The sequence below is a fragment of the Sphaerisporangium sp. NPDC005289 genome (genome assembly GCF_040607455.1).
GTDB classification, from domain to species: domain Bacteria; phylum Actinomycetota; class Actinomycetes; order Streptosporangiales; family Streptosporangiaceae; genus Sphaerisporangium; species Sphaerisporangium rhizosphaerae.
Genome location: NZ_JBEXGS010000033.1, coordinates 1 through 56,060, shown reverse-complemented (window position 1 = coordinate 56,060; position 56,060 = coordinate 1). Strand labels below are relative to the sequence as shown.

Here is a 56,060-nt window from a genome sequence, read left to right as displayed (position 1 = left end):
GACGACCCGTCGAACCCGTTCGCCCACGCCTCCGGCATCTCCCTCTTCGAGCGTCCGCGACGTGCGCCGCCCCGGAGTGATCCGGCCGGCGAGGGGTGGCGAACACGTCCCGGATCACCTCGGCGCGGATCGCCGTGGCATGTCTCGCTCGCATTCCGGCCTCACTCCTACGGAGACCACTTCTGGTTGGCGGCGCCCGTGCAGTCCCAGATCTGCAGGGGCGTGCCGTCGGCCGAGCTCGGGCCGGTGGCGTCCAGGCACTTGCCGAGCACCCGCAGTGTGCCGTCGGAGGCCGCCGTCCACTGCTGGGCGCCGGTGCCGTTGCAGTCGTAGAGCTGGACCCTGGTGCCGTTGGCGCTGCTCGCCCCGGCCACGTCCAGGCACTTGCCCAGCGCCTGCAGGCTGCCTTCGACGCCGGTGGCCCACCGCTGGGCGGCGCTGCCGTTGCAGGTGTACAGCTGCACCTGCGTGCCGTTGGCGCCGGAGGCCCCGGCGACATCGACGCATTTGCCGCCGTAGCCGGAGATGGGCCGGCCGCCGGCGAAGGCGGTGCCCGGCCAGGTGAAGGTGGCCGAGGTGCGGGTGGGCAGGGTGTAGGTGAACGACTGCCCGGCCCAGGTGACCTTCACCGACTGGGCGCTGCCGGTGGTGTTGTAGGCGATCAGCGCCTTGGAGCCGTCGGGGTTGCGCCAGGCGACGTTCTTCACCGCCGAGCCGGCCGTCGAGGCGATGCGGTAGGCGCCGGGCCTGACGAACTTGGTGAGGTGGCCCATGGTGTAGTACTCGATGGTGTAGTCGACCTGGCCGTGACGCGCGTCGCCGTTGTGCACGGTGACCAGCCCGGTGCAGACGTCGCAGCCGCCGTTGTGCGGGTTGTGGGCCTGGTCCATGGCCAGCCCCCACTTGATCCAGCTGCGGTCCCAGTTGCGGGTGTAGTCGATCAGGTTGTTCATGTCCTCGCGGTGCTGGTCGCCGATCCAGGTGCCGCCCGAGTGCTCGGTCATGTACGCGTTGACGTTCGGGTACTGGTCGTGCACCGTGCTCTGCGTGCCGACGTCCCCGCCGTAGCCGTGCCAGGCGATGCCGCCGAACAGCGGGTCTTCGCGGATCGCGGTGTCGGCGAGCAGGGGAGCGCCCCAGGTGTTCCAGCCGTCCCAGTTCCAGTCGTGCACGAGGGTCTTGGTGGTGATCCCCGCGGTCCGGAAGGCCGGCCACAGTGCGCTCTTGATGAAGTACTGCAGCCCGGAGGCGTTCCAGTTCATCGAGGGGTATCCGGCGCAGCAGGTGGGCTCGTTCTGCGGCGTGACGTAGTCGATGCGCACGCCTTGGGCCTGGTATGCCGAGATGTACCGGGCGAAGTACTCGCCGTACATGCCGTAGTACTGCGCCTCCAGCCAGCCCTGGCTCCAGGCGTCGTTGTCCTTCATCCAGGCGGGCGCGCTCCACGGCGAGGCCATGACCTTCAGTGCGGGGTTGAGCGCCTTGGCCTGCTTGGTCAGCGGCACGATGTCGGTCAGGTCGTGGGCGATGGAGAAGCCCGACAGGTCGCAGCAGGTGTCGTCGTAGGAGTAGCTGGAGCGGGCGAGGTCGGAGGAGCCCATCGGGTTGCGCAGGAAGCCCAGGCCGATGCCCTGGACGGGGTCGAACAGCCTGCGCATCACCGTGTCGCGGGCGCCGGCGCTGAGCACGCCGCTGCTGTTCAGCAGCCAGGCGGCCGAGTCGGTGACCGAGGCGCCGCCGCCTTCGAACTGCTGGTAGGTGGTGTTCTCGTCGACGGTGATGGTCTGGGCGGCGCCGGGGCTGGTGGCCGTGAAGGCGATGGGCGCCTGCTGTTGCAGGCCGCGGGTCACCGTGCGGCCGGCGGCGTCGGAGGTGGTGGTGAGCCAGACGTTGACGGTCTCACCGGCGGCCTGGGCGGGGGTGGCGCCGGCGACGTTGAGCGCGGTGCCGGCCAACAGGAGTACGGCGGGCAGCGCGAGACGAGCTCTGCGGAATGGAGGCAGGGGCATGGGCCGGTCTCTCTCGACGGGGGAGCGAGGGGGGTTTCGCCCGTACGGCCCTGCCCGGCGGCGCACGGCGTGGTGTGCCAGTGGTAACACGGGGCTCAGGGGGAACGCAACGCGTGCGGGCCTTGACATCCGCCCTCACCGTCACCGTCCTGGGCCTTTACTCTTAAGAAAGTTTCTTTTATGTTTGCCGCACCCCCAGCGAAGGAGTCCGGCATGCGAAGAACGATCTTGGTGGTGGTCACGGCGTTGATGACGGCCGGGATCACGGTGTTCGCCGCCTCGCCCGCCCTGGCCCACGGGTACGTGAACTCGCCGCCGAGCCGGCAGGCCATGTGCGCCCAGGGGCGAGTCACCGGCTGCGGCGACATCATCTACGAGCCGCAGAGCGTCGAAGGCCCGAAGGGGCAGCGCAACTGTCACGGCGGGGTCGCGCGCTTCGCCCAGCTCAGCGACGACGGCAAGTCGTGGCCGGCGACCTCCGTCGGCTCCACGGTCACCTTCAACTGGGTGCTCACCGCCCGCCACGCCACCAGCACCTGGGAGTACTACATCGGCAACACCCGGGTGGCGGTGTTCGACGACGGGGGCCGGCAGCCGGGGGCGACCGTCTCGCACACCGTGAGCCTGTCCGGCTTCAGCGGCAGGCAGAAGGTCCTGGCCATCTGGAACATCGCCGACACGGTGAACGCGTTCTACTCCTGCGTCGACCTGCAGATCGGCGGCGGCGGCAACCCGCAGCCGACCCCGACCCCGACGCCCACGCCGACCCGCACGCCGACGCCCACTCCCACCCCGACTCCGACGACTCCCGCGCCGGGCGGCACGTGGGCGGCCGGCACCGCGTACGCGGTGGGCGCCCAGGTGACCTACGACGGCCTGCGGTATCGCTGCCTCCAGGCGCACACGGCACTGGTGGGCTGGGAGCCGCCGAAGGTCCCGGCCCTGTGGCAGAGGGTCTGACCCCACCTCCACCTGACCCCTTGCGGGCGTCGCGTCCGATGGCGGGCGCGGCGCCCGCAGGCGTGCGCCCGGGGGGCACCGCCGGGTGGGGCGGCGCCGGGCACATCGGCGTCGGGCGGCGTGCGCGCGCCGGAGTGCCAGGCCCGGCCGAGGGCCGCCTGCGAGCACGCCTCGGAGATCAGGGCCCTGCCGGTTCACTACTCTGTGGTACGTTGTAGTGGTACTTGGTAGTACCGAGTACTGGATACCGAAGAGGACTCACGGTGGACGACCTGACGGAGATGCTGAAGGGCACGCTCGAGGGCTGCGTGCTCGAGATCATCGACAGCGAGGAGACCTACGGGTACGCCATCACGCGCCGGCTGAACGAACTCGGCTTCGCCGACGTCATCGAGGGGACCGTCTACACCATCCTGTTGCGCCTGGAGAAGAACGGGCTCGTCGAGGTGGCGAAACGACCGTCCGAGCTGGGGCCGCCGCGCAAGTTCTTCGCACTCAACGACGCGGGGCGCGCGGAGCTCGCGACCTTCTGGGCGAAGTGGGAGTACATCACATCGCGGATCGACAAGCTCAGAGAGGGCGGGAGATGAACCTCTGGGAGACCATGACGGGCAGCGATCTGACCAGGGAATGGAATGCCTTCGAAGTCCGGGCCGAGGCGTTGCCGGCCGACCACCGGGCGGCGTGGGAACAGATCAAGTGCCATCTATTCCCCTATGGGGACTTCACCGGCCGAAACCTGATGCCGATTCTCGACGGTGCTCTGGGGCTGCTCGAAGAGACGGCGGCCGATGGGCAGAGCATCCACGAGGTGCTGGGTGAGGACATCAAGGGCTTCTGCGCGGCCCTGGCGGGCGGGCAGGGGGCTCGGAGCTATCGCGACCGGTGGCGCGAGCGGTTGAACAGGAAGATCGCCAGGAAACTGGGCCGGCTGGGAGGCTGACGTGGGCATCCACGACATCATCGAGGGCAAGAGGCAATGGCGGGCGCACATGGCCCGGGTCAAAGCGCTCCCGCCCGACTATCGGATCGTCTACAAGGAGATCCAGAGGTACCTGTTCAAGGTCGGAGCGTTGGACCTGACCGACGGATCCCTGTTCTCCGGCATCCTCGACTTCTTCCAGGAGGGCGTCGCGGCCGGCAGGGGAGTCCTGGAGCTCATCGGCGACGATGTCGCCGCCTTCTGCGACGAGCTGATCAAGGACTCGCGCACCTACGCGGACATCCATCAGGAGCCCACCGGCGGGCAACCCGGCACGGCAGGGAAGTGACATCCGCCGGCCGGGGTGCTGATGGAGTTCTCCGATCGGTGGCCGGACCATCGGCCCCCGTGCCGTTCTCAGAACTGGGCCGCGACTCCCGGCAGCGCTTTGATCTACAATGTAAAGGCGCTGGATATGTACAACCATCCATGAACTCCCCAGATAAACCAACCCGCAACGACGAACCGACCCTTGCGACTCCTGGGCGCCGACGCATTCGTGCGACAGGTGGGTCCCGTCGGCGTGTTGTTCAGAGGAAATCACCTGGGCCTGCGGGCTGGGCCTGCGGGAACGATCAATATTCGTGACCTGCGGGGAGGGGGCGGCCGTCGCGGTGTTCACGGTGATCACGGTGATCAATAGTGTTGCCAGGCCGTTGTGATGTTGTGGTGAGTGTGCGCGCCCTATTGGGGTAGCGATGGGCTCATGGCCGATACTTGTAGCTCCGGACGTGTGGTCGCGGGACGTTACCGGCTCCTGGAACCCCTTGGGCAGGGTGGCATGGGAGTCGTGTGGCGCGCCGTGGACGAGCTGCTGCTCCGCGAGGTGGCGGTCAAAGAGCTGCTCGGCTCGGCGGAGCTGACCCAGCCGGAGCGGGAGATCTTCACGACGCGGACCTTCCGCGAGGCGCGGGCGGCCGGGCGGCTGAGCCATCCGGGCGTCGCGGCCGTCTATGACGTCTTCGAGGACGACGGCCATCCGTGGATCGTGATGCAGCTGGTGCCCTCGCGGACGCTCGGGGCGATCGTCCGTGAGGACGGCGCGCTGCCGCCGCGGCGGGTCGCCGAGATCGGCCTGCAGGTGCTGGCGGCGCTGACGGCCGCGCACAAGGCGGGGGTGCTGCATCGGGACGTCAAGCCGGACAACGTGCTGGTGACGGCGGACGGCAACGCGGTGCTGACCGACTTCGGCATCGCGACGCTGGAGGAGGACTCGCCGGTGACCAGGACCGGGACGCTGGTGGGGACGCCGGCGTTCATCGCCCCGGAGCGCGCGCTCGGGGGGCGGGCCGAGCGGGCGTCGGACCTGTGGTCGCTCGGTGTGACGTTGTACTTCGCGGTCGAGGGCAGGTCGCCGTTCCAGCGGGGGCACATGCTGGCGACGCTGGCCGCGGTGCTGTACCAGGAGGCGGCGCCGTTCCAGAGCGCGGGGGCGCTGGCTCCGGTGATCGAGGGGCTGCTGGTGAAGGACCCGGCGGTCCGGATGCGGGCGCCTGAGGTGGCCCGCCTGCTGGGCGAGGTCGCGTCCGGTCGTGCGACCGAGCCGGTGGGGGTGCCGACCGCCGTGTCGGCCCCGATGCCGATCCCGGAGGCGGGCGCGGGTCCGGTGCGGGGCTCGACGTCGGGGACGGGTGTGGTGTCCGGTCCTGGGGGTCTGCCGCGGCCCATGGCGATGGCCGGCCGGGCCTTGTCGCCGGAGGCGGTCTCCCTGCCGGCGCCGCGCCGCCTGTTCGCCGCGGCGGGTGCCACGCTGTTGCTGGGCGGGCTGGTCGTCGGAGGGCTGGCCTATCTGCGTCCTGCGGTCGATCAGGGGATGGCGGCGGCGCCGGAGGCGGTGCGGGTGACGGTGGCGCCGTCCCGGCCTGTCGCGGAGGAGCGTGGCACCGGCGGCGAGCGGGTTGCGGATCGGACGGGGGAGGGTGCCGGTCGTGCGCCGGGGGGTCGTGGGAGTGCGGGCTCGCGGGGCGGGGCGGCGCGCCCGGAGGCGGTGTCCCTCTTGGGCGGGGGACGGCCGGAGGGGGTGCGGTCGGTGAAGAAGGCGCCGGGAGGTCCGTCCGGCGCCGGGCGGACGAAGAAGCACGGTGAGGCGAAGGGGCCTGGTGGGGGGAAAGGGCCCGCTAAGGAGAAGGGGTCCGGGAAGGAGAAGGGGTCCGGTAAGGGGAAGGGTGAGGGGGGAAAGGGCGGCGGCGCGAAAGGCAAGGGCTCCGCGCGCAAGCCCGATAGGCCTGGTATTCCGGGTATTTCCGCCATTTCTGGCAAACCGGCCAAGGCTGGAGAGAAGGCCAGAGGCGGGGCAAAAGGGAAGTTCCACTAGCGCCTGAACGTGCGCCCCGGCGGTTCGACCGCCCTTTTCCCGTTGAAGGTCGATCGAGCATCTGGCGCTTCGATCGTGTTGGCCGTACGTTGCAATTCCGGGTCAGGCCGACGATTGGAGCGACGGGATGGCTCTTGGTGAGTCCGGTGCGAGTGCGCGGCGTTCCGGTGGGGCGGTTCGGCCGGAGCTGGTGGCGTTCGGAGTGGTCGGGCCGCCGCTGTTCGTGGCGGTGTGGCTGCTGGAGGGGTCGGTGCTCCGCCCTGAGGGGTACAGCGCGCTGCGGCATCCGGTGAGTTCGCTGGCCATCGGCGAACTGGGGTGGATCCAGGTGGCGGACTTCCTGATGGTGGGTCTGTCGTTGCTGGTGTTCGCGTTCGCCCTGCGGCCGGCGATGCGGCTCTACGGGGGCGGCCTATGGGTGCCGTTGCTGGTCGCGCTGGCCGGATTGGGTCTGGTGGGTTCGGCGCTGTTCACCACCGATCCGTGGAGTGGATATCCGCCGGGGACGCCCGCGGTGCCGCAGGGCGCGGCGGCGACGATCCACGGGACGTTGCACGGTGTGTTCGGGACTCCGGTGTTCCTGGGGTTGCCGGTGGCGGCTCTGGTGGCCTGTTACCGGTTCGCCAAATCGGGGCATCGGTGGTTCGCCGTCTACAGCGCCGCGTCGGCGGTGGTGTTCCTGGTGGGGTTCGTGCTGGCGTCCAAGGCGTTCGCGCAGGATCCCGGGCTGGTGGCGGTGGGCGGGCTCTTGCAGCGCCTGACGCTGGTGGTCGGGATGGCGTGGTTGACCGCGCTGGCGGTACGGGTGCTGCGTGATTCGCGGGGTGGCGAGGTGCGTGACCCGGACGGCGGGGCGGTGCGGGCCGCCGGGTGAGGCCGTGGTGCGGCGACGGGGCGCCGCGTGATCCCAGGGGTGCCGCGCGGTGCGGGGCCCCTGGGTAGGGGGGTACGGCGCGGTCCGAGTGCCGGGGTGGTCTCCGGGGTGGCGCGGCCGGGGCGGTGGTGCGGGTTGGCGTCCGGGGCGGTGGTGCGGCGGTCTTGGGCCCAGGGCGCTTGAAGGGTGGGGCAGGTGGGGCTGTCAAGTTGGGGGCTTTGCACTTTTGACGGCGGTCTGGTGTTGATGAGGGATTCTCGACCATTCCGGGGCGTTGGCGGGTCGGCGACGTTACCGGCCGGTTGACCTGGGACGGGTAGCGTTCGTACCTACATCCCGAATCGGATGAAAGGGCACAGATGGCCGCACAATTCGAGGTGTCCATCGCCTACCGGCCACCCGTCGTCCTCCTGGTGCTGGCGGGGGAACTCGACCTGGCCACGGCGGACATCCTGGTCGCGAGCGCCAAGGATCTGATCGGCCGCGGACACGCGCACCTGGCGCTGGACGTCACTGACCTGCGCTTTTGTGACTCGACCGGACTGGAGGCCATGATCGCGGCGAGTGAGCGGACGGCGGGCGCCGGTGGTTCGCTGCGACTGGTGGGCGTCCGGGGCATCCTGCAACGCGTCCTGGAGGTCACCCGGCTGGAGCATCCCTTCCGGCCCGACCTTGACGGCCGCCCGGGGGACTGGTCGGCGACCGCGCCGTCTCCGGTTCCGTCCGCGCGCCCTGTGACGCCGCCGCGCGTGTACGCCAGGGCGCTGGTCGGTCGCGCCCGTGAGACGACTCCGCGGGCCCCCTCGGCGGTGTGAGCCCCGGCCGCCGCGCCGTGCCCTCCGGCCGGACGATCCGGAGCGTCCATGATCAGCGCGGGCCGGTCGTGCCCGCCGGATCTCTTTCCGGGGTTTCGGGCGCGAGCCTGTCGAGGTACCCGAATGGCACTGGGCCGGCTGCTATATCCGCTCGTCGTCGATGTGGCCGGCGCCGGGGTGGGGGTGTCGTCGGGGCGGAATGCCGCCGCATTCGGGGCGGTGCTCGAAGTGCCACCACTCGTTGTCGTAGATGCGGTACAGATCGTAGCGGGCGCCGTGCCGCTCCAGCCAGCGCGCGCCTTCGTGGGGGCGCACGTCCAGCGCGATGCCTTTGACGTGGGGTGATTGCGCCGGTGGGAGCACGAGTGTTCGCGGCGAGGGGTGGGAGCCGCAGCGGCGCACCTGTTCGTCGAACATCCGTTGCTGGACGAGGGGGTCGCGGTATCCGGAGGTGAGGCCGATGATCTGGCCGTGACGCCAGAGCGCCTCGGTGCGCGCCGCGGTGAACGCGGCCATGGCGCCGTCGGTGAGGCCGGTGAGATCCTCGGCGGGGAACCGCATGCTCAACGCCCAGCGGCAGGCCAGTTCGCGGGCGCGGCCGGGCCGGCGGGCGAACGCCGCGGGTAGCAGCAGCGCGGCGAGCACCAGCGTGACCACGGCGAACAGCCGGTCCCGGGGCCGAGGGGGGATCGTGTGTGGTTGGTTCATGGACGACTACGATTGGCGCCGAATGTGCCCGCGTTGTGCGCCGAATGTCATGGTTGGTCGACGGCGGCCGCCGTCGGCGCGACGGTGACACGACCATGACACGGCGCGGACGAGGCGGGGACACGGCCGGTCGAGAGTGGATGGAGTTGACCGGCGGGCGAGTTACGGAGCGTGCGGTGAAACTCGGCGGGGTGTCGCGAGTGCTGTTGATCGAGGATGACCCGGCCGTGCGGGAGGGCCTTGAACTGGCCCTGACCCGGCACGGGCACCGGGTGCGGGCGGTGGAGTCCGGCGAGCAGGGGCTGGACCGGCTGCGCACCGACCTTCCCGACGCCGTCGTGCTCGATCTGATGCTTCCCGGCATGGACGGGTTCGAGGTCTGCCGCCGCATCCGGGCCGCCGGGGAGGTGCCGATCATCATGCTGACCGCGCGCGGCGACGACATGGACGTGGTGGCCGGGCTGGAGGCGGGGGCGGACGACTACGTGGTCAAGCCGGTGCAGCCCAGGGTGCTGGAGGCGCGCATCCGCGCGGTGCTGCGGCGGATGGGCCGCGACCAGGCGGAGCTGGAGCGGCACGGGGAGCTGACCATCGACCGGGCCGGGCTGGTGGTCACCAACCGCGGCGTGCCGGTCAGTCTCGCCCCGACCGAACTGCGCCTGCTGCTGGAGCTGTCGGGCACGCCGGGCCGGGTGCACAGCCGCCAGCAGTTGCTGGAGTCGGTGTGGGAGCACGGGTATTTCGGCGACTCGCGTCTGGTGGACGCGTGCGTGCAGCGGTTGCGCGCGAAGATCGAGGACGACTCGGCGGCGCCGGTCTACGTGCAGACGGTGCGTGGGTTCGGGTACCGGTTCGGGCCGGTGTGAGCCGCCGGTGGCACCTCGACCGACCTTGGGGCTGCGTGCCCGGCTGCTGTTCGCCTTCGCGCTGCTGTGTGTGGTGACCGCGGCGGCGGTGGCCGGCGGGATCTACGTCCAGGCTCGCAACGACATCCTCCAGCGGACCCAGGATGCCGCGGTGCAGGTCATGACGAGCCGCCTGCAGGCGCTGTTCCCGTTGCGGAACCCGGCGCCAGGCCCGGCCGAGCTCGGCGAGATCGCCCGCGCGGTGACCGACCAGTACAGTTCCGCGGTCGCCGTGTACCACCAGGTGCGCTCGCCGGTCGTGCCGCTGCCGGGGCGGCTGGGGCCGGTGGGAGACGCGCCGCTGTCGGACTCCGGGGTGAGGGCGCCGCGGCCCGGTCCGCCGCCGGAGGGCAGGCCGGAGGGCAACGCGCCGATCCTGGATCCGGGGGTGATTCCACCGCCACTGCGGCGGGCGGTGGCCGGCGGTGACGTCGCCTGGCAACGCGTGGTGTGGCGGGGCGCGCCCGTGCTGCTCATCGGCACGCCGTTGCTGATCGTCGAGCCGGACGGGCCGGCGCGGCCGTCGGGCATCGAGGTCTACGCCGCGCGCAGCCTGCTCGCCGAACAGCGCAGCATCGACGAGCTCGCCGCGCGGGCCTGGCGCACCGGTGGGGCGACCCTGGCGTTCGCGGTGGTGCTGGCGTTGCTGGCCACCCGTGGCGTGCTGCGCCCGGTGCGTGAGCTCGGCCGGGCGGCGCGCCTGCTGGGCGAGGGGGAGCTGCGGGCCAGGATCGCGGTGCGCGGCTCCGACGAGCTGGCCGAGGTGGCGCGCACGTTCAACGACACCGCCGCGGAGCTGGAACGGCACGTCACGCAGTTGCGCGAGATGGAGGCCGACGCCCGCCGGTTCGTGGCCGATGTGTCGCATGAGTTGCGCACCCCGCTGGCCGCGCTCACCGCGGTCGCCGACGTTCTGGAGGAGGAGGCGGCCGGGCTGCCCGAGCCCGCGGGCAGGGCCGCCCGGCTGGTCGGCCAGGAGACGCTCAACCTCACCGCGCTGGTCAACGACCTCATCGAGATCAGCAGGTTCGACTCCGGCGTGGCGGCCCTGGCGCTGAACCAGGTCGACGTGGCCGAGCTGGTGCGTGCCACCCTGCGGGTACGGGGGTGGTCGGAGTCGGTGCACTCTGAGCTCCCGTCCGGGGTGTCGGCGCGGCTGGACCCGCGCCGAGTGGACGTCATCCTGGCCAACCTGGTCGGCAACGCCCTGCGGCACGGCGAGCCGCCGGTGTCTCTGCGGCTGTCCGCCGATGCGCACTGGATCGCCGTGGAGGTCCGTGACCACGGACCGGGGCTGGAGGAGGCGGTGCTGCCGCACGTGTTCGACCGGTTCTACAAGGCCAGCGCGGCCAGGGCCAGGTCCGAGGGCAGCGGTCTGGGTCTTGCCATCGCGCGGGAGAACGCGCGCCTGCACCGGGGCGACCTGACCGTCGTCAACGCCGTCGACGGCGGCGCGGTGTTCACGGTGCGTCTGCCACGCCGGGCGCCCGATCCCGACCCGGCGCCCGACTCCGACCGGGGCTCCGAGTGAGGGCCGGGCCCCCGCGCCGCGTGCTCGCCGCGGGCCTGGTGTCGCTGGTCGCCGTGGCCGGGTGCGGCGTGCAACCCAGCGACGTCATCCCCGCCGGCGACCCGCCGAGCGGAGCCGTCGAGCCGATCGCGGCGGTCACCCTCTACCTGGTGAGCAACGGCCGGGTCAGCGCGGTGACGCGGCCCGGCGGCCGGCTGTCCCAGGCCGACACCCTCGCGCTGCTGGCGGCCGGGCCGACCGCGAGGGAACAGGCGCACGGACTGACCAGCGACGTCCCGCCGCAGGCCGGCCCGTTCTCGGTGACCGCCGAACCGGCCGGCCGCCTGGTGGTGACCTTGTCCACTCCGGCCGGCGAACTGTCCCGCCTGGCCGTGGAGCAGATCGTGTGCACGGCGGCCGCCACGGTGCCGCAGGGCCCGGTCGAGGTCACCGTCGCCGGGCGGAAAGAGCCGGCCCCGAGCACGTGCGCGCCTTTGACGCCGTCGGTGAGCGGGACGCCGTCGCCATAGCTGTCGTGGGCTCGGCAACGTATCGGTGAAGGGTGAAACAGGGGAATGAAGGCCAAGGCGTGTTTTCGGCGCTGGTCAACCGTCTCGTAGGTAGCGTTGGAGCGCTTGCTCTGGGGCCGGGCGGGCGGCGCGAACGAGCCGCGGTCCACCCGGGCCGGTACGGCCGCACGAATTCGGGGGTCAGACCATGCCGTTCTCCAGGCCGACCGATGGTTTCCGCCTGCACTACCTGCGTTCCGGAGAAGGGCCGCCGGTGGTCCTGGTACACGGCAGTCCGGGCGACAACAAGGAGTACTCCAAGCTGCTGCCCCTGCTGACGCCCTTCGCCGACGTCGTCGTCCCCGACCTGAGGGGCTTCGGCAGGTCGGACAAGCACCTGAAGGACGTGGGCAACGCCTACGCCCTGTCCGGGCAGGTGGACGGCGTCATCGCCCTGATCGACGAACTCGGCGTCAGCGACGCGGTGTTGTGCGGATACGACATCGGCAGCTTCACCGTTTAGACGATCGCGGTGAAGCGCCCCGACCTCGTCAGATCTGTGGTGATCGCGCCGCCGGCGCTCGGGGTCGGCCGTCGGATCCTGGAGGAGAAGGCGGTCAACGCCTTCCTCCACGCGATCCTCTACAAGACGAGGCTGGTAGAGGACCTCATCGACGGCAGGCCCGATGCCGTGCGCGCGGCGCTGAGGGAGAGCCTGGTGAACTGGTCGGCTCCCGGCTCCGACGTCGTGGGCCAACTGCTGGACCATCTGACCGAGAACCACTCCGCCCCGGGCGCTTTCGTGGCCGGCATCATGTGGTTCCGGTTCCCGGAGGGGAACCCCATCACCTATTACGCCAACGAGCAGAAGCCGGATCTCGCGGACAGGTTCTCCACGCACATCACCATTCTCTGGCCCGACAAGGACCCGCTGTTCCCGCAGGAATGGAGCGACAACCTGTCCGACTTCTACAGTGACCACACGCTGCACCTGTTGGAGAACGCCGGGCACTTCAGCCCGCTGGAGGCGCCTGACGTCTGGGCCGAGCATGTCCTGGAGCGCGTGCGTGAGGCATAGCAGGAAAACGGCCGGTCATCGAGTGCGGTGATGATGAGGAGGCAACGCGCCGAGGTGTGGGCGGATGTCGGCGATGCCGGGTGCGGTCAGGTGCCGCGTCAGGTCCTCTGTTGGATCAGCTCCAGGAAGGCCGTGGCCGCCGGGGAGGGCCGGTTGTCCCAGATGAGGTGCTCCATTCGGGTGGGGGCGTCGCGCAGGCGGATGAGGCGCAGGTCGGGGAAGCGCGAGGCGTAGGCGGCCGGGAGCATGCCGACGCCGAGGCCCTGCCGTACCAGTTCGACCATGAAGTCGGCGGAGGACACCTCGAAGGGCACCTCGCGCCGCACCCCCGCGGCCGCGAAGGCCTGGTCGGACTGTGCCCGCCCGGCCGCGCCGGCGCGGAAGTCGATGAACGGCTCCTCCGCCAGGCTCAACAGGTCCACCTCCTGCTCCGCCCGGTGGTGGTCGGGCGCGACCACGGCGACCAGTTCTCCCGCGCCGAGCCGGCGGCCTTGGACGCCCTTCGGTTCGGTGTGGGGCGGCAGGCCGAGGAAGGCGACGTCGACGCGGCCTTGGCGGACACCTTTGATCAGGTCGTCGCTCCCCGCCGAGGTGAGGGTGATGCGCACCCGCGGATGGCGCCGGCGGTAGTCCTTCAGGGCGGCCGGCAGGTCGACGGCGGTCACCGTGGGAATGGCGCCGACGGCGAGCCGCCCGCGGATCTCCCCGCCGGCGGCCGCGACGTGCGACCGCGCGCGGTCCGCGGCCTCCAGGCACTCGCGGGCAGCGGGCAGGAACGCCTCTCCGGCCGGTGTCAGCCGCACGCGGCGGCTGGTGCGCTCGAACAGCCGGGCGCCCAGTTCCCGTTCCAGAGCGGCGATCTGATGACTGAGGGCCGACTGCACGACCCGGCAGCGCTCGGCCGCCCGGGTGAAGTTGCGGGTCTCGGCGACCGCGAGAACGTACCTCAGCTGCTGCAGCTCCATCCATCCATGATGGATCGCGATCGATCACGATGACAAGTATGTGTTGGACTCATCGGTCGATGGTCGAGCACCCTTGAACGCATGATGGTGACACTGAAGAAGACGGCCGTACACGCGGGAGGCCGGTATCCGGCCCTGAGATCATGGCTGGGGGTCTCGGCGATCACGGCCAGCCTGTTCGTCTTTCTCACCACCGAGTTGATGCCCGTCGGCCTGCTCACTCCGGTGAGCGCCGGCCTCGGCATATCGGTGGGGGTCGCCGGGCTGATGGTCACCCTGTACGGCGTCTCGGCCGGCCTGGGCGTCCCCTTCATCGTGGCGGGCACCAGGCGCGTCAACCGGCGGGTCATGCTGTCGGTCCTCCTGGCGATAATGACGCTGGGGAACCTGGTCACCGCCATCGCGCCGAACTATCCCCTGGTCCTGGCGACCCGGCTGATCATGGGATTCGCCAACGGCGTGTTCTGGGCCATCGGCGTGAGCATGGCGATGCGCCTTGTTCCCGGACGCCACGCGAGCAGGGCGGCCGCGGTGGTGATGTCCGGCATCTCGGTCGCGACGGTCGTGGGCGTACCGCTGGGTACGGCCCTGGAGAGCCTCACCGGCTGGCGCACCACGTTCCTCATCTGGGCCGGCCTGGGCGCGCTGGTGCTGGCCGCGGTCCTCGCCATGGTCCCGTCGCTGCCCTCGGCGAACGCGGTCTCGGTGCGGGAGGTCTTCGCGCTCCCGGTCGGGAACGCGCCGCTGCGCCTGGTGCTGTGCACCGTCGTGCTGTTCGTGCTCGGCCATTTCGGCGCCTACACCTTCGTGCGCCCCTACCTGGAGGACGGCGCCTCCGCCACGCCGCTGTTCGTCACCGTGGTGCTGATGCTCTACGGCGCCGGAGGCGCGGCCGGGAACCTCCTGGCCGGACACGTGGTGAGCAGGAACCCCCGGGGCTGGTTCATCGCCGGCTGCGCGGGTCTTGTGGCGTCCCTGCTGTCGCTGCTCACGATCGGTCACTGGCGGGCCGGTGCGGTCATCTCGCTGATCGCCTGGGGAGTCTGCTTCGGCGTGGTCCAGCTGTGCCAGCTCACCATGACGCAGGCCGCCGCGCCCGAGGCCTTCGAGGCGGCGATGTCGCTCAACACCATGGCCTACAACACCTCCATCGCGCTCGGGGCGCTCTTCGGCGGGCTGCTGGCCGATCATCTGGGTGTGGCGAGCGTCGTCTGGTTCGGCGTGGCGCTGACGGCGGCCGCGGCGCTGCTCACGCTCGGCGCCCGCCGGCGGATCTCACCCGCCGTGCCCCGCGACGCGCCGGCCGCCGGCGAACAGACCGGATCCCTCCAGCCGTGAACCACCCATCAGCACGTCCAGAAAAGGAGATCGCCGATGCGCGTGACGGGCTTCGATCACCTGGTGCTCAACGTGAGCGATGCCGAGCGGGCACTGGAGTTCTACTCGGGAACGCTCGGGCTCGCACAGGAACGGGTCGCCGCGTGGCGGGCGGGCCAGGCGCCCTTCCCGTCGGTGCGGGTCGACGCCGGCACCATCATCGACCTGGTGGAACGCCCGCGGGGCGAGTCCAACGTGGACCACATCTGCCTTGTCGTGGATCCGGTGGACTGGCGGCAGGTGATCGAATCCGGCGTCCTCACCGTGCTGGAGGGGCCGGTCCGCCGGTTCGGCGCGCGCGGAGACGCGCAGGCGATCTACGTGCGGGACCCCGACGGCAACACCGTCGAGCTGCGCTGGTACCCCGAGGACGCCGGGCGGTAGCCCCCGCCGGGGCGGGGGACGGTGCGCCAGTACGCGGCCGGTTCCTTCGGATACGCCGGCGGAACGCCCTGCGGCCGGCCGGGAACGGTGGCCTCGTCCGGCCACCGGGTGGCGTCGCGGCGCGCGGCCAGGCCGTCCAGGGCCGCGTGCGGAACGTCGAGCTCGAAGGGACGGACCAGCGCGTGCGCTTCCACGGTCATGCCTGGTCCTCTTCGTCCGGCTCGCCCGCCAGGGCTCGTGCGGCCGCGACGTCGTCGTCGTCCCAGCCCCAATGCCCCGGGCTGTGGTCTCGCTTGGCCTGCTCATCGATCCACCGGTTATGGGTCTCCCAGGCCGCCTGCTTGCTGGTGCCCAGCGCGGCGCCGATCTGGGCCCACGATGCCCTGGCCCGGCGTGCGGAGCGGACCGACAGCTGGCGGCCGTAGACGGCCTTACGTGCGATCACCTCGCTCAGCGCGAGCATCTCCAGGGTCTCCTCACCTGTCAGCGGCACCGCGTCGGTCACACCATCGTCGTCATCTGCGGCCGCGAGGGCGTCGCGCGTCCTCAACGCCTCATAGCGGGCGACCGCGGTCAGCAGCGTGAAATGGCGTTCAAGGTCGTCAGGGGTCGACATGCCTCCGAGTCTCGCGTCAAGCCACCCTGACGTCAAGTTGCCCTGACGAAATAGGCGTGCATTCCTCGGTCCGAAGCTCATCGGCCGGGAACTCGACCGCCACGACACCCTCCGGAGAAAGATCGGCAAACCGATCCACGAAGGTGTCGGCGGGTGATAACTCCAGGTCAAGCCGTCACAGACAGCCCCGGACGCTCAGCGCACGATCTCGTGGGTGTGTTCTCGACCCCCTGCCCGCACCCCCGAACAGGACCCGAGCGGACGCGAGCAGGAGCCGTGGCGAGCAGGACCGGGGAGGGGACACAGACCGAAGGCTTTGCATGGTCATGCACTGGTGTGTATATACTTCTGCTCGTGTCCAAGGTTCTCACCTCCCTTCCTGTCGGCGAACGTGTCGGGATCGCCTTCTCCGGCGGCCTCGACACCTCCGTAGCGGTCGCGTGGATGCGCGAGAAAGGTGCGGTTCCCTGCACCTACACCGCTGACATCGGCCAGTACGACGAGCCCGACATCGCCTCGGTGCCCGGGCGCGCCACGGCGTTCGGCGCCGAGATCGCCCGCCTGGTCGACTGCCGGGCGGCCCTGGTGGAGGAAGGGCTCGCCGCCCTGTCCTGCGGGGCCTTCCACGTCCGCACCGGTGGCCGCACCTACTTCAACACCACCCCGCTAGGGCGCGCCGTCACCGGCACCCTGCTGGTGCGCGCGATGCTCGAGGACGACGTGCAGATCTGGGGCGACGGCTCCACGTTCAAGGGCAACGACATCGAGCGGTTCTACCGCTACGGCCTGCTCACCAACCCCTCCCTGCGCATCTACAAGCCGTGGCTGGACGCCGACTTCGTCAGCGAGCTCGGCGGCCGCAAGGAGATGTCGGAGTGGCTGCTGGCCCGTGGCCTGCCCTACCGGGACAGCACGGAGAAGGCCTACTCCACCGACGCCAACATCTGGGGCGCGACCCACGAGGCCAAGGCGCTGGAGCACCTGGACGCCGGCATCGAGATCGTCGACCCGATCATGGGCGTGCGGTTCTGGGACCCCGCCGTCGACATCGCCGCCGAGGACGTCACCATCGGCTTCGAGCAGGGCCGGCCGGTGACGATCAACGGCAAGGAGTTCGCCTCCGCCGTCGACCTGGTGCTGGAGGCCAACGCCATCGGCGGCCGGCACGGCCTGGGCATGTCCGACCAGATCGAGAACCGGGTGATCGAGGCCAAGAGCCGGGGCATCTACGAGGCGCCGGGCATGGCGCTGCTGCACGCGGCCTACGAGCGGCTGGTCAACGCGATCCACAACGAGGACACCCTCGCCAGCTACCACACCGAAGGCCGGAAGCTCGGCCGGCTGCTGTACGAGGGCCGCTGGCTGGACCCGCAGTCGCTGATGCTGCGCGAGTCGCTGCAGCGCTGGGTGGGAATGGCCGTCACCGGCCAGGTCACCCTGCGGCTGCGGCGCGGCGAGGACTACTCCATCCTGGACACCTCCGGGCCGGCGTTCAGCTACCACCCCGACAAGCTGTCCATGGAGCGGGTCGAGGACTCCGCGTTCGGGCCGGTCGACCGCATCGGGCAGCTGACCATGCGCAACCTCGACATCGCCGACTCGCGCGCCAAGCTCGAGCAGTACGCCCAGCTGGGCATGGTCGGCAGCCAGCACCCGACGTTGATCGGCGCCACGCAGGCGGCCCCGACCGAGCTGATCGGCTCGATGTCCGAGGGCGGCGCCGAGGCGATCGCCTCGCGCGGCGAGGTGCCCAGCGACGAGGAACTGCTCGACCACGCCGCGATGGAGTCCGGCACCGACTGACCGGCCTCTGATTGACCGGCCTCTGATTGACCGGCACCGCTCGACCTGGAGCGATCGACCGGCATCTGTCGTCCCCGGTCCGGGCCCGTGCGGGCGTTCGCGGCGGCCGCTTCACCGTGGCCGCCGCTCCTCGCCGGGACCGCGCGGGCCGGTCACCGGTTCGCGCTGGTGCGTCACACCCGGGCGGTCCGGTTCGTCATAGCCATGACGGGACGTGACCAGAGGATGTGACCGATGGAGCAGGACCAGTGGCTGGCGAGCAGGTTCGAGGGGCACCGCGCCCACCTGAAGGCGGTGGCCTACCGGATGCTGGGCTCCCTGAGCGAGGCCGACGACGCGGTGCAGGAGGCCTGGCTGCGGCTGGCCCGCTCGGGCGGCGACGAGGTGGAGAACCTGGGCGGCTGGCTGACCACGGTCGTCGGCCGGGTGTGCCTGGACATGCTGCGCTCGCGCACCTCGCGGCGTGAGGATCCGCTGGAGGAGCGCCTGCCCGACCCGGTGGTCGCCTCGGCGGCCGATGGCATGGACCCCGAGCAGCAGGTGATGGTGGCCGACGCGGTCGGGCTGGCCCTGCTGGTGGTGCTCGAATCGCTCGGACCGGCCGAGCGGCTGGCGTTCGTGTTGCACGACATGTTCGCCGTGCCGTTCGAGGAGATCGCCGAGATCGTGGGCCGCTCGCCGGCGGCGACCCGGCAGCTTGCCAGCCGCGCCCGCCGCCGGGTTCAGGGGGCCACCCCCGTCCCCGACCACGACCCGGTGCGCCGGCGCAAGCTGGTGGAGGCGTTCCTGGCGGCCGCGCACGAGGGCGACTTCGCCACGCTGCTGTCCACCCTGGACCCCGACGTGGTGCTGCGCGTCGACACCGGCGCGGCCTCCGGCGGGCTGCGCGTCGTCCGCGGCGCCGAGGCGGTCGCCGGGCAGGCCCTCACCTTCCACCGGCTGTCGGGCGGCACGGCCACCATCCTGCCCGCCATGGTCAACGGCACGGCCGGGGTCGTCAGCGTCGTCCAGGGACGTCCGGCGTCGGTGCTGAGCTTCACCGTCTCCGGCGGGCGGATCGCCGCCATCGACATCCTGGCCGACCCCGACCGCCTGAGCGACCTGGATCTGACCGGCCTGGCCCCCGGCCACTGACCACACCGGCCCCTGCACTGACGGGCCACCACTGACCGGTCGCGCGGGGACCGCGCTCGACGGTGCGGGGACGGGTTCGACGTACCCTGGGAGCGCCGTACCGGAAGGCGGTGACGGCGGCGCACGAGGAGAACACGCACGGTGTCCGACAGACGAGAACACACCCCCCGCCCAGTGGTGGACGGCGGCCCGCTCGCCCTGCTCCAGGGCGACTGCGGCAGCTGTTTCGGACTGTGCTGCGTCGCACTGCCCTTCTCGGCGTCGGCGGACTTCGCGGCCGGCAAGCAGGCAGGCCGGCCGTGCGCCAACCTGCGGCCGGACTTCGGGTGCGGAATCCACGACCGGCTCGCCGACAGCGGCTACCCGGGCTGCGTCGCCTATGACTGCTTCGGCGCCGGGCAGAAGGTCTCCCAGCTCACCTTCGCCGGACGTGACTGGCGGGCCGACCCGGGCGACGCCGAGCGGATGTTCGCGGTCTTCCCGGTCATGCAGCGGCTGCACGAGCTGATGTGGTACCTCACCCAGGCGCTGGGACATCCCCGGGCCGTCCCCGTGCACGACGAGGTCCGCCTGGCCCTTGCCGACCTGGAAAGGCTCACGGCCCGGCCCGCCGAGACCCTGGCGGAGCTGGACGTGGAGGAGCGGCGCCAGAAGATCCGCCCGCTGCTGGCCCGCGCGAGCGAACTGGTGCGCGCGAGCGCCGGGCGCCGCGGCAAGGACCGCCGGGGGGCCGACCTGATCGGCGCGTCTTTGCGCGGGGCCGACCTGCGGGCGGCCGACCTGCGCGGGGCCTACCTCATCGGCGCCGACCTGCGCGGCGCCGATCTGCGGCTGGCGGACCTGATCGGCGCCGATCTGCGGGGCGCCGATCTCGGCGGCGCCGACCTGACCGGCTGCCTGTTCCTCACCCGGCCCCAGCTCAACGCCGCCAGGGGCGACGGCGCCACCCGGCTGCCGTCCCCGCTGGCCCGCCCCTCCCACTGGCCGATCACCGCCGCCCCCGCAGGCACCGCCAGGACCGGCAGGACCGGCAGACCCGGAAAGCCCGGGGAGCCCGGCCTGCCCGACGTGTCCGGGGGCACCGCCGAGGCGGTCCGACGCGGGCGCCGCCCGCCGCGCCGCGGGCCGTCCGCCCGCTGACGGTCCCGTGACCGATGCCTTTGGCGGGGCCAGCGAGCCCAGAGGACAGGCCTGCTCTGTCGAGGGGCGGCGCGGGCATCCCGCACCGGTTCGGTGAAGGGCTGGCCGCTGTCAGGGGTGGGTGAGGATGACCAGTTGCCGGGTCGCGCGGGTCATCGCGACATAGCGGTCGACCGCCCCTTGGACGCCTTCGCCGAAGTTTTCGGGATCGATGAGGACGACCAGGTCGAACTCCAGCCCCTTGGCCAGTTCCGGGGGCAGCGAGCGGACGCGGCCCGTGGCCTGGAAAGTGGGATCGCCGATCACGCAGGCGATGCCTTCGGCGTGCGCGGCGAGCCAGGCACCGAGGATGGCATCCAGGTCGCGGGCGGACCCGTGCACGACGGGGACACCACTGCCGCGGATGGAGACCGGCACGTTGGCGTCCGGGAGCACCGCCCGGATCACCGGCTCGGCCTGCGCCATGACCTCTTCCGGCGTGCGGTAGTTCACGCTCAGCGAGGCCAGGGTGATCCGGTCCAGGCCGATGCGCCGCAGCCGCTCCTGCCAGGACTCGGTGAACCCGTGCCTGGCCTGCGCGCGGTCCCCGACGATGGTGAAGCTGCGTGAAGGGCAGCGCAGCAGCAACATCTGCCACTCCGCGTCGGTGAGTTCCTGCGCCTCGTCCACCACGATGTGCGCGAACGGGCCGGCGAGCAGGTCGGGGTCACTGCCAGGCGGCGCCGTCGGGTCGACCAGGCTGTCTTGGAGGTCCTGGCCGCGGAGCATCGTCACCGCGCCTTCGCCGTCGTCGTCGGCTTCGAGCAGATTGTCGACGACCTGCGCCATGCGCGCGCGTTCGGCGGCGACCGCGGCCTCATGCCGGCGCCTGCGCCGTGAGGCCTCCGGGTCGCCCAGCCGCTGCCGCGCCGCGTCCAGGAGCGGAAGGTCGGACGCCGTCCATGCCTGGGCCTCGTCGCGCTGCAGCCGCCGCACCTCCTCGATGCTGAGCCAGGGAGCGCATTTGCGCAGGTAGGCGGGCACCGTCCACAGGTCTCCGACCAGGTCGGCCGCTTCGATCAGCGGCCAGGCGCGGTTGAAGGCCGTCAGCAGCTCCCTGTCGCGGGTGAGGGATCTGCGGAGCAGATCGGCCGGAGTCTCCTCCTCGTGCTTGTCGACCAGGATGGTGAGCAGGCGGTCCCAGATCTGGTCGCGCGCCTGGTTGTGCGGGGTGCCGGGGTCGGGCGCCTCGAACGCCTCGGCCCAGTCCTCGGCGCTCAGCCAGATGTCCGACCAGGGGGTCGTGACCGTCATCCCCGCGGCGGGCGGGTTCTCGTAGAACCTGACGGCCGGCTCGATCGCCTGCAGCAGCCGCGCCGACGACTTCAGCAGGGCCACCTGCGGATCGGTCTCGGCCGCCGCCGCGGCCCCCTCGGCGACCAGGTCGCGCAGGGTGCAGGTCTGCACGCCCTCCTCGCCGAGGCTGGGCAGGACGTCGGCGACGTAGGCCAGGTAGGGCTGGTGCGGGCCGACGAACAGCACCCCGCCCCGGCGGTGACCCAGGCGAGGGTCGGAGTAGAGCAGGTAGGCCGAACGGTGCAGCGCGACGACGGTCTTGCCGGTTCCCGGGCCGCCGTCGACGACCAGGGCGCCGCTGGACCCGGCGCGGATGATGGCGTCCTGGTCGGCCTGGATGGTGCCCAGCACATCGCGCATGCGCGCCGACCGGTCGGCGCCAAGGCTGGCGATGAAGGCGGACTGGTCGTCGAGCGCGGCGTGCCCGTCGAACCCCTCGGAGGTGAACACCTCGTCCCAGTAGTCACTGATGCGGCCGCGGGTCCAGCGGTATCTGCGGCGGCTGGCCAGACCCATGGGGTTGGCGTGAGTCGCTCCGAAGAACGGCTCGGCCGCGGGGGAGCGCCAGTCCAGCAGCAGCCGGCGGCCCTCGCGGTCGGTGAGCCCGAGCCGTCCGATGTACACCGGCTCGGGGTCGTCGGCGCCGACGATGTGCCCAAGGCACAGGTCCAGGCCGAAGCGGCGCAGCGCGCGCAGGCGCGCGGTCAGCCGGTGGATCTCCAGGTCGCGGTCCAGCGCCTGCCGGCCGAGGCCGCCGGGGGACCTGCGCTCGGTGTCGAGGCGTTCGGACAGCTCGGCGATCGACTGCTCGAGGGTGCGGGCGATGTCCGCGAAGTGCCGCTCGTCGCGGGCGATCAGCGCCGGGTCGGCCTTGGCCGCGAGGTGGCCGGGAAGGTCGAACGCGCTGGTGGTCAAGGGGTTCACGGTGAAGCTCCGATCTGAAGGTCGCCGGGCGACCATTGCGCGGCGCGGCGTACGGGCCGATGTGACCTCAAGGGGCGGCCATGGCGGACGGCGCTCGGCTTGGCGCCGAGCCCCGTGGCGGCCGCCGGCTCATGTCCTTCCACGGCGGCGCGCACCCCCGTACCCGCGCGCCCGACTCCCGCGACCGCACCGCGAACGCCACCGGCGGCTCGACGTCCCCCCGGCGAACCCATGCGTCGACAACGACACCCCCACTACGCGACTCCCCGTTTTCGCAGGTTCCGGCTTCGGCCCGCCATTGTGCGGCATGCCCGGGGTCTTGCCGCAAGCCCCCCGGTGCGCTATACGTTGAGAGTGGAAAGGCGCGGGCACTCCCCTTTCCTTCATTGACGTTCGCCGCGGACGGCCCACTTCTCCGCAGTCGCAGTCGCCTTGCCCTCGCCGGGCGGCGGCGGGCATCGAAGACCCCGCCGCCTCGGGGCGGTCAGAGTCGAACCGTCGACCGTGGCCGGTATCTGCCGGGCCGCCACGCCGGATTCTGCCACGCGACCGCGCGGCCCCCCTTTCGGCGCCGTGACCACGGGGCCGGGAAAAGGGTTGGACGCGATGACGCCCGGGCTTGTAGCTTGCACTCGACCGTGACACCGCCCAAGGAGGTGAGCCCCATGAACGCCGTATCAATGTGGGTGCTCCCCCTTCCCCTCACGGCCGGGCGATCGAGGTAGGTGTCGCCGGGAGCGCCTCGCCGACAAGGCACTCCCGAAAGGCAACACCATGAGCTTTTCTCAGTTCACCGCCGAGCCGCCGTCGAACCACAGCGCCGAGCGCGGCTCGCCCGCGGGCGAGGTCCCCGCGGTTTCCTGGTCACCGGGCTCCGGCGCCGATCGCGCGCCCCTCATGTTCGACGTGATCATCGCCGGCTGCGGGCCGACCGGCGCGATGCTGGCCGCCGAACTGCGGCTGCACGATGTGCGGGTCCTGGTTCTGGAGAAGGACACCGAACCGGTCTCGTTCGTCCGCATCGTCGGTCTGCATATCCGCAGTATCGAGCTGATGGCGATGCGCGGACTGCTGGAGCGCATTCGCCCGCACGGCAGACAGCGTCCCGCCGGCGGATTCTTCGCCGCCATCAACAAGCCCGCGCCCAAGGGCCTGGATTCGGCGCACGCCTACCTGCTGGGCATCCCGCAGCCGGTCATCAACCACCTGCTCGAAGAACACGCGATCGAGCTGGGCGCGCAGGTCCGGCGCGGCTGCGCGGTGGCCGGTTTCGAGCAGGACGACCAGGGCGTGACCGTCGAGCCGGCAGGCGGGGAACAGCTGCGTGCGCGCTACCTCGTCGGCTGTGACGGCGCGCGCAGTACGGTGCGCAAGCGGCTCGGCGTCGGCTTCCCCGGCGAGCCCTCACGCACCGAGACGCTGATGGGCGAGATGCGAGTGGGCGTGCCGCAGGAGGAGATCACCGCCAAGGTGGCTGAAATCGCCCAGACCCATCAGCGGTTCTGGCTCAGGCCCTTCGGCGAAGGGGTCTACAGCGTCGTCGTTCTTGCCGCGGGAGTCAGCGATCGCACGCAACCGCCCACTCTCGAGGATTTCAGGCGACAGCTGCGCGCCATCGCCGGAACCGATTTCGGCGTGCACTCTCCGCGCTGGATGTCCCGCTTCGGGGATGCCACCCGGCTGGCCGAACGTTATCGGGTCGGGCGGGTGCTGCTGGCCGGCGACGCGGCGCACATCCATCCACCCACCGGCGGGCAGGGCCTCAACCTGGGCGTTCAGGACGCGTTCAACCTCGGCTGGAAACTGGCCGCACAGATCCGCGGCTGGGCGCCGGAAACACTGCTGGACACCTACCACGCCGAGCGCCACCCGGTCGCCGAGGACGTGCTGGACAACACCCGCGCCCAGATGGAACTGCATTCCACCGAACCGGGCGCGCAGGCCGTGCGCAGGCTGCTCACCGAGCTGATGGACTTCGACGAGGTGAACCGCCACCTGATCGAGAAGATCACCGCGATCGGCGTCCGCTACGACTTCGGCGAGGGCCCCGACCTGCTCGGCCGCCGCCTGCGCGACATCGAGGTGAAACAGGGCCGCCTCTACGATCTGCTGCACCGCGGCCGCGGGCTGCTGCTGGACCGCACCGAACGCCTGAGCGTCGGCGGCTGGTCGGACCGGGTCGACCACCTCGCCGACCCGACCGCGGCACTGGATGCTCCGTGCGTCCTGCTACGCCCCGACGGCCACGTCGCCTGGATCGGCGACGACCAGCGGGATCTGGACGATCACCTCTCCCGCTGGTTCGGCGAGCCCGCCACCTGATCTCGCCTGAGCAGCGGCCATCCCACGCAGAGGTGACGAGACGGCGAGCGTACCCGCGGCGCTCCGGCGCTGCCGGCCGGGGCCTGCCGAGCGGTCGGCGTTCCCGTCGGACGTCCGTTCCGGCACGCCTGTTCCAGAACGGCGTGCGGGGATGGATTTCGGTACGCTCGCCTCATGGGAAGCGGTGCCGCGCACTCCGGGGGCGGCCGGGTCGAGTACGGCTACGCGCGCGCGTCCGCGACCAAGCGGTCCCTGGAGCGGCAGCTTGAGGCGTTGCGCGCCGCGGGCATTCCCGCCGAACGCGTCCACACCGACGGCGGGACCGGCGGACGGACCGGCGGACGGACCGGCGGCGGCGGGGCGCGTGACGGCTTGGAGCGGTTGCTGGCCGGGGCGCGCGCCGGTGACACGATCGTCGTGCACACCCTGGACCGCATCGGCCGCAACCTGCGCGAGGTGCTGACCCTGGTGGGGGAGCTGTCCGAGCGCGGCATCGGGGTGCGGACGCTGGCCGGCCCGCTGCCCGTCGACACCGCCGGCGAGGGCGAGGGCCGCACCGTCCGCCTGCTGCTCGCGCTGCTGGCCGACATGGACCGCACCTTCGCCGCCGAGCGCGCCGCCCACGCCCGCGCCGCCGCCGGATCGGCCGGGCGGCGCGTCGGCCGGCCCGTCGCCCACCCGGCCGGCAAGATCGAGCAGGCCCGGCGGCTGAAGGCCCAGGGCGACTCCCTGTCCCAGATCGCGGCCGAGACGGGCATCCCGAAGACCTCCCTGCACCGCTACCTCGCCGACGCCGTCCCGCCGGCCGGCGGGAATCCCCCGGCCGGGACGGGCGCCGGCGCGCGCACGGGCCCTGCCGGGCCGCGGGGCGAAGGGGAGGGGCCGGAGGCGGCGCGCCGGGCGGCGGCCGTCGAGGCGGTCAAGGGAAGCGACGAGGCGGCGTTCGGCGCTCTGACCGAGCGGCACCGGCGCGAGCTGCAGGCGCACTGCTACCGCATGCTCGGCTCGTTGGAGGAGTCCGAAGACCTGGTGCAGGAGACGTTCCTGCGGGCCTGGCGCTCCCGCGAGGGCTTCCAGGGCCGCTCCAGCGTCCGCGCCTGGCTCTACCGCATCGCCACCAACGCCTGCCTGGACTTCCTGGAGCGGCACCCGCGCCGTCCCCTCCCGCGAGCCGACGGGCAGGCCGGGCAGGCCGGCGAGACGTCCCGGACCCCACCGGCCGAGATCCGGTGGCTGCAGCCCTATCCGGACCGGCTGCTGGAGCCGGTGGCCCCCGGGGAGACGGGCCCGGAGGCCGCCGCGTTCGGCAGGGAGAGCGTGGAGCTGGCCTTCCTGGTCGCCATCCAGCACCTGCCGCCCCGCCAGCGCGCGGTGCTGATCCTGCGGGACGTGCTCGGCTGGCCGGCCGGTGAGACCGCCGCGGCGCTGGAGACGAGCGTCGCCTCGGTGAAGAGCGCCCTGCAGCGGGCGCGGCCGGCCGTGCGGGCCCGCCTTCCCCGGCGGCGAGAGCAGTGGGCGCCGTCGGCGCCGGCGACCGCGCAGGAGCGGGCGCTGCTGCGGCGCTTCATGGACGCCCACGAACGCGGCGACAGCGCCGCGTTCGCGCGGCTGCTCAGCGAGGACGTGCGGATGACGATGCCCCCGCTGCCGTTCTGGTTCCACGGCCGCGCGGCGGTGGCCCGCTTCGCCGCCGACGCCTTCGGGCTCGGCTCGCCGCTGCGTGGGGCGCGGTGGCGCGGCCTGCCGGCCCGGGCGAACCGGCAGCCCGCGGTGGCGGTGTACGCCCGGCCGGTGGGAGCCGGGGAGTACCGCGCCCAGGCGCTCAACGTGCTACGGGTCGAGGACGGGATGATCGCCGAGATCACCGTCTTCGAGGCGCGCCTGTTCCCCGCCTTCCATCTCCCCCCTACGCTGCCCTGACCCCCCTCTGCTCTCCGCATCCCGCACCCGCGGTCCTCTGGTGCGCCGTTCGTGACCGCCGCCACCCGGGGGCGATTCCTTCGCGGGCGCCGTGCCGTCTCAACAACGGACGGTCGCGGCACGCGCGGCCGGCGATGAGAGGGCACCGATGGCGATCGAGAACCGCGAAGATGTGATGGCGCTGCCGCAGGGGGATCTCGGCCTGCTGGACAGCGAGGTGGCGCGGCGCCTGCTTGCCTCCCGTGAACCGGCCCGGGTGGCCTATGTCGCGGCGGACGGAACGCCGCGGGTGTTCCCGATGCTGTTCCACTGGACGGGCGCCGAGATCGTGCTGTCGACGTTCGGCGGCGCCAAGGTCGGCGCCCTGCGGGCCAGGCCCGACGTCGCGATCACCATCGACGTCGCCTCCACCCCGCCCGAGGCGCTGCTGATCCGCGGACGGGCGCGGGTCACCGACGTGGAGGGCGTCGTCCCGGAGTACGCGCTCGCCCTGCGCCGCTACGGCGGGCAGGAGCAGGCCGCCGCCCAGTTGGCGGCGCTCGACCACTCCGGGGTCACGATGGTCCGCATCGCGGTGCGGCCCGCCTGGGCCGGGGTGCTGGACTTCCAGACCCGGCTGCCGGGCGGCATCAGCATGCGGGACTTCGAGCGCCGGGGCCGGCGGTGAGGGCCGCGACCGGTCGCCGGGACGGCGGTCACGGGGACGGGGCGGTATGACGACGTATGTGCTGATCCCGGGCGCCGGGTCCGGCTCCTGGTACTGGCATCTGGTGACGGCGGAGCTGCGTGCCCGCGGCCACGACGTGGTCGCCCCCGACCTGCCCTGCGACGACGATTCGGCCGGACTGGACCGGTACGCCGACACGGTGGTCGATGCCATCGGCGCACGCACCGGCCTGGTGGTGGTCGCGCAGTCCCTGGGCGGGTTCACCGCGGCCCTGGTGTGCGAGCGGGTGCCGGTCGACCTGCTGGTGCTGGTGACGGCGATGATCCCCGCGCCGGGGGAGACGCCCGGGCGGTGGTGGGCCGCCACCGGCTGGGAGCGGGCCAGGCGCGAACAGGACGAACGCGACGGCAGGGCGCCCGATGACGACATCGCCCTGTTCCTGCACGACGTGCCGCCCGAGTTGGCGGCGCGGGCGCTCGCCCGGCGCCGCGCGCAGTCGGCCACGCCGTTCCTGGAACCCTGGCCGCTGCGCGCGTGGCCGGCGGTGCCGACCCGGTTCCTGCTGTGCCGCGACGACCGCTTCTTCCCGGCGGAGTTCATGCGCCGGGTCGTCGGCGAGCGCCTCGGCATCGTCCCCGACGAGATCGACGGCGGCCACGGCATCGCCCTCAGCCGGCCCGAGGAACTGGCCGACCGGCTGGAGGCCTACCGCGCCGAGCTGTGATGACCCGCCGCCCGCTCCGGACCGGCGGAGCGGGCGGGGCCCGGGCGGGCAGGGCCCGGCACGTGCCGGGCCGTCGCGGTCGTCGCCGGTCGCGGGTCGTCGCCGCTCGCGGTCGTCGCCGGGGAGTCGCGACAGGCCGCGGCCGTCGGCGGCCGTCGAGGACCGCGGGTGGTCAGCGGCTGATGCGCACCGCGTCGGCGACGACGTAGCCGGTGCCGCCGGTCCAGCGGCTCACCGCGACCACGTTGTAGGTGCCCGCGTTGAGGGAGAAGGTGCCGATCGAGCGCCACCCGCCGCCACCGGAGCGCTGGTCGACGTACACCGTCTGGTTGCCGCCGGAGGCGGCGACGATGTACGGCGCGGAACTGTTGTAACCGGGGTCAGCGGGATACCAGACCTCCACCCGGTAGGTCCCGGCGCTGGGGATGCTCGCCTGGTACCAGGCCGGGTCACTGGCCGACAGCGGGCCGGCGTAGCGGTAGTCGGCGCCGTAACGCTGGGAGGAGTAGGTCGACACGCCCCAGTTGGCGCTGGCGGTGAACGCGCCGGCGGTGGCGTTGTCCACGGTGGCCGACCAGGTGGTGGCGCCTCCGGTGACGTATCCCATGTACTTGTTCCAGTCCCAGTACGGGCCGGGGTCGGTGTGGGTGGCGCCGGGCACCTCCGAGTGGCCGATGATGTGCGCCCGGTCCTTGGGGATGCCGTACTTGTCGCAGATGTAGCGGGTCAGCGCCGCCGAGCCCCGGTACATCGCGTCGGTGTACCAGGAGGCGTCGGTGACGTAGCCCTCGTGCTCGATGCCGATCGAGCGGGTGTTGTAGCTCCAGTTGCCGGCGTGCCAGGCGATGTCCTTCTCGCGCACCATCTGGGTGACCGCGCCGTCGGAGGAGCGCACGACGTAGTGCGCCGACACCTGGGCGCTGGGGTTCTGGAACCAGGAGATCGTGCCGGCGTAGGAGCCCTGGGTGATGTGGATGACCACCCGGTCGATGGCGTAGGCCGACGGGCGGCTGGAGGCGGTGTAGTTGCTGGAACTGGCCGCCACCCAGGTGCCGCTCGGGTAGTCGGGCGCGGCGGCGGCCTGGGCGTTGAGGTCCAGGGTGCGGGCGTAAGCGCCGCGGTCGGCGGTGACCTCGCGCGGGGCGATGCTCACACCGGCCGCGCGGAGTCCCCGGCCGAGCAGTTCGTACACCGTGTCGGCGTACAGCCGAGCCACCTCAGGGGTGGTGGCGTTGCCGTACCTGGCCACGGTGGGGTACCAGCGGCCGGCGTCCTTGCGAGCCGTCTCGTCCAGGCCGGCCTCCTCGGCGTAGGAGCGCAGCAGCGCGGCGGCGCCGTCGATGTTGGCGGCGGTGTCGGAGCGCAGTGCGGCCGCCGGACGGCCGGTGAGCTCGGCGGCCCGCTCCAGGGTGTGGGTGGTGGGGTTGCTGACCAGGTGCATCACGCCGTAGCCGCCGCTGGCGCTGGGCTTGCCCGCGTGCCCGTCCAGGTGGGTCTCGGCGTAGGCCAGGGCGACCAGCAGGTCGCGGGGGACGTCGTGGGCGGCGGCGGCGCGGGCGAACGCGGCGGCCAGGGCGGGCTCGGCCGGGGCGCCCGGCGGGGCGGCGCTCGCCGGGGCGGCGGTGAGCGCCAGCAGGGAACCCAGGGCCAACAGGGCGGCGGCCAGCAGGCGGTTGGCGGCGGGGATCGATCGGCGTCCGGGGGGTCTCATGCGTGCTCCTCGGTGGGGGGTGCCAACGGGTGCACAGTAAGGAGCTTTCTGACAAATGTCGATAATTGACATTACTCACGAGTAAGCGGAAGATTTGTGCCTCCGCTTTCCGCTTTCCGCCTCATCCCTCCCGCCGCCACTCGGCCGGGAGCCGGCGGACCGGCAGGGACGCCTCGGGTGTCAGGGTTTCAGGGGCGGGCGTCGTGCAGGAGACGGTCGGGCACCGGGACGCGGAGGTGGCGGAGCAGACGTGCGAGCTTTTCGTCCAGTTCGGCGCCGACCGCGGTGATCTCCGGATGCCCGAACTGAGCGAACTGCGCGCTCGGCTGCTCGATCGCGAAGTGCGTCACCCCCGCGGGGTACTCGTAGATCGTGGTTCGCAGCGGCGCGTAGAGCATCACCGCCGGATCATGGCGGAACATCCCCTCGGCGATGGCCGCGTTGCCCATGAGGTACTGCACGCTGCGCCACCACTCGCCCGAACCCCGCAGAAGCGCCCCGTTGTCGAGGCTCCAGAAGATCACGAAGCCGTGTGACGCGTTCCGGTCGGCGGCGGCCCGCACGGCGGGCCAGCCGGCTCCCTCCGCCACGAGCCGCTCGTACACCGGCGCGTCGAAGGGGGGAACCGCCCGCTCGTATCTCAGCCTGAACTCCTCGAAGGGCATCCCGACGTCCACGATCAGCCGATGCGCCTCGCGTGCCACGTCCGTCACGTGGGAGGTCTTGGCGGTCATCGAATGCTCCCTTCGCCGGTCACGGCCAGGGCCCGCGGCCGCGCGGTCCGAGGCCGCAGGCGGGCGGGCTCACCTTGGCAACGCTACGCCTGGCAGGTCCGGGGCATGACGAGCACCCGAACGGAAAGCCCCCCGCCGGACACCCGATCTTCCGCCCGGCCGCGCCGCGCCGCGAGGGTCACCGTCCCTGCCCGCCGGAGGGCGCGTCCGGGTGGCACCGCACCCGGCCCGCCGCGTCGCCGGTCTCGGGTGAGACGGCGGGCCGGGACGCCCCGCCCCGCTCGCGTCCGGACGGGCCCTCGCCGCGGCGGCCGGCCGTCTCCCGTCCCATGCGGCCGAGCTCTGCCAGCTTGCACTCGGAAGGACTGCCCCGATCGGCCTGGAAGGCGACGAGCTTCTGGCCCGGAGCGCTGTCGACGCTCAGCACCTCCATGGTGGTGATCACTTCGCCGACCACCGCGTGATGGAAGCGCACCGGAGCGCGGATGCGGCTGCGCACGTCGTGGCGGTCCCACAGCCGGCGGAACTCCCGGCTGGCCCGTGACAGCTCCTCCACCAGCTCGTTGAGGTACGGGTCGTCCTGGTCGGCGCCGGACGCGGCGCGCAGGTGGGCCACCTTGTAGCGGGTGTCCTTCTCCCAGTCCAGATAGAACTCCCGCGCCCGGGGATTGAGCAGGGCCAGCCGCAGCAGGTTGTCGTTGTGGTCGAGGCCCTCGTACAGGGCACTGGCCACCGCGTTCCTGGCCAGCACGTCCAGGCGGGGGTTGACCACGTAGGCGGCGACGCGGTCCCAGCCGTTCATCAGGCGTATCACGTTCGGGTCGACCGTGTCGGCGCGGCCGGGGACCTCGCGCCGGTGCACGCGCGGGCGGGCCAGCTCGTGCAGGTGCTCGGTGGCCTCGGCGTCCAGTCGCAGGACCTGCGCCAGAGCGTCCAGCACCTGCTCCGAGGGACGGCGCTCGCGGCCCTGCTCCAGCCGGATGTAGTAGTCGATGCTGACGCCGGCCAGCATCGCCACCTCCTCACGCCGCAGTCCCGGCGTCCTGCGGCGGTTCGGGCCGGGCGCGATTCCCGCCTGCTCAGGAGTCGTGAACTCTCTGCGGGCCCGGAGGAAGGCTCCTAGTGGCCGGTCACGGTCCATATCTCAAATTACGCCGTCGGCCGGGTGCGCAGGTGACAGTCCGCGGGGCGGGCGGCGGTCGCCGCGGGGCCCGCCCGCGCCGGACCCGCCGTGCGGGCCCGTGAAGCGGCGCCGCGGGCGGCGCCGGGCCCTCGCATGCTTTGGCGGGATTTTACCCTTGCCGGATCGGCAAGAGGGTTTGCCCGATCGGCGAGCGGTGGCGGAGCATCTGCGGCGAACGGAGGTGCCGGACATGACCGACAGGCACGAACAGACGGCGCGGACCGCTTCCGACGAGCGGGAGCGGGACTTCGACGTGGTGGTGGTGGTAGGCGGCGGGGCGGCCGGGCTGAGCGGGGCGCTGACGCTGGCCCGGGCGCGCCGCTCGATGCTGGTGGTGGACGCGGGCGGCCCGCGCAACGCCCCGGCCTCGGCGGTGCACAACTACCTGGGGCGCGAGGGGACGCCGCCCGCGCGGCTGCTGGCCGAGGGCCGCGCGGAGGTCGCCCGTTACGGCGGCAGCGTCCTTTCCGGCGAGGTGATCGCGGTCGAACGGACCAAGGACGGCCGTTTCCGCGTGGTGCCGGCCGGCGGTTCGCCGGTCCGGGCGCGGCGGCTGCTGGTGGCGACCGGCCTGGCCGACGAGCCGCCCAAGGTGGCGGGACTGGCCGAGCGGTGAGGCCGCGACGTGCTGCACTGCCCGTACTGCCACGGGTGGGAGGTCCGCGACCAGCCGATCGCCGTGCTGGCGACCAGCGCCCTGGCCGCCGAGCAGGCCCTGCTGTGGCGGCAGTGGAGCCCGCGGGTGACCCTGCTGCTGCACACCGCGCCCGAGCCCCCGGCGGGCGACCGCGAGCGGCTGGCCGCCCGCGACATCGCCGTGGTCGAGGGCGAGGCGGCCGGGCTGGAGGTCGGCGGCGACCGGCTGACCGGGGTGAGGCTGGCCGACGGCCGGGTGGTGCCCTGCACCGCCCTGGTGGTGACGTCGCACCTGTCGGCCCGCACCGGAGCGCTCGCGGGCCTGGGCCTGGAGCCGGTCGAGCAGTCCTTGGGCGGTCACGTCGTGGGCACCCGCCTCGACGCCGATCCCATGGGCGCCACCGGTGTGCCCGGGGTGTGGGTGGCCGGCAACGTCACCGACCTGATGGGCCAGGTCGTCACCGCGGCGGCGGCCGGGATGCGCGCGGCCGCGGCGATCAACGCCGACCTGGTCCAGGAGGAGACCCGCCTGGCCGTCGCCGCCCGCCGCGCCGCCCCTGGCCAGGACGGCTGAGGCGACCATCCGCGCCGCGGCCTCTATGCTGCGCGCATGGTGATCACCGATGAGGAGCTGGCCCGGACGGCGGCGCAGGCGGGAGCCGACGTCGTGCGCGCGATGTACGGCGCGTCGATGACGCGCGTACCCAAGTCCGGGGACGACTTCGCCACGGCCGCCGACATCGAGGCGGAGAAGGCCATCATGGAGGTCATCCGCGCCGCCCGCCCGCACGACGCGGTGGTGGGCGAGGAGAGCGGGCGCACGGGCTCCGCGGGCGCGGAGCGGGTGTGGCTGGTCGACCCTCTGTGCGGCACGCTGAACTACGCCACGGGCGGCATGCTGGTCGCGGTGAATGTCGCCCTGCGCGAAGGGCCGGAGGTCACGGTGGCCGCCTGCGCCGACCCGTTCTCCGGAGAGGTGTTCTGGACCGGCGGCGAGCACGCCTACGTCCGCCGCGACGGCGTGGACCAGGCGCTGGCGCCCTCGGCGGAGTCGCGGCTGGTCGACCTCAACCTCGATCCGCCGTTCCCGAACCAGCCGGGCTTCCGCGCCGTCCGCGTGCTCGCCGACCCCGGCTTCGCCGCGCGGTTCCGGCCCCGGGTCGTCTCCACCACCCTGGCGGTGACCTGGGTGGCCGCCGGCCGGCGGGCCGCGTACCTCACCGACGGCCACCTGCGCGACAGCGTGCACTTCGCGGCCGGCATCGCGCTGTGCCGGGCCGCCGGCTGCGTGGTGACCGGTCTGCGCGGCGAGCCCGTGCACACCGGCGCGGGCGGTCTGGTCGTGGCGGCCGACCAGCCGACGCACGCCGCCCTGCTGGAGATCATCGCCGGCGGGTTCACCTCCGGCGGGTAGACCCGTTCCCGTTCCTCGCGCCCGGCCCCGGCCGGCCGGGCCGCCGGAGGCCGGGGCGATCCCTTACCGGCCGTCGCGGCGGTGGCGGATACTACGGGGATGCGCTTGCTGGAGCGGGAGTCGTCGCTTGCGTCGCTGGCCGAGTACGCGGCCGAGGCCGCGCGGGGTGAGGGGCGGCTGGTCCTGGTCGCCGGCGAGGCGGGGGTGGGCAAGTCGGCGCTGGTCGAGCGCTTCCAGCGGGACCTGCCGCCGGCACGGTGGTCGTGGGGGGCGTGCGACGGGCTGTTCACCCCGCGCCCGCTCGGGCCGCTGTTCGACCTGGCCGACCGGCTGGGCGGCCCCCTGCTGGAGCTGTGCCGCGCCGGAGCCGGCCGCGAGGAGCTGTTCCGGGGGCTGCTGCGCGAAGTCGGTGACCCGCACGCGCTGGACGCCGTCGTCGTGGAGGACGTCCACTGGGCCGACGAGGCCACCTTGGACCTGCTGAGCTTCCTCGGCCGGCGGCTGCGCGGCACCGGGCTGCTGCTCATCGCGACCTACCGGGACGACGCCATGGCGCCGTCCGATCCGCTGCGCGTCACGCTGGGCGGTCTGGCCTCGCAGCGGTCGACCCGGCGCATCGGCCTGGCGCCGCTGTCGGCGGAGGCGGTGCGGGAGCTGGCCGCAGGCAGCGGCGCCGACGCCTGCGCGCTGCACCGGCTGACCGGCGGCAACCCCTTCTACGTGACCGAGGTCGTGCGGGCCGGCATGCACGCGCCCGGGTCATCACAGATCCCGGGTTCGGCGCGGGACGCGGTGCTGGCGCGCGCGGCGCGGCTGAGCGGCCCGGCCCGTCAGGTGCTCGACGTCGCGGCGCTGACCGGCACCAGGGTCGAGTCACGGCTGCTGGAGGCGGTGACCCCGTTCCCGGGCCCGGCCGTGGACGAGCTGCTGGCGTGCGGGTTGGTCGTCGGGGACGGCGAGTGGCTGCGGTTCCGTCACGAGATCGCCCGGCTGGCGGTGCAGGAGGCGGTGCCCGCCCACCGCGCCCGCGCCGTCCACGGCCGGGTCCTCGCCGCGCTCGAATCCCTCGGCTGCGACGACGACGCCCGGATGGCCTTCCACGCCGAGGCGGCCGGTGAGGCGGCCGCGGTCCTGCGTCACGCGCCCGCCGCCGCCCGCCGCGCGGCGTGGCTGTCCTCCCACCGCGAGGCCGCGGCGCAGTTCCGGCGAGCACTGCGCTTCGCGGCCGACCCGGGCGACACGGCCGGCACGGACGCCACGACCCTCGCCGAGCTGTGCGAGGGGCTGGCCGACGAGGCGGCGCTGCTCGACCAGTGGCACGAGGCGGCCGAGGCGTGCGAGCGCGCCCTGGTGGAGTGGCGCAAGGCGGGGAACCGGCTGCGTGAGGGCGACGCGCTGCGGCGGCTGTCGCGCATCATGTGGAACATGTGCCACGGGGAACGGGCCCCCGTCGAAAGCGCCGTGTCGCTCCTTGAGCCGCTCGGGCCGGGCGTCGAGCTGGCCTGGGCGTACGCCACCTACGCCAACCAGCGGATGCTGCGCTATGAACTGGACGCGGCGGAGGGGGCGGCGCTGCGGGCCCAGGAGCTGGCCGAGCGGCTCGGCGCCACCGACGTGCTCAGCGACGCGCTGAACACCCGCGCCGTGTGCGCCTGGACCCGGGGCGGCGACTGGGAGGGGCCGATGCGCCGCGCGCTGGAGATCGCGCTGGCCGGGCGGCACCAGGACCAGGCGGGCAGGGCGTACGCCAACCTGGCCGCCCTGCACAACGGCCGGCGGCGGTTCGCCGAGAGTGAGCGCTACCTGGCCGAGGGCATCGCCTACTGCGACGAGCACGATCTCACCTCCTACGCGACCTGCCTGCGCAGCGAGCGGTCCACCGTCATGGAACGCGACGGGCGCTGGGAGGAGTCGCTGTTGATCAGCACGGGCATCCTGGCCACGGTGGGCGCGTCCCCGTCCAACCGGCTGTGCACGGTGCGCAGGATCGGCTCGGTCCTGGCCCGCCGGGGTGAGCCGGGGGTGTGGGAGCACCTGGAGGAGGCGGCCGTGCTGGCCGACCGCACCGGCGAGCCGCAGCAGATCGTGCCCGTCCGGCTGACCCGCGCCGAGGCGTACTGGCTGGAGGGCAGGACGGGGCAGGCGCGCCGCGAGGCCGAACTGGCCCACGACGTGTCGGCCGGTTCCGATCCCTGGGACCGTGGCGCGGTCGCCGTCTGGCTGGTGCGGACCGGGTCCCCGCGGCCGCCGCAGGGGGAGGTGCCCGAGCCGTACCGGCTGGAGCTCGGCGGCGAGCCCGTCGCGGCGGCGCGGGCCTGGACCGAGCTGGACTGCCGCTACGACGCCGCGCTCGCCCTGTCCGGCGCCGGCGGCGAGCCGGAGCTGCGTGAGGCCCTGGCGATGTTCACCGACCTGGGCGCCCTCCCCGCGGCCCGCATCGTCCGTCAGGAGTTGCGCGGGCTCGGCGTCCGGTCGCTGCCGGCCGGGCCGCGAGCGGCCACCCGGGAGCATCCCTCCGGGCTGACCCGGCGCGAGCGTGAGGTGCTCGCCCTGGTCTGCGCACAGCACACCAACGCCGAGATCGCCGCGAAGCTGTTCATCTCGGTCAAGACCGCGGGCCACCACGTCTCGGCGATCCTCGCCAAGCTCGGCGCCCCCAGCCGCGGCGCCGCCGCCGAACAGGCCGTCCGTCTCGGCCTCGCCGGCCTCGAAGTCCCGGTGACGGCCGGTGGGACGAGGCAGGGGCCGGCCGGCCGGACGGTGGCCGGACCGGCCGGCGGCGCCGCGGAGGAGCCGACCGGGCGCGGCGGATCGGCCCGGACGCCGGGCCCGCGTGGCCGCACGCCGGGGGCGCGTGGCGGCGCGGCGGAAATCTGGGGAGCACGCGGCGCAACATAGGGAACCGCTCCCCATCCGGCCCCGCGGCCCCCGTCCCTACGGTTGGCGGGACTCACCACGAGACAGGAGGCCGGAATGCCGCTCTACATGGATGTGCACACCATCGCCGGGGGCGTCGCGATGGCCGACGTCGCCCAGGCGCACAAGGCCGACCTGCAGCAGCAGGCGGGGCACGACGTCAGCTATCTGCGGTACTGGGTCGACGAGGGGCAGGGCAGGATCTTCTGCCTGGTCGAGGCGCCCTCGGCCGAGGCGGCCGCCGCGGTGCACCGCGCGGCGCACGGGCTGGTCGCCGATGAGATCTTCCAGGTACAGGAAGGCAGCTGACGGCGCCCAGAGCGCGCGACCGGCGGGACGGGCTCCGCCCCCGCGCCCCTGGCGGGGCGCACTCCGCCCCGCGCGTGCGGACGCGCTTCGCCCCGGGCCCACAGGAAAGAGGGCGTCGGGAAGAGCACCCGTGATCGGGCGGGCAGGTCTTCCACGAGGGACGGTGCGCCCCGTCCCGCCTTTCCAGACGGACCGCCACGGGTGTGACGGCTTGTTCCTGACACTGCACGACATGGCAAGCATCAGAGCAGCAGACAACGCGAGGGACGGTATGAAGCACATCCTCCTCGGACCCGCATGGCGTCCACCCGGCTCGCGAACCGGCGGTGTCCACCGGCGTTCGCCCGGAGCGCGAGGCGGTGGCCTCCGGCGGGGTTGGGCAGGACCGGGAGGCGGCAGGGGTCACCGGCATCCCAGGAGGTCGCGCGTGCCGTCCGCCACCGTCACCCCGATGGCGATCCGCCGTTCGCCGACCCCCGCCGTCACCCCCGCCGTCACCCTCGTGGCGGTCCGCCGTCCGTCGTCCGTCTCCGCGCCGCCGAGGGCGGGGCCGGTGCGACCGGTCGCAGGCGGGCGCCGTATCCGGTGACGCCGGGCGGCGCCTGACGGGCGGGGGCCTGTTCCTCGCCCTGCGGTGGTCGGCACCAGGGCGCCTTCGCCGCCGGTCCCCGCGAAAGCCGGCACAGCGAGAGTTCGGTGGCAGGAGCGCCGGCCGCATGTCCGTCCGGGGGGGGGACGGACGGCGGTCGAGGCGTGCGCCGGTCGTCCTCCGACGGGGGCGGGCGACCGGCGGTCATCCGTGCAAGATCGCCACCGGTGGGTACGGGGGGCCGCCTGGCCGTGGGGCCGCCGGAAGGTCAGGGAGGGAGGAGGCGGGGAGGAGTCAGGGGGTCAGGCGGCGGATGGTGATGACGGTGTCGGTGACGGTGGCCGTCTGGCCGTCCGGGCCGGTGGCCTGGCGCTGGGGACGGTCGAGGCGTTCGGGGCGCCAGCGGGCGGGGTCCAGGCCGATCTCCCCGGCGATGTCCTCGGGGGCCGGGAAGTGGGCGTCGAGATCGGGGTTCCAGGCCCAGGGGCGTGCCGAGCCGTGGTCGACGATGAGCAGGAGCCCGCCGGGCGTCAGCGCGTTCGCGGCCTGGCGGAGGACCCGTGGGCGGGGGAACTCGAACGGCGTCTGCAGATACTGGGCGTTGATGAGGTCGAACGCGCCGGTGGGGAAGGTGCGGGACAGGTCGTGCCGCTCGGTGGTGACGCGGTCGGCGACGCCGGCGGTGGCCGCGTGGGCGGCGGTGCGGCGCAGAGCGGTCGGGGAGATGTCGACGGCGGTCACCCGCCATCCGCGGGTGGCCAGCCAGACGGCGTCCCCGCCCTCGCCGCACCCCAGGTCCAGCGCGGCGCCGGGCGCCAGGCCCCGCGCCGTCTCGGCCAGCAGGGGGTTGGGATCGCCCTTCCACACCTGCTCGCGGCCGCTGTAGAGGTTCTCCCAGAAGTCTCCGGCCTCGTCGGTGCGGCCGGCGCCGGGCGTGTCGTGGTGCATGAGGCTGCCTTTCTCGATGGTGGGGCGCGGGACGCCGCGAAGGGGACCCGCGCGGGCGGCCGGACGTGGGCTCGATGGTGGCCCCGCCTCCGCGCCGGTTGCAATTCGTCGTGCCGTTTCGGCAAGGTGGGGCCATGGGAGAGCTGAAGGACGTCCTGGCGGCGATCGGCCCGAAGCTGCGCGAGCTGCGCAAAGGGCGCGGCCTCACGCTGGCGGAGCTGTCACGCACCACCGGCATCTCCGAGAGCACCCTGTCGCGGCTGGAGAGCGGCACCCGGCGGCCGAACCTGGAGCTGCTGCTCCCGCTCGCCCGCGCGTACGGGGTTCCCCTCGACGAGCTGGTCGGCGCGCCGCAGACCGGCGACCCGCGGGTGCATCTGCGCCCGGTGCGCCGCCACGGCATGACGATCGTGCCGCTGACCCGCCGGGTCGGCGGGGTGCAGGCGCACAAACTGGTCATTCCGCCACGGTGCGACGCCGCCGAGCCCGTCACGCAGACGCACGAGGGGTATGAGTGGCTCTACGTCCTGGACGGCCGCCTGCGGCTGCTGCTGGGCGAGCGCGATCTGGTGCTCAAGCCGGGCGAGGTGGCCGAGTTCGACACCCATGTCCCGCACTGGATGGGCCCGGCCGACGACCAGCCCGTCGAGCTGCTCGCCCTGTTCGGCCCGCAGGGCGAACGCGCCCACCTGCGCGCCCGCCCCACCTGACCGCGCGAGCGCCGGCCGGAACGGTGGCGCGGTGTTGACCTTTCCCCTGGGTGAAGCCAAAGCATCGTCGGCACCGGCCGCGGTGGCCGGGACGAGGAGGACTGGTGGGGGAGCTGCTGACGATCGGGGCGTTCGCCCGGGCCGCCCGGCTGTCACCGAAGGCGCTGCGCCTGTACGACGAGCTCGGCCTGCTGCGGCCGGCCGCGGTCGACGGCGAGTCGGGATACCGGTTCTACGATCCGGCGCAGCTCGAGCGGGCCCGGCTGATCGCCTGGCTGCGCCGGGTGGGCATGCCGCTGGCCCGCATCCGCCGGGTGTGCGACCTGCCCGCGCCCGCGGCGGCCGAGGAGGTCGCCCGCTACTGGGACCAGGTGCGGGCCGAGACCGCCGCCCGCGGGCGCCTTGCCACCTTCCTCGTCGACTACCTATCGGGAAGGGGCAGCGCCGTGGAGGACGCCGCGACCATGCTGGGCATCCGTTACGCCGCCCGGTCGGAGTCGGGACCGGTGCGCACGAGCAACGAGGACACCGCCTACGCCGGCGCCCGGCTGCTGGCGGTGGCCGACGGCGTCCGCGGCCCGGGCGGCGACCGCGCGAGCGCGGCGGCCGTCGAGGCGCTCAAGCCGCTGGAGACCCTGGCCGTGCCGGCGGAGGATCTGCTCGGCGCGCTCGCCGACGCCATCGAGGACGCCGAACGCGCCCTCAAGGACATCGCCGCCTCCACGCCCTCGGGCCAGGCGGTCACCACGCTGACCGCGTTGCTGTGGTCGGGGTCCCGGCTGGCGCTGGTGCACATCGGCGACACCCGGGCCTACCTGGTGCGCGGCGGGGAGCTGTTCCAGATCACCCAGGACCACACCTACGTGCGCTCGCTGGTCGAGGAGGGCAGGCTCACCGCCGAGGAGGCCGTGTCACACCCGCAGCGCTCGCTGCTGGTGCGGGCGCTCACCGGCGCCGGCGCCGCCGAGCCGGACCTGTCGCTGCACGAAGCCCTGGCCGGGGACCGGTACCTGCTGTGCTCGGACGGGCTGTCCACCGTCGTGCCCCCCGCATCGCTGCGCGAGGCGCTGAACGGCCCCGGCGGTCCCGAGCAGGTGCTCGACACCCTGATCGCCGAGGCGTACGCGGCCGGCGCCCCCGACAACATCGCCTGCGTGGTCGCCGACGTGGTCAGGCTGGAGACCCCCGCCACGACCGGCCGTGACGGCGGGAGCGGACGGTGACCGCCGCGGCGGTCCGGTCGCTCGGCCTCCGCGCGGTCGACCGGCGCCCGCTGGCCATCGCACCCTACCGGCGGCTGTGGACCGCCTCGGTGGTCTGCGCGGCCGGCGGCTCGTTCAGCGTGGTCGCCGTGCCCGCGCAGCTGTTCACGGTGACCGGTTCGTCCGCGGCCGTGGGCCTGGCCGCCGGGGTCTCGTTCGTCGCCCTGGTCGTGGCGGCGCTGTGGGGCGGCGCCCTGGCCGACGTCATGGACCGGCGCCGGCTGCTGCTGGCCGCCGATTGCGGGCTGGCGCTGACGTACGCGGGTCTGTGGATCCAGGCGGCGCTGGGCGCGACCTCGATCCCGGTCCTGCTGGTGCTGGTGGCGTGCCAGGGGCTGACCTACGGGGCGATCATGACCACGATGGGCGCCGTGGTGCCCCGCCTTGTCCCGGCCGAGTTGCTGCCGGCGGCGAACAGTCTCGGCTCGCTGGTGCGCTATGCGGGGGCGATCTGCGGCCCGGTGCTGGCCGGCGCGCTGATCCCGCTCGTCGGGCTCGGCCCGTTGTACCTGTTCGACGCCGTCGCCCTGACGGCGGTGGTGTGGGCCGTCGCCGCGCTGCCGCCCCTGCCACCTCCCCCCGACGGCGCGCGGCGCCGGAACCGGTCGGTGGCCGGGCAGGTGTGGGCGGGCTTCGGCCACCTGGCGGCGGGCCGGTTGCTGGTGGCGGTGCTGGCGGTGGATCTGGCGGCGATGGTCTTCGGCATGCCGGTGGCGCTGTTCCCCGAACTGGCCCGGCACACCTACGGCGGTCCTGCCGGAGGCGGCGTGGAACTGGGCCTGCTGTACGCCGCCTACCCGGCCGGGGTCTGCGCGGCCGGCCTGCTGTCGGGCACCTTCACCCACGCCCGCCGCCAGGGCGCCCTCATGGCGGCGGCCGCCGCCGTGTGGGGCCTGACCGTCGTGGTCCTCGGGCTGGCGCCGCATCTGTGGGCGGCTCTGGCGGCGCTCGTCCTCGGCGGCGCGGCCAACTGCGTGCTGAGCGCCTTCCGCAACGCCATCACCCAGGCGCACACCGACGACGCCATGCGCGGCCGAATCCAGGGAGCCCTCACCGTCGTGCTCATCGGCGGGCCGCAGCTCGCCAACCTGGTGCACGGGGCCGCCGCCGCGGCGTACGGCCCCCGCACGGTGGTCTGCGCCGGCGGCCTGCTCACCACCGCCACCGTGGCGGCCATCGCCTGGGCCGCCCCCCGGCTGCGGCACTACACCACCGGGCATCCGGCCGGCGCTGGCCCATGACGACCGGCCAGGCGATCCGGCGCCGCGTGAGGCGCGACGATGGCCGCCGGGACGAAGGGGCGTCGACCGAAGGGCGGGCCGGAGAATATCGCGACGAAGGCCGCGGCGGGTCCTGCCGGGCATTCATACAGCTCATCTGGACAGAGAAGGTGTACAGGGAAATTGCACAGGCAAACTGGACAGTTTGAACTGTGCGCTTTAGCGTGGACGGCATGAGCGAGAACCCGGGCCTCTCGCCCTCGGCGGTTCAGGCGTCTCGGGAGATCCGCGCGGTCATCAGCCGCCTGCGTCGTCGCATCCTGAACGCCTCCCAGGCCGAGGACATCACCTTGGGGCAGGCCTCCGTCCTGGCCCGCCTGTCCGGCGAGGGGGGCGTCACGGCCAGTGAGCTGGCCTCCGCTGAAGGGGTGCGCCACCAGTCGATGACGGCGACGGTCACATCGCTGGCCGCGATGGGGCTGGTGGAGCGGAGCCCCGACCCCGCCGACGGGCGGCGCCTGCTGATCACGCTCACCGCGGAGGGCCACCGCCGCGTCGAGGAGGGGCGCCAGGCCCGGACGGAATGGCTCGCCGGCCGGTTGCAGGACAGGTGCACCGAACAAGAACGCCAGGCCGTGATCGCCGCCATGGCCGTCCTCCAGCGGCTCACCCGTGACTGATCCGACGAGCGACGCCATGCCGCAGACCGCGGACGCCGTGCGACGGACCGGAGACGCCCGACAAGCCGGGGACGCGCGGCAGACGGCCTCGTCGGCGTGGCCGGTGTCATCGGGGCCCTGGCGCCGAACCTGGGGGTGCTGATCCTCGCGCGCGTCCTGCTCGGGTTCGGCACCTGCGGCGGGTATCCCGCCGCGATGGCACTGGTGCGCGGCGAGGCGGACCGCACCGGTGCGGACGGTCCCGGCTGGGTGCTGACCGCCCTGGCGGTCGCCAACCAGACCGTCGCCGTCGTCGGCCCGCTGCTGGGCGGCCTGCTGATCGCGGCGGGCGGCTGGCGCGCCACCTTCGCGCTGAACGTGCCGCTGGCCGTCGTGGCCGTGCTGCTGGGGGCGCGCCGGCTGCCCAGGCCGGCCGAAACGGCCGGAGAGGAAACGTCACCGCGGCGCGGGCGGCCGGCCGTGGGAACGTCGCCGCGGCGCGGGCGGCCGGTTGCCGAGCTGGACCTGCCCGGCATGGGGCTGTTCGCCGCGATGCTCACCTGTCTGCTGCTGTTCCTGATGAACCCGCACCCGCGCGAGTGGTACCTGCCGGTGATCGCCGCCGTCGCGGCGGCCGGGTTCGCGGCGCGGGAGCTGCGGGCGGCCACCCCGTTCATCGACCTTCGGGTGCTCGGCGGCAACGCACCACTTCTGGCCACCTACGCACGCGCGCTCGTGGCCTACCTCGTCGCCTACGCCTTCCTGTTCGGCTTCACGCAGTGGACCGAGCAGGGCTACGGGCTGACGCCCTTCCACGCCGGGCTGGTGCAGGTCCCCTTGTTCCTGCTGGCGATCGGCGTCTCCATCGTCTCCGGGCGGCGCAAGGGCGTGCGGGGAAAGCTGCTGGCCGGCGCGGCCGGGCAGATCGTCGCCTGCCTGGCGATGCTGACGCTCACCGGCCACAGCCCTCTGTGGGCCCTGCTGCTGGTGTCCCTGCTCTTCGGCCTCCCGCAGGGGCTGATAAGCCTGGCCCTGCAGAACTCCGTCTACTTCCAGGCCGACCCCGAGCGCATCGCCTCCTCGGCGGGCCTGCTGCGCACCTTCGCCTACATCGGCTCCATGATCGCCTCCTCGGCGGCCGGCGCGTCCTTCGGGCGACGCGCCGACACCGGCGGCATGCACCACCTCGCCTGGATCATGCTCGCCGCAGGCGTGCTCTACCTCCTGCTGACCGTCTTCGACCGCACGCTCGGCCGCGCGGCGGCGACGGAGTCCGGCGCGGCGAGATAGATCTCACAAAGGGGACATCGCTCGCGCGGTCATGGCCGGGGCGGACCGGGCGTGAGGGGGTGAGTTCGCAGTTCACGGGCACGCGCGTGCGGGCCGCCGGTGACCACGACGCCTAGAATGGCAGGCGGTACGGTCGCCGGCGGGGGAGTGCACCGGCCATCTCAATCGACGGAGGCTCGTGGTGAACACTCCGCCGGTCGCGGCCACGACCGCCCGCTCGCCGCTGGATCTGACCGCCGCCATCGTGCCGATCGTGGCGGTCCTCGCACTCGTCGCGGTGTGGGGGCGCGATCTGCCCGCCGTCGTGGAGATCGTCGTCGTGGCGCTGCTGGCCGCCTCGGTGCTGGCCGCGGTCCACCACGCCGAGGCGGTCGCCCACCGTGTCGGGGAGCCTTTCGGCTCGCTGGTCCTCGCGGTCGCCGTCACCATCATCGAGGTCGGACTCATCATCACCCTGATGATCTCCGGCGGCCCCGCCACCGCCGCCCTGGCCCGCGACACCGTCTTCGCCGCCGTGATGATCACCTGCAACGGCATCGTCGGGCTGTCGCTGCTGATCGTCACCCTGCGCTCGCGCACCGCGCGGTTCAACCCCGAGGGCACCGGCGCGGCCCTGGCGACCGTGATCACTCTGGCGACCCTCTGCCTGGTGCTGCCCGCCTTCACCACCAGCGCCCCCGGCCCGGAGTTCTCCACGCCGCAGCTGGCCTTCGCCGCCGTGGCGTCACTGGTCCTGTACTCGTTGTTCGTTTTCGTGCAGAACGTCCGCCACCGCGAGTCCTTCCTCACCGCCACCACGGCCGCCGCCCCATCTGCTGCACCTGCTCCGTCCGCCCCGCCGGCGCCGCCCGCCGCTCGCCCTGCCCCGCCCGCTCCTGCCGCTCCCGCCGCCGCCCCGCCGGTCCCCGCCCGCGCCCCCGAGGGCGCCCGTCCCACGGGGGAACCGCCCACCGGAGAACGCCCCCCTGGGGAACGGCCCTCCGGGAAACCGCCGGCCGCCCCCATCGTGCCCGGCGCCGGCCCCCAGGGCGCCAAAGGCCCCGAGGGCCCCAAGGGCTCCGGTGGCCCGGTGGTCCCGGCGGCCGGCACCCCCCTGATCAGCCTCGCCCTGCTCATGGCCGCGCTCGTCGCCGTCGTCGGCCTGGCCAAGGTCGAGTCGGGGACCATCGAGCACACCGTCGCCGCCGCCGGGCTGCCCCACTCCGTCGTCGGCGTCGTCATCGCGTTGCTGGTGCTGCTCCCCGAAACCCTCGCCGCCGCCCGCAACGCCCGCCGCGACCGCGTCCAGATCAGCCTCAACCTCGCCCTCGGCTCCGCCATGGCCAGCATCGGCCTGACCATCCCCGCCATCGCCGTGGCCTCGATCTGGCTCGGCGGCCCGCTGCTGCTCGGGCTCGGCGCGACCCAGATCGTGCTGCTCGCCCTCACCGCCGGCGTCGGCATCCTCACCGTCATGCCCGGTCGTGCCACCCTCCTGCAGGCCGCCGTCCACCTCGCCTTGTGCGCCGCCTACCTGTTCCTGGCCGCCAACCCCTGACCGGTCCGCGTCGACGGGCGGCCTGATCGCCGCCGGCATCGGCGCCGGGCCCGCGGGCGGCGCCGATGCGTCGGAGTGGGGTGGGTCCGCCGAGTGGGTATGCCAACACCGGACCACCCGCCCGGGATGCCGGGAATCGCGTGCGTGTCGAAAATCGGTTGCCCGGGGGAGTAGAAGGCTTGGAGGGTGAAGGTGACGCCCGCGGCCGTGGCTGCCCACGCGCGCCCCCGAAGCCGCCGCGACACCCCTCGAGCGCCCTTCCGCCCCCGTCCATCGCGCCTACCCCTAAGGAATGCCGCTTCCTCATGCCCTCCGACGGTACAGACCCAGGCCCTGCCCCCGACTCCCCGGACAAGCGCCGCGGAACAAGATCCCGCTCACTGCGGCGGCTCATGCCCTACCTGCGCCCCTACGTCCCCCGACTGGTCATCATCTGGCTCGCCACCATCGCCGGCATCGCCACCAGCACCGCGATCCCTCTGGTCGGCAAGGACATCATCGACGGCCCGGTCGGCCACGGCCACGGCGACGCCCTGCTCCCGCTCGGACTGCTCGCCCTCGCCCTCGGCGTCACCGAGGCGTTCTTGACCTTCCTGCGCCGGTGGATGCAGACCAAGGCCGTGCTCGGCCTGGAGACGGCCATCCGCGACGACCTCTACCGGCACCTGCAACTGCTGCCGATGAGCTTCCACGGCGAGTGGCAGTCGGGCCAGCTTCTGTCGCGCGCGACGACCGACCTGTCGACGATCAGGCGGTTCTCCGGATTCGGCCTGCTGTTCCTGGTCATGAACATCCTGCAGCTGGCCACGGTGACCGTGCTGCTCATGCGGATGTACTGGCCGCTCGGCCTGCTCATCGTCGCCGCCGCGGTGCCCATCTTCGCGGTGTCGTTGCGGTTCGAGAAGAAGTACCGCCGCATCTCCCGCGACGTGCAGGACATGCAGGGCGACATCGCCACCTACGTGGAGGAGGCCGCGCTCGGGATCCGCACGATCAAGGCGTTCGGCCGCAGGCCGCATGTGTTCTCCGAGTTCGACGCCGCCGCGCGGAAGGTCTACCGGGTCTCGATGGACAAGGTCCGCCTGGCGTCGCGTTTCTTCACCTTCCTGGAGGTGATCCCCAACGTCACCCTGGCCATGGTGCTCCTGCTCGGGGCGCTGGCCGTCGGCGCCGGCTCGCTCACGCTCGGCACGCTGGTGGCCTTCACCACGCTGATGCTCCAGCTGGTGTGGCCGATCGCGTCGCTGGGCTACATCCTGGCCATGGCGCAGGAGGCGATGACCTCCGCCGACCGCGTCATGGAGGTCCTGGACACCGAGCCGGAGATCGTCGGCGGCGTGGAGGTGATCGAGCGGCCGCGCGGGCACCTGCGGTTCGAGGGCGTCGGCTTCCGGTTCGCCGGGGACGACCGGCCGGTGCTGCGCGACGTCTGGCTGGAGGTGCGCCCGGGCGAGACGGTCGCGATCGTGGGGGCGACCGGCTCGGGCAAGACGACGCTGACCGCCCTGGTGCCGAGGCTGGCCGACGTCACCGCGGGCAGGGTCACCATCGACGGCCGCGACATCCGCGATCTGGAACTGCCGGCGCTGCGGTCGGTGGTCGCCACCGCCTTCGAGGAGCCGACGCTGTTCTCGATGAGCGTGCGGGAGAACCTCACCCTCGGCCGGGGCGAGGCGAGCGACGACGAACTGCGCGAGGCGCTGGAGATCGCCCAGGCGACGTTCGCCTACGACCTTCCCTGGGGGCTCGACACCCGCATCGGCGAGCAGGGCATGTCCCTGTCGGGCGGCCAGCGGCAACGGCTCGCGCTGGCCCGCGCGGTGCTCAGCCGGCCGAGGATCCTGGTGCTGGACGACACCCTGTCCGCCCTCGACGTCGAGACCGAGGCTCTGGTCGAGCAGGCGCTGCGCGGGGTGCTGGCGGAGGCGACGGGCCTGGTGGTGGCGCATCGCGCCTCCACCGTGCTGCTCGCCGACAAGGTCGCTCTGCTGCGCGAGGGCACCATCACCCATGTCGGCCGGCACCAGGAACTGCTGTCGACGGTCCCGGAGTACCGGGAACTGCTCGCGCAGGACGCCGACCTCGACCAGCGGGAGGCGCTGCGATGACCCCCGTGAACGCGGGCGCGCCGGCGGGCGCGCCGGTCGAACCCGGGCGCTGGCGCGGCGTCGCCGCGGAGAAGAAGGAGGACCTGCCCGACAAGGTGTCGGTGCTGCTGCGGGCGCGGTCGCGGCGGCTGCTCGGCGACCTGCTGCGCCCCCACCGCAGGGCCATCGCCACGCTGATCGCGGTCATCGTGGTCTCCAGCGCGGCCGGCCTGGCGATCCCGTACCTGGTGAAGGTGGGCATCGACGCCGGCATCCCGCCGATGCTGCGGCACCAGGGCGCCGGGACGCTGGTCGCCTCGGTCGCGGCGATCCTGGCCGCGACACTGACCCAGGCGTTCACCCGCCAGGCGTTCCTGCAGATCTCCGGGCGGATCGGCCAGGACATCCTGCTGGAGCTGCGCCGCCGCGTCTTCGACCACTTCCAGCGGCTGTCGCTGGCCTTCCACGAGCGCTACACCTCCGGGCGGGTCATCGCCCGGCTCACCTCCGACATCGACGCCATCGCCGAGATGCTCCAGTCGGGCTTCGACAGCATCGTCACCGCCGTGCTCACCCTGTTCGGCACCGCGGGTCTGCTGCTGGTGCTCGACCTGCCGCTCGGCGCGGTCGCCCTGGTGCCGCTGCCGATCCTGCTGCTGTTCACCCGGTGGTTCCGGCGCGAGTCCAGCATCGTCTACCGCCGCACCCGCGAGGCGGTGGCGCTGGTCATCGTGCACTTCGTGGAGTCGATGACCGGCATCAGGGCGGTCCAGGCGTTCCGCAGGGAGCCGCGCAACCAGGAGATCTTCCAGGAGCTCAACACCGGCTACCGGGACGCCAACGCCGGCAGCATGCGCTTGGTCGCGGTGTTCATGCCGGGCATCAAGCTGATCGGCAACATCACCGTCGCGGTGGTCCTGCTGTACGGCGGCTGGCTCGCGCTGCACCACGCGGTCACCGTCGGCGTGCTGGCCGCGTTCCTGCTGTACCTGCGGCAGTTCTACGAGCCGATGCAGGAGATCTCCCAGTTCTACAACACCCTGCAGTCGGCCGGCGCGGCGCTGTCCAACCTGTCCGGCGTGCTGGAGGAGCGGCCCGCCGTGGCCGAGCCCGAGCGTCCGGTCGCGCTGGAGCGTCCTCTCGGCGAGGTGCGGTTCGAGGCCGCCGAGTTCTCCTACATCGACGGCGTGCCGGTCCTGCCCCGGCTGGACCTGTCGATCCCTCCTGGGCAGATCGTCGCGGTGGTCGGCGCGACCGGCGCGGGCAAGACCACCGTGGCCAAGCTGATCGCCCGCTTCTACGACCCGACGGCCGGGCGCGTCCTGCTCGACGGGGTCGACCTGCGCGACCTGGAGGAGGCCACGCTGCGGCGGGCCGTGGTGATGGTGACGCAGGAGAACTTCCTGTTCACCGGCACGGTGGCGGACAACATCAGGTTCGGCCGCCCGGACGCCACCCCGGCCGACATCGAGCAGGCGGCCCGCGCGATCGGCGCGCACGAGTTCATCGCGGCGCTCCCGGAGGGGTACCAGACCCAGGTCGGCAAGCGCGGCGGCCGCATGTCGGCCGGTCAGCGGCAGCTGGTGGCCTTCGCCAGGGTCTTCCTGGCCGACCCGGCCGTGCTGATCCTGGACGAGGCGACCTCCAGTCTGGACGTGCCCAGCGAGCGCCTGGTCCAGCGGGCCCTGCGCACCGTCCTGGCCGGGCGCACCGCCCTGATCATCGCCCACCGCCTGTCCACGGTGGAGATCGCCGAACGGGTGCTGGTCATGGAGGCCGGCCGCGTCGTCGAGGACGGCCCCCCGCAGCGCCTCATCGGCGAGGCCGGCCGCTACGCCGACCTGCACCGGGCCTGGCTCGACAGCCTGGCATGACCTGGGGAGGGGGACCGGCCTTCGCCGGCCCCCTTCCGCAGGCACACCCGAGGTGGGTATTTTGATGCTGCCTCAGTGCGCGGTCACGGGGCTTCGTCAGGTGCCCGTCTTGGGCGGACAGAGGAGGCCCTCAGGTGAAGATCGTCGCGTTGTCCTGCACGCAGAAGCGTCTGCCGTCGCTGACCGACGCGCTGCTCGAGGCGGCGATCAGCGGCGTCGTCCGCGAGGTCGGTGACGCGCGGATCCAGCCGATCCGGTTGATCGACCACCGCATCGCGATGTGCGAAGGCGAGGACACCTGCCTTGATCCCGAGGTGGGCCGGTGCACTCTCGACGACGACTTCGAGCACGTCGTCGATCTGGCCGAGGGCGCGCAGGGGATGCTGCTGGCCATGCCGGTGTACGCCGGAAACGTGCCCTCCGTGCTGAAGATCTTCCAGGAGCGCCTGAAGAGCTTCATGAACGCCACGCACCGCCCGTTCGGCAACCTGCTGGTGGGCACCATCGTGCACTCGCGCACGATGCTGACCGAGCCCGCACTGGGATCGTTGTTCCCGTGGTTCCTGCGCCTGAAGAACAAGAACGTGGCCTCGGCGTGCTTCACGCAGAGCGGTCATCAGGATCTGACCCGCACCGCGGCGCTCGACATGTGCGTGGCCGTGGGCCGGCAACTCGGCATGACGCTCGAGGGCAGCCGGTCGCCGGCCGACGGCCGCACGGCACTGCCGCTGGTTCAGTCGCCGGCCCGTCCGCGGTGCGGTGACCCGGCCGCGTCCTCTCCTTCGGCCTGAGCGGGCTCCGCGCGCCAGGTGCACCCGTCGCCCGCCTGTTCGCACGACACCGTGACCTCCGGTTCCACGTAGCGGGCGGCGATGGCGGTGTTGAGTTCCTGGCAGTAGGAGCACGGTGAGGAGAACGTCAGGACGACGCCGGCGCGGGCGGCCCGTTTGCGGTACCGCAGGATCCCGCAGTCGGCGTTGCGCAGGACGGTGCCCGAGGGCCGGGGCTCACTGGTCACCGCCGAGTCGTACAGCATCAGCTGACGCTGCAGCCGGGTCATGAAGTGATCGGTGGCGGAGACCCCGGCGGGCCGTTGCGCCTGCAGGAGCTTGGCGGTGATGCGGGAGTTGGCCTGGATCCACGCGGTCAGCCCTTCCTCGCCGTGTTCTCCCAGGACGAACTCCTCCGCGGCGGCCTGGGCCTCGAAGAACCGCTGGCGCCACAGGTCGACCTTCTCGGCCGGGTCGAGGGCAGAGGGTTCGGTGGTCGCAGCAGGTTCAGTGGTCATGGTCGGCGTCCTTCCCGCTGTCGCCGTCTAACTCGGCGAAGACCTCCTGGGCGACGCGCAGCCCGTTGTTGGCGACCGGCCAGCCACCGTAGTAGGCGAGCTGGATGATGACTTCGATGATCTTCTCCCGCGACATCCCCAGGTGCAGGGCGGCACCGATGTGGCCGCGCAGCTCCCAATCGGTGCGCGCCAGCGCCACCGCGGTCAGCGCGACCAGTTCGCGCTCGTGGACGCTCAGGTGCGGGCGGGTCCAGATCTCACCGAACAGGTGGTCGACGGTGATCCGCAGGAACTCCGGGTAGGAACCCGGACGCGGCTCGCGGCCGAAGACCTGCTTGAACATGGCTTCACCCTGCTCATGCCGGGCAGAGGGCTGGTTCATCGATCAGCTCCTTGGTTTTGGCCAACAGTTGTCAACGTCCACGACGCCACGAAGGCGACGGCCAGCAACGCGGCGCCGCTGCCGAAGGCGGCCGGAACACTCACCCGCTCGGCGATGAGACCGACCAGGACCGGTCCGACCATGGCGCCGACATCGATGCACATCGAGAAGACGGCGACGCCGCTGCCGCCCCGGCCGGCGACGACGTCGCCGACCAGCGCGGCCGGTGCGGCGTTGAGCAGCGCCGTTCCCGCCGCGTACACACTGAGCAGGACGACCAGCCAGGCGTAGCCGTCCACGAACACCAGGGCCGTGACCGCCGCCGCGGCCACACCCGTGCCGGCGATCATGGCGGGCCGGCGGCCGGCGCGGTCGACGATCCGGCCGGCCGGGACGATCAGCAGCGTCTGGACGACGGTGGATATCGTGAACGCCCACCCGACCCACGTCACGTCATGCCCCCACGCCACGACCACCGCGGGGACCAGTGCGCCGCGCAGGCCGAACAGGACCCATCCCTGCGCCAGCGCCGCGATGCAGGCCACCACGTAGCGCCGATCCCGCAGCAGCGCCGGCAGCCCGACGACGTCACGGCCGTGCTCCGCGCCGGCGGTTCCACCGGTGCGCAGCACCATCAGGGTCAGCGCCGCGGCGGCCAGCAACAGCACGGCGTAGACCAGGAACGGCGCGGACAGGGTGATGGAGGCAAGCAGCCCGCCCAGTGCCGGCCCGCAGATCCCGCCGAGCACGAAGCCCGTTTCGAACACGGCGCCGGCCCTGCCCCGCTGGTCGGGCGGCGCGACCGCGAGCAGGGTCGCCAGCGCGGACACCGAGAACAGCACCGAGCCGACGCCGCCGAGACCGCGGAACACCAGCAGTTGTTCGTAGGACCCGGCGAACGCCATCAGGGCCGAGGAGAGCGCGCTGAGCAGCAGGCCGGCGACCAGCACCCGCCGCTCGCCGAAACGAACTCCGAGCCGGCCGCACAACGGGCTGGTGGCCAGCCGCAGGAACGCGAACAGAGCGACGATCGCTCCGATCTGCGCGGGCCCGGCCCCGAACGTCGCCGCGTACACCGGGAGCACCGGGACCACCAGCCCCAGGCCCAGCATGACGCAGCCACCGACGACACTGAGGACGTAGACCTCGCGCGGGAGACTCGGCCGGGCGGTGGCGACGGGTGGGGCGCCGCCGGGGCCCGCCGCGGTCACCGTCCGCTCACAGGATGATGCTGAGCTTTCCGTGCTCGTACAACGTCTCGTGGTCGAGCACCACGACCCGTCTCCTGATCCGGAACGACTCGCCCTCGATCACGAGCTCGAACCGGCATTTTCCGACGTAGGTGTCAGAGCGCCCGTGCCCGAACCGGTACACGACGACATTCGCCGCCACGTCCAGGTGCGTGCCCCGGTCGGTCAGGATCTCCACGTTGCTGATCATGCGGTTCGTGCGCGACCGGGGGTTCTCGCACCACACCTCGCCGTTGAGGAGTTGTTCGATCCGCTGGCGTAGCCGGGCGGCGTCGTCGTCGATGAGCCCGAGGGCGTCGGCGCTCTCGCCGCGGACATCGGTGGCCGGCACCGAGTAGCGGATGTCGCCGGTCAGCATCTCGTCGTACCACTCGCGCAGGCGCCACTCGTCGAGCAGCCGCGCCTCACGGAAAAGGAACCGGCTCACCTGGTGCCACAGGCGCACCTGGGCCGTTTCGTCGACCGTCAGCTCGGTGGTCATCGTGTTCGCGCCCCTCGCATCTCGGCCCGGTGGGCGACCTCGAGGTGACCGTCGTCGCCGTGCATCAGCCGGTCCCACTGCCGCCAGAACTCGCGGGCGGGAAGCTCGTCGGTCGTCTCCGGGACCTCCTTGTTCATGCCGCGTGACAGGTCCGAATAGCGGACCGTGCGGTTGAGGTAACCCCGCTGGCACGACTCGACGATCTCGATGTCGTCGGGGGTGGCGAAGCCGGCGGGGCCGAGGAAGGTCAGGTAGTGACTCTTGCGCAGTTCCCGGATGTCGGGGTCCTCGTCCTTGGGGGCCAGGGCGACCGAGGTGATGGCCATCTGGCCGGCGCCGACCGGGTCGATCTTGCGGATCGTGATCGCGATCGCGTCGATGATCATCAGGTTGGGGAAGATCAGCACCGCGCGATTGGTGCCGGTGATCCGTTCGGCGCGTTCGGCGCCGAACCGGTCGACGAACCGTGCGGCCGTCGCCTCGATCCGCGGCCGGACCTCCTCGCCGAACATCGGCGTCCAGTAGGCGAGCGGGCGGGCCGCCGCCGGGGGCAGCTCGTTGGCACCATGTCCCAGTCCGAGGGCGCGGCCGAACCCGCCTCGCCGTCGCGGTGGCACCGACCCCAGCGACTCCATGTAGCCCACGTAGCGCTTGTGCAGGGCCCGGAAGTGGTAGATGTCGACGCTGTTCTCCATCATGAGCTTCCAGTTGGCCCGAGCCCCGTGGAGTTGCGCGCCTTGGATCACCTCCATCCCGGCCTCGGACTGGTCGTCGATCAGATCGAGGTACTCCGTCGCACCCGCCAGGTACTCGGTCAAGGTGCGCGGCTGCTCCGGATCGAAGGTGAGGAACACGAAACCGCGGTAGGTGTCACTACGGTGCCGTGCCAGGCCGAAGTCCGCCTTGCGGAAGCCCGGCCCGTACCCGTCCGGGATCGGGACCCCGACCAGGTCGCCCTGGTTGGAGAAGGTCCAGTCGTGGTACGGGCACCGGAACGATCGGGTCTGCCCGGCCGGCTGTGAGCAGATCAGAGCCCCGCGGTGGGTGCAGCTGTTGGCGAAGACCCGGACCACCCCGTCGGACCCGCGCGCCATGACCACCGGGCGCCCGCCGACGTCGCGTGCCACGTAGGAGCCCGGCCCGGGCACCTCCGATTCGTGTCCGACGTACAACCAGCAGCGATCGAAGATCCTGGTCATCTCCTGTGCGGCCAGGTCCTCGTCGGTGTAGGCGCGGCGATCAACCTGGAACGAGAGGCGCTCGAGATCGTCGATCACGATCGGGTCGCCCACCGGCCGCCGCAGTTCGATCGTCACTGCTCCCCCTTTCGCTGTAACGTCTCGACCGTGCTGAGGACCAGCTCGGCCGTGCGCGCGGCGGAATCGCCGCACTCCGGCTGCGCGGCGCGCAGCCGGGCCCGGTAGCCCTGGGCTGGATCGAGCAGATCGGCGACGGCGTCGGCGACCGTCTGCTCGGTGACTCCGGCCGGCTCCAACGCCGTCCCGAAGCCCGCGCTGCCCACGAAGTACGCCTGGATGGGCTGATCGACGGCCAGCGGGATCACCAGCATCGGCGTGGCCGCCCGGATCGACTCGGCCACCGAGTTGTATCCGCCATGGGTGATGAACACATCGGCGCGCTCGAGCACCTCACGTTGCGGCAGATACGGGGCGGTGAGCACCTCGTCGGGCAGCGCGAGCTCCTCGGCGAGATCTCCTACCGAGGCGATCACCTGGGCGCCGGTCGCCGCCGCCCCGATGATCACCGTGCGCAGCAGGTCCGGCCGCCGGTAGAAGATCGTGCCGAAGGAGACGTACACCACCGGGCGGCCGGGGTCGATGCGATCCAGGCCCGAGAAGGCGACCTCGTCGCCGCGGGTCCCCGCCGCACCGGGCAACCCGACCAGCTGCACACCGTCGTCGGTGACCCCGTCCTCCCCGACGAGAGCGGGGATCGTCGGCATCAGATTGAGGATCGGCGAACGCGCCGAATGAGTCAGGGTCGACCACGCCACCCCGTGCCTGGTCAGATAGTCGCCGACCTGCTCGTCGTACGCCCAGCGGCCTTGTCGATGCTTGGCCGGGCATACTCCGCCCAGGTTGGCCCAGATCATCCCGTACGGCACGCCGGACGCCTGTGCGCCGACCATCGCCGACGCCGTGACCGGCAGCGAATCGACGAGCACGAAGTCCGGCGCCGTCGCACGGAGGGTGTCGGCCGTCTGCTCTGCCACAGGCGACGACTCGAGCATCGGGCCGATCTTCGCCGGGTCGCCGCTCCACGGCGCCATCTGGACCTGCCCGATCGCGTGGACCTGTGCCTTGCCCAAGGCCTGGCGACGCTGCTCGTCGAGCGCACCACCGTCCGCGGACAACAGCAGCAGCGCGACCTCGCCGCCGGCGGCCTGGAGCGCATTGACCACCGGAATATAGGGGTTCAGATGACCATGCTGAGTCGTGGTGAGCAGGGCTACGCGCATCAAATCTCCGATTCATCGAGAAAGGACGAGACCGACTCGACATTTGGCTATGGACGCACCACGGCAGCCACGACCGCGACACCCTCCTGCCTTCGGAAACGAGTCGAGACGGCGACGCATGAACGGCGGAACTCCGCCCCCGGGCAGGCGAGAACACCCGGCAGGCGAAAGGGACCGTCAACGTCCAGGTACTTTGCTACGAGCGGTTACTGCCACGAGGCTCTACGCATTGCCCATCATCGGTGAGGGGACAAACACATCGATTGACGCTACTCGGAACAACCTCGAAACAACCGGGGTCACCACCTGCCCCCCAGGAAGTTTCGCCGCGATATGCGATCGATGTCAACGCCTCGCAATTCCCGGTTATCCCTATTATGTTGGACGCCACTTCGGCCGGGCTCCGCCTCGGCCTGCGACCGGCGCCGCGCCGGCTCGGCCGGCACCGTCGCCGGTCGTGCAAGGTCGAACCGGGAGCGTTCCACGCCCGCTCGGCGACAGGCTACGAACCCTTGGGGCAGGGCTTTTTGTAGGCGATGGTGACCGTGGCGCTGCCGGAGCCCTCGGCGCCCTTGTTCTGCCCCCACCAGGTGATGGTGAGGTAGGTGCTCAGCGGCCGGTCGCAGTCCGACCTCGTGCCCGGCGTCAGGCCGCCGAGGGTGAGGCGGAACCGGCCGCGCTCGCCGTCGCGGAGGGTGCCGCCGGACGGTGAGGCGGTGACGTAGGCGGACCCGGCCGCGCTCCAGCGGACGGTCCCCGAAGTGGAGGTGATCGACGCCGTGCCGTGCCTGGCGTACCCCACGTCCACGGTGCCGGCGACGCTCACGAACGGCGGGGCCGGTGATGCCGAGGCGGCCCGCGGCGGAGGGCTCTGCCCGGGCGTGGACGCCTGCCCGGGTGTGGGCCTCTGCTCGGGCGTGGACTTTCGGGCCGACGTGGCCTTATGTGCCGGGGTGGGTGCCGTGGTGGTCTTCGGGGAAGAGGGGGGAGGCGGCGGGGAGTCGAGCAGGGGTGGCAGGGACTCGCCCGGAGTGATGACGACCGTGCCGCCGGCGGCTTCGACGTCGACCGGTCCTCCGGTGCGGGGGGCGGGGGCGAAGATCAGCGACCAGACCACTCCGGCGGA

52 protein-coding genes and 1 pseudogene (1 of these 53 running past the window's edge) are annotated in these 56,060 nt (G+C 72.6%); 35 read left to right on the top strand and 18 right to left on the bottom strand.

All coding sequences use genetic code 11. The features are described from left to right. Both ABZT47_RS36915 and ABZT47_RS36910 read right to left on the bottom strand, forming a co-directional pair. Positions 1-27 carry the 5' end (the start) of a hypothetical protein gene (locus tag ABZT47_RS36915; RefSeq protein ID WP_354852645.1) on the bottom strand. It extends 327 nt beyond the left edge of the window, so only the first 27 of its 354 coding nucleotides appear in the window; the start codon lies at positions 25-27; the stop codon falls past the left edge of the window. Between the two features lie 140 nt (positions 28-167). Further along, on the bottom strand, positions 168-2,009 hold the full coding sequence (locus ABZT47_RS36910; RefSeq protein ID WP_354852643.1) for a ricin-type beta-trefoil lectin domain protein: 1,842 nt from the start codon (positions 2,007-2,009) through the stop codon (positions 168-170). Between the two features lie 213 nt (positions 2,010-2,222). Here ABZT47_RS36910 and ABZT47_RS36905 point away from each other — a divergent pair, with 213 nt between their 5' ends. The 7 genes from ABZT47_RS36905 (at position 2,223) to ABZT47_RS36875 (ending at position 7,954) form a co-directional block, all read left to right on the top strand. Further along, positions 2,223-2,969 (top strand): lytic polysaccharide monooxygenase, encoded by a 747-nt coding sequence (locus ABZT47_RS36905; RefSeq protein WP_354852641.1) that lies wholly within the window; start codon positions 2,223-2,225, stop codon positions 2,967-2,969. Between the two features lie 263 nt (positions 2,970-3,232). Next, entirely contained in the window at positions 3,233-3,559 is a 327-nt protein-coding gene (locus ABZT47_RS36900) for a PadR family transcriptional regulator (RefSeq protein ID WP_354852640.1), read from the top strand. Beyond that, positions 3,556-3,912, top strand: a complete 357-nt coding sequence (locus tag ABZT47_RS36895) for a DUF1048 domain-containing protein (RefSeq protein ID WP_354852638.1) — start codon at positions 3,556-3,558, stop codon at positions 3,910-3,912. Before ABZT47_RS36900 ends, ABZT47_RS36895 begins: the two co-directional genes overlap by 4 nt. 1 nt (position 3,913) lies before the next feature. Next, positions 3,914-4,240: a DUF1048 domain-containing protein gene (locus tag ABZT47_RS36890; protein WP_354852636.1), complete on the top strand. Its 327-nt coding sequence runs from the start codon at positions 3,914-3,916 to the stop codon at positions 4,238-4,240. A 417-nt stretch (positions 4,241-4,657) separates the two neighbouring features. Further along, positions 4,658-6,265, top strand: a complete 1,608-nt coding sequence (locus ABZT47_RS36885; RefSeq protein WP_354852635.1) for a serine/threonine-protein kinase — start codon at positions 4,658-4,660, stop codon at positions 6,263-6,265. 190 nt (positions 6,266-6,455) lie between these two features. Beyond that, complete coding sequence (locus tag ABZT47_RS36880; protein ID WP_354852633.1) at positions 6,456-7,139, top strand: DUF998 domain-containing protein; 684 nt, start codon at positions 6,456-6,458, stop codon at positions 7,137-7,139. 359 nt (positions 7,140-7,498) lie between these two features. Then, positions 7,499-7,954: an STAS domain-containing protein gene (locus ABZT47_RS36875; protein WP_354852631.1), complete on the top strand. Its 456-nt coding sequence runs from the start codon at positions 7,499-7,501 to the stop codon at positions 7,952-7,954. 141 nt (positions 7,955-8,095) lie between these two features. Here the strand turns inward: ABZT47_RS36875 and vanY-N are convergent, their stop codons facing one another. Next, on the bottom strand, positions 8,096-8,662 hold the full coding sequence (vanY-N, locus tag ABZT47_RS36870) for a D,D-peptidase/D,D-carboxypeptidase VanY-N (protein ID WP_354852629.1): 567 nt from the start codon (positions 8,660-8,662) through the stop codon (positions 8,096-8,098). Between the two features lie 191 nt (positions 8,663-8,853). On the opposite strand from vanY-N, the gene ABZT47_RS36865 reads away from it, so the two are divergent. From ABZT47_RS36865 to ABZT47_RS36845, 5 genes are all read left to right on the top strand, one after another. Further along, on the top strand, positions 8,854-9,528 hold the full coding sequence (locus ABZT47_RS36865; RefSeq protein WP_354852627.1) for a response regulator transcription factor: 675 nt from the start codon (positions 8,854-8,856) through the stop codon (positions 9,526-9,528). Between the two features lie 7 nt (positions 9,529-9,535). Continuing rightward, entirely contained in the window at positions 9,536-11,098 is a 1,563-nt protein-coding gene (locus ABZT47_RS36860) for a HAMP domain-containing sensor histidine kinase (RefSeq protein ID WP_354852625.1), read from the top strand. After that, complete coding sequence (locus tag ABZT47_RS36855) at positions 11,095-11,607, top strand: hypothetical protein (protein WP_354852623.1); 513 nt, start codon at positions 11,095-11,097, stop codon at positions 11,605-11,607. Before ABZT47_RS36860 ends, ABZT47_RS36855 begins: the two co-directional genes overlap by 4 nt. Positions 11,608-11,794: 187 nt before the next feature. Continuing rightward, positions 11,795-12,109, top strand: a complete 315-nt coding sequence (locus ABZT47_RS36850; protein ID WP_354852621.1) for an alpha/beta fold hydrolase — start codon at positions 11,795-11,797, stop codon at positions 12,107-12,109. Positions 12,110-12,118: 9 nt separating this feature from the next. Continuing rightward, entirely contained in the window at positions 12,119-12,664 is a 546-nt protein-coding gene (locus ABZT47_RS36845; protein ID WP_354852619.1) for an alpha/beta hydrolase, read from the top strand. A gap of 98 nt (positions 12,665-12,762) precedes the next feature. Here the strand turns inward: ABZT47_RS36845 and ABZT47_RS36840 are convergent, their stop codons facing one another. Continuing rightward, complete coding sequence (locus ABZT47_RS36840) at positions 12,763-13,629, bottom strand: LysR family transcriptional regulator (RefSeq protein WP_354852617.1); 867 nt, start codon at positions 13,627-13,629, stop codon at positions 12,763-12,765. 81 nt (positions 13,630-13,710) lie between these two features. On the opposite strand from ABZT47_RS36840, the gene ABZT47_RS36835 reads away from it, so the two are divergent. Together ABZT47_RS36835 and ABZT47_RS36830 are read left to right on the top strand one after the other, a co-directional pair. Further along, positions 13,711-14,967 (top strand): MFS transporter, encoded by a 1,257-nt coding sequence (locus ABZT47_RS36835; protein ID WP_354852616.1) that lies wholly within the window; start codon positions 13,711-13,713, stop codon positions 14,965-14,967. 36 nt (positions 14,968-15,003) lie between these two features. Next, positions 15,004-15,390 carry a VOC family protein gene (locus ABZT47_RS36830; protein ID WP_354852615.1) on the top strand — a complete coding sequence of 129 codons (387 nt, stop codon included), beginning with the start codon at positions 15,004-15,006 and terminating at the stop codon, positions 15,388-15,390. Here the strand turns inward: ABZT47_RS36830 and ABZT47_RS36825 are convergent. Beyond that, on the bottom strand, positions 15,324-15,590 hold the full coding sequence (locus tag ABZT47_RS36825; protein WP_354852614.1) for an epoxide hydrolase N-terminal domain-containing protein: 267 nt from the start codon (positions 15,588-15,590) through the stop codon (positions 15,324-15,326). The genes ABZT47_RS36830 and ABZT47_RS36825 overlap by 67 nt on opposite strands. Next, positions 15,587-16,006, bottom strand: coding sequence for a hypothetical protein (locus tag ABZT47_RS36820; protein ID WP_354852612.1), 420 nt, complete (start codon positions 16,004-16,006; stop codon positions 15,587-15,589). Before ABZT47_RS36820 ends, ABZT47_RS36825 begins: the two co-directional genes overlap by 4 nt. 354 nt (positions 16,007-16,360) lie before the next feature. Between ABZT47_RS36820 and argG the strand changes: the two genes are divergently transcribed. From argG to ABZT47_RS36805, 3 genes are all read left to right on the top strand, one after another. Next, positions 16,361-17,809 carry an argininosuccinate synthase gene (gene argG, locus ABZT47_RS36815; RefSeq protein ID WP_354852610.1) on the top strand — a complete coding sequence of 483 codons (1,449 nt, stop codon included), beginning with the start codon at positions 16,361-16,363 and terminating at the stop codon, positions 17,807-17,809. Between the two features lie 234 nt (positions 17,810-18,043). After that, entirely contained in the window at positions 18,044-18,943 is a 900-nt protein-coding gene (gene sigJ / locus ABZT47_RS36810) for an RNA polymerase sigma factor SigJ (protein ID WP_354852608.1), read from the top strand. Between the two features lie 141 nt (positions 18,944-19,084). Continuing rightward, positions 19,085-20,083, top strand: coding sequence for a pentapeptide repeat-containing protein (locus ABZT47_RS36805; protein WP_354852606.1), 999 nt, complete (start codon positions 19,085-19,087; stop codon positions 20,081-20,083). A 111-nt stretch (positions 20,084-20,194) separates the two neighbouring features. Here the strand turns inward: ABZT47_RS36805 and helR are convergent, their stop codons facing one another. Then, the gene (gene helR / locus ABZT47_RS36800) at positions 20,195-22,342 is read right to left on the bottom strand and encodes an RNA polymerase recycling motor ATPase HelR (protein ID WP_354852605.1); all 2,148 of its coding nucleotides are present in this window, start codon (positions 22,340-22,342) and stop codon (positions 20,195-20,197) included. Between the two features lie 897 nt (positions 22,343-23,239). Here helR and rox point away from each other — a divergent pair. The 4 genes from rox to ABZT47_RS36780 all read left to right on the top strand — a co-directional run bounded on the left by rox (position 23,240) and on the right by ABZT47_RS36780 (position 27,975). After that, positions 23,240-24,664, top strand: coding sequence for a rifampin monooxygenase (gene rox, locus ABZT47_RS36795; RefSeq protein WP_354852603.1), 1,425 nt, complete (start codon positions 23,240-23,242; stop codon positions 24,662-24,664). A gap of 174 nt (positions 24,665-24,838) precedes the next feature. Further along, the gene (locus ABZT47_RS36790) at positions 24,839-26,584 is read left to right on the top strand and encodes an RNA polymerase subunit sigma-70 (protein ID WP_354852602.1); all 1,746 of its coding nucleotides are present in this window, start codon (positions 24,839-24,841) and stop codon (positions 26,582-26,584) included. A 148-nt stretch (positions 26,585-26,732) separates the two neighbouring features. Further along, positions 26,733-27,251 carry a pyridoxamine 5'-phosphate oxidase family protein gene (locus ABZT47_RS36785; protein WP_354852600.1) on the top strand — a complete coding sequence of 173 codons (519 nt, stop codon included), beginning with the start codon at positions 26,733-26,735 and terminating at the stop codon, positions 27,249-27,251. A 46-nt stretch (positions 27,252-27,297) separates the two neighbouring features. After that, on the top strand, positions 27,298-27,975 hold the full coding sequence (locus tag ABZT47_RS36780) for an alpha/beta hydrolase (protein WP_354852598.1): 678 nt from the start codon (positions 27,298-27,300) through the stop codon (positions 27,973-27,975). 172 nt (positions 27,976-28,147) lie between these two features. On the opposite strand, the gene ABZT47_RS36775 is transcribed toward ABZT47_RS36780, so the two are convergent. The 3 genes from ABZT47_RS36775 to ABZT47_RS36765 all read right to left on the bottom strand — a co-directional run bounded on the left by ABZT47_RS36775 (position 28,148) and on the right by ABZT47_RS36765 (position 31,561). After that, positions 28,148-29,686, bottom strand: coding sequence for an N-acetylmuramoyl-L-alanine amidase (locus ABZT47_RS36775; RefSeq protein ID WP_354852596.1), 1,539 nt, complete (start codon positions 29,684-29,686; stop codon positions 28,148-28,150). Positions 29,687-29,874: 188 nt separating this feature from the next. After that, positions 29,875-30,420, bottom strand: a complete 546-nt coding sequence (locus tag ABZT47_RS36770; protein ID WP_354852594.1) for a DUF302 domain-containing protein — start codon at positions 30,418-30,420, stop codon at positions 29,875-29,877. Positions 30,421-30,598: 178 nt separating this feature from the next. Beyond that, positions 30,599-31,561: a helix-turn-helix transcriptional regulator gene (locus tag ABZT47_RS36765; RefSeq protein WP_354852593.1), complete on the bottom strand. Its 963-nt coding sequence runs from the start codon at positions 31,559-31,561 to the stop codon at positions 30,599-30,601. Positions 31,562-31,793: 232 nt separating this feature from the next. Between ABZT47_RS36765 and ABZT47_RS36760 the strand changes: the two genes are divergently transcribed. The 5 genes from ABZT47_RS36760 to ABZT47_RS36740 all read left to right on the top strand — a co-directional run bounded on the left by ABZT47_RS36760 (position 31,794) and on the right by ABZT47_RS36740 (position 36,878). After that, positions 31,794-32,219, top strand: a complete 426-nt coding sequence (locus tag ABZT47_RS36760) for an FAD-dependent oxidoreductase (RefSeq protein ID WP_354852591.1) — start codon at positions 31,794-31,796, stop codon at positions 32,217-32,219. 9 nt (positions 32,220-32,228) lie between these two features. After that, on the top strand, positions 32,229-32,813 hold the full coding sequence (locus ABZT47_RS36755; RefSeq protein ID WP_354852589.1) for a hypothetical protein: 585 nt from the start codon (positions 32,229-32,231) through the stop codon (positions 32,811-32,813). Between the two features lie 36 nt (positions 32,814-32,849). Then, entirely contained in the window at positions 32,850-33,653 is an 804-nt protein-coding gene (locus tag ABZT47_RS36750) for an inositol monophosphatase family protein (RefSeq protein WP_354852587.1), read from the top strand. Between the two features lie 99 nt (positions 33,654-33,752). Then, entirely contained in the window at positions 33,753-36,551 is a 2,799-nt protein-coding gene (locus ABZT47_RS36745) for an AAA family ATPase (protein WP_354852585.1), read from the top strand. A gap of 75 nt (positions 36,552-36,626) precedes the next feature. Next, on the top strand, positions 36,627-36,878 hold the full coding sequence (locus tag ABZT47_RS36740) for a DUF4242 domain-containing protein (RefSeq protein WP_354852583.1): 252 nt from the start codon (positions 36,627-36,629) through the stop codon (positions 36,876-36,878). A gap of 883 nt (positions 36,879-37,761) precedes the next feature. Here ABZT47_RS36740 and ABZT47_RS36735 read toward each other — a convergent pair. Continuing rightward, positions 37,762-38,415: a class I SAM-dependent methyltransferase gene (locus ABZT47_RS36735; protein ID WP_354852581.1), complete on the bottom strand. Its 654-nt coding sequence runs from the start codon at positions 38,413-38,415 to the stop codon at positions 37,762-37,764. Between the two features lie 134 nt (positions 38,416-38,549). Between ABZT47_RS36735 and ABZT47_RS36730 the strand changes: the two genes are divergently transcribed. From ABZT47_RS36730 to ABZT47_RS36690, 9 genes are all read left to right on the top strand, one after another. Then, a complete protein-coding gene (locus tag ABZT47_RS36730) occupies positions 38,550-39,125 on the top strand; it encodes a helix-turn-helix domain-containing protein (RefSeq protein WP_354852580.1) in 576 nt (191 codons plus the stop codon). Positions 39,126-39,229: 104 nt separating this feature from the next. Beyond that, entirely contained in the window at positions 39,230-40,348 is a 1,119-nt protein-coding gene (locus ABZT47_RS36725) for a MerR family transcriptional regulator (RefSeq protein WP_354852578.1), read from the top strand. Then, a complete protein-coding gene (locus ABZT47_RS36720; protein ID WP_354852576.1) occupies positions 40,345-41,628 on the top strand; it encodes an MFS transporter in 1,284 nt (427 codons plus the stop codon). Before ABZT47_RS36725 ends, ABZT47_RS36720 begins: the two co-directional genes overlap by 4 nt. Before the next feature lie 212 nt (positions 41,629-41,840). Further along, positions 41,841-42,287: a MarR family transcriptional regulator gene (locus ABZT47_RS36715; RefSeq protein WP_354852574.1), complete on the top strand. Its 447-nt coding sequence runs from the start codon at positions 41,841-41,843 to the stop codon at positions 42,285-42,287. 96 nt (positions 42,288-42,383) lie between these two features. Continuing rightward, the gene (locus ABZT47_RS36710) at positions 42,384-43,556 is read left to right on the top strand and encodes an MFS transporter (RefSeq protein ID WP_354852572.1); all 1,173 of its coding nucleotides are present in this window, start codon (positions 42,384-42,386) and stop codon (positions 43,554-43,556) included. A 181-nt stretch (positions 43,557-43,737) separates the two neighbouring features. Next, a complete protein-coding gene (locus tag ABZT47_RS36705; RefSeq protein ID WP_354852571.1) occupies positions 43,738-45,093 on the top strand; it encodes a hypothetical protein in 1,356 nt (451 codons plus the stop codon). A 392-nt stretch (positions 45,094-45,485) separates the two neighbouring features. Beyond that, positions 45,486-47,201: an ABC transporter ATP-binding protein gene (locus ABZT47_RS36700; RefSeq protein ID WP_354852569.1), complete on the top strand. Its 1,716-nt coding sequence runs from the start codon at positions 45,486-45,488 to the stop codon at positions 47,199-47,201. Continuing rightward, on the top strand, positions 47,198-49,054 hold the full coding sequence (locus ABZT47_RS36695) for an ABC transporter ATP-binding protein (RefSeq protein ID WP_354852567.1): 1,857 nt from the start codon (positions 47,198-47,200) through the stop codon (positions 49,052-49,054). The genes ABZT47_RS36700 and ABZT47_RS36695 overlap by 4 nt, the downstream gene beginning before the upstream one ends. Before the next feature lie 134 nt (positions 49,055-49,188). Continuing rightward, on the top strand, positions 49,189-49,845 hold the full coding sequence (locus ABZT47_RS36690; protein ID WP_354852565.1) for an NAD(P)H-dependent oxidoreductase: 657 nt from the start codon (positions 49,189-49,191) through the stop codon (positions 49,843-49,845). On the opposite strand, the gene ABZT47_RS36685 is transcribed toward ABZT47_RS36690, so the two are convergent. From ABZT47_RS36685 to ABZT47_RS36655, 7 genes and pseudogenes are all read right to left on the bottom strand, one after another. Next, positions 49,788-50,342: a hypothetical protein gene (locus tag ABZT47_RS36685; protein WP_354852564.1), complete on the bottom strand. Its 555-nt coding sequence runs from the start codon at positions 50,340-50,342 to the stop codon at positions 49,788-49,790. The genes ABZT47_RS36690 and ABZT47_RS36685 overlap by 58 nt on opposite strands. Further along, a complete protein-coding gene (locus tag ABZT47_RS36680; protein ID WP_354852562.1) occupies positions 50,332-50,724 on the bottom strand; it encodes a carboxymuconolactone decarboxylase family protein in 393 nt (130 codons plus the stop codon). Before ABZT47_RS36680 ends, ABZT47_RS36685 begins: the two co-directional genes overlap by 11 nt. After that, complete coding sequence (locus ABZT47_RS36675) at positions 50,721-51,935, bottom strand: MFS transporter (protein ID WP_354852560.1); 1,215 nt, start codon at positions 51,933-51,935, stop codon at positions 50,721-50,723. Before ABZT47_RS36675 ends, ABZT47_RS36680 begins: the two co-directional genes overlap by 4 nt. Before the next feature lie 7 nt (positions 51,936-51,942). Continuing rightward, positions 51,943-52,455, bottom strand: coding sequence for an aromatic-ring-hydroxylating dioxygenase subunit beta (locus ABZT47_RS36670; RefSeq protein ID WP_354852559.1), 513 nt, complete (start codon positions 52,453-52,455; stop codon positions 51,943-51,945). Further along, the gene (locus ABZT47_RS36665; RefSeq protein WP_354852557.1) at positions 52,452-53,771 is read right to left on the bottom strand and encodes an aromatic ring-hydroxylating dioxygenase subunit alpha; all 1,320 of its coding nucleotides are present in this window, start codon (positions 53,769-53,771) and stop codon (positions 52,452-52,454) included. Before ABZT47_RS36665 ends, ABZT47_RS36670 begins: the two co-directional genes overlap by 4 nt. Beyond that, the gene (locus tag ABZT47_RS36660) at positions 53,768-54,934 is read right to left on the bottom strand and encodes a glycosyltransferase (RefSeq protein ID WP_354852555.1); all 1,167 of its coding nucleotides are present in this window, start codon (positions 54,932-54,934) and stop codon (positions 53,768-53,770) included. Before ABZT47_RS36660 ends, ABZT47_RS36665 begins: the two co-directional genes overlap by 4 nt. 502 nt (positions 54,935-55,436) lie before the next feature. Continuing rightward, positions 55,437-56,060: pseudogene (locus ABZT47_RS36655) on the bottom strand (hypothetical protein); the annotation flags it as partial.

Excerpts from the sequence above, each read along its gene's own strand:
- ABZT47_RS36910 (WP_354852643.1), bottom strand. The coding sequence starts at position 2,009 with ATGCCCCTGCCTCCATTCCGCAGAGCTCGTCTCGCGCTGCCCGCCGTA.
- ABZT47_RS36905 (WP_354852641.1), top strand. The coding sequence starts at position 2,223 with ATGCGAAGAACGATCTTGGTGGTGGTCACGGCGTTGATGACGGCCGGG.
- ABZT47_RS36895 (WP_354852638.1), top strand. The coding sequence starts at position 3,556 with ATGAACCTCTGGGAGACCATGACGGGCAGCGATCTGACCAGGGAATGG.
- ABZT47_RS36885 (WP_354852635.1), top strand. The coding sequence starts at position 4,658 with ATGGCCGATACTTGTAGCTCCGGACGTGTGGTCGCGGGACGTTACCGG.
- ABZT47_RS36875 (WP_354852631.1), top strand. The coding sequence starts at position 7,499 with ATGGCCGCACAATTCGAGGTGTCCATCGCCTACCGGCCACCCGTCGTC.
- vanY-N (WP_354852629.1), bottom strand. The coding sequence starts at position 8,662 with ATGAACCAACCACACACGATCCCCCCTCGGCCCCGGGACCGGCTGTTC.
- ABZT47_RS36850 (WP_354852621.1), top strand. The coding sequence starts at position 11,795 with ATGCCGTTCTCCAGGCCGACCGATGGTTTCCGCCTGCACTACCTGCGT.
- ABZT47_RS36840 (WP_354852617.1), bottom strand. The coding sequence starts at position 13,629 with ATGGAGCTGCAGCAGCTGAGGTACGTTCTCGCGGTCGCCGAGACCCGC.
- ABZT47_RS36835 (WP_354852616.1), top strand. The coding sequence starts at position 13,711 with ATGATGGTGACACTGAAGAAGACGGCCGTACACGCGGGAGGCCGGTAT.
- ABZT47_RS36830 (WP_354852615.1), top strand. The coding sequence starts at position 15,004 with ATGCGCGTGACGGGCTTCGATCACCTGGTGCTCAACGTGAGCGATGCC.
- ABZT47_RS36825 (WP_354852614.1), bottom strand. The coding sequence starts at position 15,590 with ATGACCGTGGAAGCGCACGCGCTGGTCCGTCCCTTCGAGCTCGACGTT.
- ABZT47_RS36820 (WP_354852612.1), bottom strand. The coding sequence starts at position 16,006 with ATGTCGACCCCTGACGACCTTGAACGCCATTTCACGCTGCTGACCGCG.
- sigJ (WP_354852608.1), top strand. The coding sequence starts at position 18,044 with ATGGAGCAGGACCAGTGGCTGGCGAGCAGGTTCGAGGGGCACCGCGCC.
- rox (WP_354852603.1), top strand. The coding sequence starts at position 23,240 with ATGTTCGACGTGATCATCGCCGGCTGCGGGCCGACCGGCGCGATGCTG.
- ABZT47_RS36790 (WP_354852602.1), top strand. The coding sequence starts at position 24,839 with ATGGGAAGCGGTGCCGCGCACTCCGGGGGCGGCCGGGTCGAGTACGGC.
- ABZT47_RS36785 (WP_354852600.1), top strand. The coding sequence starts at position 26,733 with ATGGCGATCGAGAACCGCGAAGATGTGATGGCGCTGCCGCAGGGGGAT.
- ABZT47_RS36780 (WP_354852598.1), top strand. The coding sequence starts at position 27,298 with ATGACGACGTATGTGCTGATCCCGGGCGCCGGGTCCGGCTCCTGGTAC.
- ABZT47_RS36775 (WP_354852596.1), bottom strand. The coding sequence starts at position 29,686 with ATGAGACCCCCCGGACGCCGATCGATCCCCGCCGCCAACCGCCTGCTG.
- ABZT47_RS36770 (WP_354852594.1), bottom strand. The coding sequence starts at position 30,420 with ATGACCGCCAAGACCTCCCACGTGACGGACGTGGCACGCGAGGCGCAT.
- ABZT47_RS36765 (WP_354852593.1), bottom strand. The coding sequence starts at position 31,561 with ATGGACCGTGACCGGCCACTAGGAGCCTTCCTCCGGGCCCGCAGAGAG.
- ABZT47_RS36760 (WP_354852591.1), top strand. The coding sequence starts at position 31,794 with ATGACCGACAGGCACGAACAGACGGCGCGGACCGCTTCCGACGAGCGG.
- ABZT47_RS36750 (WP_354852587.1), top strand. The coding sequence starts at position 32,850 with ATGGTGATCACCGATGAGGAGCTGGCCCGGACGGCGGCGCAGGCGGGA.
- ABZT47_RS36745 (WP_354852585.1), top strand. The coding sequence starts at position 33,753 with ATGCGCTTGCTGGAGCGGGAGTCGTCGCTTGCGTCGCTGGCCGAGTAC.
- ABZT47_RS36740 (WP_354852583.1), top strand. The coding sequence starts at position 36,627 with ATGCCGCTCTACATGGATGTGCACACCATCGCCGGGGGCGTCGCGATG.
- ABZT47_RS36735 (WP_354852581.1), bottom strand. The coding sequence starts at position 38,415 with ATGCACCACGACACGCCCGGCGCCGGCCGCACCGACGAGGCCGGAGAC.
- ABZT47_RS36730 (WP_354852580.1), top strand. The coding sequence starts at position 38,550 with ATGGGAGAGCTGAAGGACGTCCTGGCGGCGATCGGCCCGAAGCTGCGC.
- ABZT47_RS36715 (WP_354852574.1), top strand. The coding sequence starts at position 41,841 with ATGAGCGAGAACCCGGGCCTCTCGCCCTCGGCGGTTCAGGCGTCTCGG.
- ABZT47_RS36700 (WP_354852569.1), top strand. The coding sequence starts at position 45,486 with ATGCCCTACCTGCGCCCCTACGTCCCCCGACTGGTCATCATCTGGCTC.
- ABZT47_RS36695 (WP_354852567.1), top strand. The coding sequence starts at position 47,198 with ATGACCCCCGTGAACGCGGGCGCGCCGGCGGGCGCGCCGGTCGAACCC.
- ABZT47_RS36685 (WP_354852564.1), bottom strand. The coding sequence starts at position 50,342 with ATGACCACTGAACCTGCTGCGACCACCGAACCCTCTGCCCTCGACCCG.
- ABZT47_RS36680 (WP_354852562.1), bottom strand. The coding sequence starts at position 50,724 with ATGAACCAGCCCTCTGCCCGGCATGAGCAGGGTGAAGCCATGTTCAAG.
- ABZT47_RS36670 (WP_354852559.1), bottom strand. The coding sequence starts at position 52,455 with ATGACCACCGAGCTGACGGTCGACGAAACGGCCCAGGTGCGCCTGTGG.
- ABZT47_RS36660 (WP_354852555.1), bottom strand. The coding sequence starts at position 54,934 with ATGCGCGTAGCCCTGCTCACCACGACTCAGCATGGTCATCTGAACCCC.